At 49.2% G+C, this 41,289-nt stretch carries 35 protein-coding genes and 1 pseudogene; 6 read left to right on the top strand and 30 right to left on the bottom strand.

Annotation, left to right across the window (positions count from 1 at the left end):
* Nucleotides 1-102: 102 nt before the first annotated feature.
* The 9 genes from NE473_RS27165 to mdcA form a co-directional block, all read right to left on the bottom strand.
* Nucleotides 103-921: a MerR family transcriptional regulator gene (locus tag NE473_RS27165; protein WP_055652206.1), complete on the bottom strand. Its 819-nt coding sequence runs from the start codon at nucleotides 919-921 to the stop codon at nucleotides 103-105.
* A 92-nt stretch (nucleotides 922-1,013) separates the two neighbouring features.
* Complete coding sequence (locus NE473_RS27170; RefSeq protein WP_055652205.1) at nucleotides 1,014-2,069, bottom strand: DNA glycosylase AlkZ-like family protein; 1,056 nt, start codon at nucleotides 2,067-2,069, stop codon at nucleotides 1,014-1,016.
* Between the two features lie 146 nt (nucleotides 2,070-2,215).
* The gene (locus NE473_RS27175) at nucleotides 2,216-3,223 is read right to left on the bottom strand and encodes an alpha/beta hydrolase (RefSeq protein WP_055652204.1); all 1,008 of its coding nucleotides are present in this window, start codon (nucleotides 3,221-3,223) and stop codon (nucleotides 2,216-2,218) included.
* Nucleotides 3,224-3,322: 99 nt separating this feature from the next.
* Nucleotides 3,323-4,774, bottom strand: a complete 1,452-nt coding sequence (locus NE473_RS27180; RefSeq protein ID WP_055652203.1) for a DEAD/DEAH box helicase — start codon at nucleotides 4,772-4,774, stop codon at nucleotides 3,323-3,325.
* 170 nt (nucleotides 4,775-4,944) lie between these two features.
* Entirely contained in the window at nucleotides 4,945-6,108 is a 1,164-nt protein-coding gene (locus NE473_RS27185; protein WP_006771268.1) for a sodium ion-translocating decarboxylase subunit beta, read from the bottom strand.
* 13 nt (nucleotides 6,109-6,121) lie between these two features.
* On the bottom strand, nucleotides 6,122-6,568 hold the full coding sequence (locus NE473_RS27190) for an acyl-CoA carboxylase biotin carboxyl carrier protein subunit (protein WP_055652202.1): 447 nt from the start codon (nucleotides 6,566-6,568) through the stop codon (nucleotides 6,122-6,124).
* 28 nt (nucleotides 6,569-6,596) lie between these two features.
* Nucleotides 6,597-6,920 carry a sodium pump decarboxylase gamma subunit subfamily gene (locus NE473_RS27195; RefSeq protein ID WP_022031253.1) on the bottom strand — a complete coding sequence of 108 codons (324 nt, stop codon included), beginning with the start codon at nucleotides 6,918-6,920 and terminating at the stop codon, nucleotides 6,597-6,599.
* An 11-nt stretch (nucleotides 6,921-6,931) separates the two neighbouring features.
* Entirely contained in the window at nucleotides 6,932-8,479 is a 1,548-nt protein-coding gene (locus NE473_RS27200; RefSeq protein ID WP_022031254.1) for an acyl-CoA carboxylase subunit beta, read from the bottom strand.
* Between the two features lie 19 nt (nucleotides 8,480-8,498).
* Nucleotides 8,499-10,136: a malonate decarboxylase subunit alpha gene (gene mdcA / locus NE473_RS27205; RefSeq protein ID WP_055652201.1), complete on the bottom strand. Its 1,638-nt coding sequence runs from the start codon at nucleotides 10,134-10,136 to the stop codon at nucleotides 8,499-8,501.
* 122 nt (nucleotides 10,137-10,258) lie between these two features.
* Here mdcA and NE473_RS27210 point away from each other — a divergent pair, with 122 nt between their 5' ends.
* From NE473_RS27210 to NE473_RS27220, 3 genes are all read left to right on the top strand, one after another.
* Nucleotides 10,259-11,134 carry a LysR family transcriptional regulator gene (locus NE473_RS27210; RefSeq protein ID WP_055652200.1) on the top strand — a complete coding sequence of 292 codons (876 nt, stop codon included), beginning with the start codon at nucleotides 10,259-10,261 and terminating at the stop codon, nucleotides 11,132-11,134.
* Nucleotides 11,135-11,486: 352 nt separating this feature from the next.
* The gene (locus NE473_RS27215; protein ID WP_006771261.1) at nucleotides 11,487-12,896 is read left to right on the top strand and encodes an SLC13 family permease; all 1,410 of its coding nucleotides are present in this window, start codon (nucleotides 11,487-11,489) and stop codon (nucleotides 12,894-12,896) included.
* Between the two features lie 42 nt (nucleotides 12,897-12,938).
* Entirely contained in the window at nucleotides 12,939-14,006 is a 1,068-nt protein-coding gene (locus NE473_RS27220; protein WP_055652199.1) for a carbon-nitrogen hydrolase family protein, read from the top strand.
* A gap of 69 nt (nucleotides 14,007-14,075) precedes the next feature.
* On the opposite strand, the gene NE473_RS27225 is transcribed toward NE473_RS27220, so the two are convergent.
* From NE473_RS27225 to NE473_RS27280, 12 genes are read right to left on the bottom strand one after another with little or no spacing between them, the layout of a single operon-like run.
* On the bottom strand, nucleotides 14,076-15,092 hold the full coding sequence (locus NE473_RS27225; RefSeq protein ID WP_055652198.1) for an AbrB family transcriptional regulator: 1,017 nt from the start codon (nucleotides 15,090-15,092) through the stop codon (nucleotides 14,076-14,078).
* A gap of 4 nt (nucleotides 15,093-15,096) precedes the next feature.
* Complete coding sequence (locus NE473_RS27230) at nucleotides 15,097-15,597, bottom strand: LeuD/DmdB family oxidoreductase small subunit (RefSeq protein WP_055652197.1); 501 nt, start codon at nucleotides 15,595-15,597, stop codon at nucleotides 15,097-15,099.
* Nucleotides 15,598-15,615: 18 nt separating this feature from the next.
* A complete protein-coding gene (locus tag NE473_RS27235) occupies nucleotides 15,616-16,113 on the bottom strand; it encodes a LeuD/DmdB family oxidoreductase small subunit (protein ID WP_055652196.1) in 498 nt (165 codons plus the stop codon).
* A gap of 2 nt (nucleotides 16,114-16,115) precedes the next feature.
* Nucleotides 16,116-17,375, bottom strand: a complete 1,260-nt coding sequence (locus NE473_RS27240; RefSeq protein ID WP_055652195.1) for a 3-isopropylmalate dehydratase large subunit — start codon at nucleotides 17,373-17,375, stop codon at nucleotides 16,116-16,118.
* Nucleotides 17,372-18,385, bottom strand: a complete 1,014-nt coding sequence (locus NE473_RS27245; RefSeq protein ID WP_055652194.1) for a hypothetical protein — start codon at nucleotides 18,383-18,385, stop codon at nucleotides 17,372-17,374. The genes NE473_RS27240 and NE473_RS27245 overlap by 4 nt, the downstream gene beginning before the upstream one ends.
* Before the next feature lie 13 nt (nucleotides 18,386-18,398).
* Complete coding sequence (locus NE473_RS27250; RefSeq protein WP_055652193.1) at nucleotides 18,399-19,493, bottom strand: M24 family metallopeptidase; 1,095 nt, start codon at nucleotides 19,491-19,493, stop codon at nucleotides 18,399-18,401.
* Complete coding sequence (locus tag NE473_RS27255; protein ID WP_171038732.1) at nucleotides 19,480-19,989, bottom strand: LeuD/DmdB family oxidoreductase small subunit; 510 nt, start codon at nucleotides 19,987-19,989, stop codon at nucleotides 19,480-19,482. Before NE473_RS27255 ends, NE473_RS27250 begins: the two co-directional genes overlap by 14 nt.
* A 16-nt stretch (nucleotides 19,990-20,005) precedes the next feature.
* Nucleotides 20,006-21,247, bottom strand: a complete 1,242-nt coding sequence (locus NE473_RS27260) for a 3-isopropylmalate dehydratase large subunit (RefSeq protein ID WP_055652191.1) — start codon at nucleotides 21,245-21,247, stop codon at nucleotides 20,006-20,008.
* Nucleotides 21,244-22,434, bottom strand: a complete 1,191-nt coding sequence (locus tag NE473_RS27265; protein WP_055652190.1) for a 4Fe-4S binding protein — start codon at nucleotides 22,432-22,434, stop codon at nucleotides 21,244-21,246. Before NE473_RS27265 ends, NE473_RS27260 begins: the two co-directional genes overlap by 4 nt.
* 13 nt (nucleotides 22,435-22,447) lie before the next feature.
* Entirely contained in the window at nucleotides 22,448-24,313 is a 1,866-nt protein-coding gene (locus NE473_RS27270) for a TRAP transporter large permease (RefSeq protein WP_055652189.1), read from the bottom strand.
* A gap of 28 nt (nucleotides 24,314-24,341) precedes the next feature.
* Nucleotides 24,342-25,418 carry a TRAP transporter substrate-binding protein gene (locus tag NE473_RS27275; protein ID WP_055652188.1) on the bottom strand — a complete coding sequence of 359 codons (1,077 nt, stop codon included), beginning with the start codon at nucleotides 25,416-25,418 and terminating at the stop codon, nucleotides 24,342-24,344.
* 52 nt (nucleotides 25,419-25,470) lie between these two features.
* A complete protein-coding gene (locus NE473_RS27280) occupies nucleotides 25,471-26,199 on the bottom strand; it encodes an IclR family transcriptional regulator (protein ID WP_055652187.1) in 729 nt (242 codons plus the stop codon).
* 349 nt (nucleotides 26,200-26,548) lie between these two features.
* Here NE473_RS27280 and NE473_RS27285 point away from each other — a divergent pair, with 349 nt between their 5' ends.
* A complete protein-coding gene (locus NE473_RS27285; protein WP_055652186.1) occupies nucleotides 26,549-29,449 on the top strand; it encodes a response regulator in 2,901 nt (966 codons plus the stop codon).
* 71 nt (nucleotides 29,450-29,520) lie between these two features.
* Here NE473_RS27285 and NE473_RS27290 read toward each other — a convergent pair whose 3' ends face one another.
* The 6 genes and pseudogenes from NE473_RS27290 to NE473_RS27315 form a co-directional block, all read right to left on the bottom strand.
* Nucleotides 29,521-30,492, bottom strand: coding sequence for a TRAP transporter substrate-binding protein (locus NE473_RS27290; RefSeq protein ID WP_055652207.1), 972 nt, complete (start codon nucleotides 30,490-30,492; stop codon nucleotides 29,521-29,523).
* 126 nt (nucleotides 30,493-30,618) lie between these two features.
* Nucleotides 30,619-30,795 (bottom strand): annotated as a pseudogene (locus NE473_RS27295) (helix-turn-helix domain-containing protein); the annotation flags it as partial.
* 1 nt (nucleotide 30,796) lies between these two features.
* On the bottom strand, nucleotides 30,797-31,420 hold the full coding sequence (locus NE473_RS27300; protein ID WP_022031262.1) for a hypothetical protein: 624 nt from the start codon (nucleotides 31,418-31,420) through the stop codon (nucleotides 30,797-30,799).
* A gap of 138 nt (nucleotides 31,421-31,558) precedes the next feature.
* Nucleotides 31,559-33,301 (bottom strand): ABC transporter ATP-binding protein, encoded by a 1,743-nt coding sequence (locus NE473_RS27305; RefSeq protein WP_055652184.1) that lies wholly within the window; start codon nucleotides 33,299-33,301, stop codon nucleotides 31,559-31,561.
* Nucleotides 33,298-35,112, bottom strand: a complete 1,815-nt coding sequence (locus tag NE473_RS27310) for an ABC transporter ATP-binding protein (protein WP_055652183.1) — start codon at nucleotides 35,110-35,112, stop codon at nucleotides 33,298-33,300. The genes NE473_RS27305 and NE473_RS27310 overlap by 4 nt, the downstream gene beginning before the upstream one ends.
* Nucleotides 35,113-35,259: 147 nt before the next feature.
* Nucleotides 35,260-35,883: a TetR/AcrR family transcriptional regulator gene (locus NE473_RS27315; protein WP_006771236.1), complete on the bottom strand. Its 624-nt coding sequence runs from the start codon at nucleotides 35,881-35,883 to the stop codon at nucleotides 35,260-35,262.
* A gap of 263 nt (nucleotides 35,884-36,146) precedes the next feature.
* Between NE473_RS27315 and NE473_RS27320 the strand changes: the two genes are divergently transcribed.
* Entirely contained in the window at nucleotides 36,147-37,478 is a 1,332-nt protein-coding gene (locus NE473_RS27320) for a sodium-dependent transporter (RefSeq protein WP_022030569.1), read from the top strand.
* A 79-nt stretch (nucleotides 37,479-37,557) separates the two neighbouring features.
* Nucleotides 37,558-38,556 (top strand): choloylglycine hydrolase family protein, encoded by a 999-nt coding sequence (locus tag NE473_RS27325; protein WP_055652182.1) that lies wholly within the window; start codon nucleotides 37,558-37,560, stop codon nucleotides 38,554-38,556.
* A gap of 19 nt (nucleotides 38,557-38,575) precedes the next feature.
* On the opposite strand, the gene NE473_RS27330 is transcribed toward NE473_RS27325, so the two are convergent.
* The 3 genes from NE473_RS27330 to NE473_RS27340 all read right to left on the bottom strand — a co-directional run bounded on the left by NE473_RS27330 (nucleotide 38,576) and on the right by NE473_RS27340 (nucleotide 41,156).
* Entirely contained in the window at nucleotides 38,576-40,444 is a 1,869-nt protein-coding gene (locus NE473_RS27330) for a thioredoxin domain-containing protein (protein WP_055652181.1), read from the bottom strand.
* 38 nt (nucleotides 40,445-40,482) lie between these two features.
* Nucleotides 40,483-40,647, bottom strand: coding sequence for a DUF255 domain-containing protein (locus NE473_RS27335; RefSeq protein WP_006771232.1), 165 nt, complete (start codon nucleotides 40,645-40,647; stop codon nucleotides 40,483-40,485).
* A 137-nt stretch (nucleotides 40,648-40,784) separates the two neighbouring features.
* Nucleotides 40,785-41,156 carry a hypothetical protein gene (locus NE473_RS27340; RefSeq protein ID WP_022030566.1) on the bottom strand — a complete coding sequence of 124 codons (372 nt, stop codon included), beginning with the start codon at nucleotides 41,154-41,156 and terminating at the stop codon, nucleotides 40,785-40,787.
* Nucleotides 41,157-41,289 lie beyond the last annotated feature (133 nt).

The raw sequence follows: 41,289 nt of genomic DNA on the forward strand, positions 1-41,289 counted from the left end.
CGGGCTGGAAAAGACAATTTACCCGGTGTATCACGGCCGTGAAGCTGAAAAGAGCCGGGTATCCTGAATACAGCATACCCGGCTCCTGTAAAGTTCCATATTCTATTTTTTCTTCACCGGATAACACACTTCCGTTACCAGTTTTTCCGGATCCGATGTGTCGTGAGGGCTGACGTGATAAATGCAGAACGAAGCGCCGTCGTACTCGTACCCGTTGTCATGAATCCAGTGGGCCACTGCCTCATTGACTCTTGTGATCTGTGAATAGCTGCCCTGATAAACAGCCGAAGCGATCAGAACCGGGGGCACCGTCTTAAATTTTACGTGCTCCGTATCCCGGTACGCTCCCTCAACGGAAATCTGAATTTCCACATCCACATCCTCTTCCTTATATCCTTCATCATGGAAAACAGCCATTCCGTAACCGGGCGATGCCATCTGCAGGTTCTGCGCTCCCGTCTCTTCATGGAGAATCCCCCATAATATCTGTTCCTGGTCATAAGCCGGAATTACTTTTCTGACACTCGCCACGTACCTCTCCGGCAAAGTTTTTAACGTTACCTGATAATCCATCATATCTCCATCCTTTCTGATCCATTCGATGGTGTTATCAAGCAGCCGCAGCTTCGTACCGATGCCGTCCATCTGGTCTTCCAGCTCTTTCTTCTTAACCCGGAGAAATCTCTCCATTTCCTCCGGTCTGCCGCAGCAGTTTAAAATTTCACGGATGACCGCCAGGCCAAATCCCATGGATTTCAGATTCTGAATCTGTCCGGCCGCGGAGAGCTGTTCCTCCCCGTAATACCGGTAACCGGTGGCTGGATCAACCAGCCTTGGTTCCAGCAGGCCGATCTCATCGTAATGGCGCAGCATACGGATACTGATTCTCGACAGCTTTGAAAAATCACCAATCTTTAACATAGTACCACCTCACATATATGTGTTTTTGAGCTCAGTATCACTATAGACCATACCACAGTGTGAGAGTCAAGCATGAAATTCAAAATATTTTTTCAGCGCTCCAACGCCTCTCCCATATACCGCTTAAGGGGGCTTGTCTCCGGGTCGTACAGAAGTTCCACGGCATTTCGTATATCCTCTTTCAACGCATCTGCAGCGCCTTTTTCCATACGGACGGCCACATCCTCCAGCTCGAAGGGACCGTTCCGGAAATGCCCCAGCAGACATCCCTCAAACTCCCCGTCAATCAGCAGATAGCCCAGCACATCGTACTCCGCATGTGTGAACCGTTCCTTCAGCCAGTGCTCATTGGATTTCACCAGAAAATCATTTCTGTGAAGCACAAACACCGTATGGTTCTTTTCCGGCACCTCTGCCGGCTCACCTTCCAGCAGAGGCAGGTCCTCCCGGCGAATGTATCCGCCCTCATACGGCTCCAGCGTTTCATCTGATACCAGCCGCTCCAGCACACCTTTGATCTCTTTTAACGGGAGACGGTAGAAGGATCTCACCATGGCCGCATCAATCCATACGTTCAGCCATGCAAACCGTCTCACCAGTTCCTCTGCTGCTGCCTCCTTCGTATAACGGTCCAGATCTGCATCAGGGAACTCCGACTCAAACGGGTACCAGGCCCGGTCCCATTCGTTATCGGTCTGATCCTCGAATACGAGAAATTTCTCCTGCAGCCGGTGCAGAGCGGGCGTGATCTCTTTCGCCAGCAGGCCTGTAAACTCCTTCATGACGTGGATCGTCATCGGACCTTCCCGTTGTAAAAGGTCATAAAGCTCCTGCTCCGTATCCGTAAAAGGCCTGTCCTTCCGGTAGACTGCCGCAAACAGCTCCAGTTCGTCCGCATAAATATAAGCAATATTGCCGTTCTGGAATCTCCCCTTAATAATCGTCCGGCTCTCCCTCATCTTATAGCAATATCTGCTGTCGTCAAAGGCCGCACGGTACAAAAGCTCCGGAGGACTTCCCGGACAGCTCCAGTACACACAGAGTACGGGCGACATCTGCTTAAACAGTTCTCCATACTGCTTCTTTGACGCGGGTTTTGTAAAATGCTGGCGTTCCATACGCAGCTTTCTGTATGCATGTTGATTCATAAAACCTTTTCCTCCGTATTCCTTCCGTATTGATCCGGAGACTCTCCGAGAGTTCAGACGCAAAAACGCAGGCACAGTGAGGCTGCGTTTTGCGTCTGTCCGCCCGGAAAACCGGACCGTTGAAACAGCAAAGTGTCCCGTGTGATTTATGCAATGCTGCAATCGTCCGCAGACTGGCCTGCATGATCCTGATACCATTCCATATTTTTCCGGTTAATCCATTCTGTGGATGCATCCATTGCCGCCCTGCATGCGTTGGTCTCATCCAGCGCATTCAGCATGACGAAATCGTGGATGATCGCCTGAAAACGCATTGCCGTCACCGGCACTCCGGCGACCCGCAGCTTTTCGGCGTAGGCCTCGCCCTCGTCTCTCAGTACATCTGCCTGGCCATTTAAGATCATGGCCTGCGGAAGTCCCTCCAGGTGTTCAGTGCACGCCCTTAACGGGGAGGCCGTTATCTGGTTTCTGCAGTTCTCCGAGGTGGTGTACTGATCCCAGAACCACATCATTCCGGCCCGGTATAAGTAGTAGCACTCCGCAAATTCACAGTATGACGCTGTATTGAAACAGGCGTTGGTCACCGGATAATAAAGAAGCTGCTTATGAATCACAGGACCGCCTCTGTATTTGGAGAACAGGGTCATGGCGATCGCCATATTGCCCCCCACACTGTCCCCGGCTACAGTCAGTGTATTCCCGTTCATCCTCCGTCCCGCCTGTTCAAACAGATCCGGCAGCTGGCAGAGTATGCTGTAGCACTGCTCGACAGCAGTTGGATAACGCGCTTCCGGAGAGCGGGAATATTCCGGAAATATCACCGTACAACCGGTCCTGGCCGCCAGCTCTCTCACCAGCTTTTCATGGGTATGAAAGCTTCCGAATACCCAGCCGGCCCCATGAATATAGAAGATCACATGTTCCGCGAACCCGTTGTTTACCGGTGTTACCCGGTACACGGGAATGCGGCCCCACTGGCCAGTGTCCACCATGGACGCCTCCACCTGTGCCGGATACAGGCAGACCGGCGCATCCTGTGCCTCCTCCAGCACCCGGCGCCCCTCTTCCGGCGGCAGTTCAAAAATCAGCGGCGGAACTGAATTCTCAATGCAGACAGTCTCCGCCGCCGGTTCCAACAGTACTCTTTGATTCATAGATTTCTCCCGTCTGATATGATGTTCTAATGGCATCCTATTCAGAAAAGCAGAATCCGGACCATAAAAATCCGGCCGTCATGCCGGCCAGCGTCACGCTCATCTGCGGGCAATCCTCACTTTCCGCAGCCTGCCCTTGATTGTCTTTTCCTGCAGCTTTTCCAGTACCGCCTGCCCCTTGCCGTTAAGAATCTCCACATAAGTCAGACTTTCCCTGATGTCGATAATACCGATGTCTTCCGCCCCAATTCCGTCAATGCTGCAGATGGTTCCAACGATATCGACTGCACGCATTTTCGATTTCCGGCCGCCGCCGATGGACAGACGCGTGATTCCCGCATTTAAAGCGGCTCCCTTTTGAGCTTTCGGAGCCCTTCTCTCCCTCTGCCTCGTCCAGAACGCCTTTGTGGCCTCCTCATCCGCTTCCGGGCATGTTGTAACTGAAAGTTCCCGCCCCATGTAGGCTTCCACCATATGAAGCATTCGTTCCTCGCTCTCACACAGAAGGCTTACGGCTCTCCCCTTTTCTCCGTTTCTTCCGGTTCGCCCGATACGGTGTACATAAGTCTCCCGTCCGCCCGGGAAATCATAGTTTACCACGAGATCGATCTTATCGAAATCGATTCCCCTGGCCGCAACATCGGTGGCAATCAGAAAACGGAATCCACCTCTGCGGAAGGCATCCACTGTTTTTAAACGCTCTCTCTGCTCCATCTCTCCGTGTATCATTCCACAGAATATCCGGTCTCGTTTCAGCTTTTGAAGGAGCACATTTACCATCTCTCTGGTACCGCAGAATATCATGCAGCTCTCCGGATTCTCCAGAATCAGGGTCCGCTTCAGCAGGTCGTATTTCTCTTCCGGGTCCGCGCGGTATACCACCTGGGAAATTGCGGGTTCTTCCTCCGCATCTGGTTCCGGAGCAATCATAACGGCATCCTCCATATATTCATCCACCAGGAGCCGTACCTTCTCATCCAGGGTAGCCGAAAAAAGGAGAACTTTTCCTCCTTTCGGCAACAGAGCCATGATCTGCTTCACTTCCTCCAGAAATCCCATGTCCAGCATAAGATCCGCCTCGTCGATCACCAGATACCGGATACCGGCGAGCTTTAAACACTCTCTCTGAATCAGATCCATGACGCGTCCCGGAGTCCCCACCACAATGTGTGACTTCTGTTTTATTGTGCGCATCTGCTTATCAATCGGAAATCCGCCAAAGACGGCCGGCACCTTCAGACGTTTCCTGCGTCCTATGTGGAACAGCTCATTGCTGACCTGAACCGCCAGCTCCCTGCTGGGCTCCAGTACCAGCGCCTGAGGCAGATTCTCTTCCCAGACGATCTTCTCACAGAGCGGTATCCCAAACGCCGCAGTCTTACCCGTACCTGTCCTGGACCGCGCTGCCACATTCCGTCCCTCCAGAACGGCGGGTATTACTTCCCTCTGTATTTCCGTTGGCTCCTGATATCCAAGGAGATCCAGCGCATGGATAATTTCAGGGGCAAGGGCGTAGGGCAGAAAACCGTTCCCATTTTTATTTTCCGGCATAATTTAATTCCTTCCATTTTAGTTATAATAAGTCAAATCAGAAAGGCAGGCCATGTCGCGGCCTGCCGGCTTGTTTTATTATACAATGGATTGATCTCAGAATCTACTGGCAAAAACAGTTCCCGGACATGCATCCGGGAACTGTTACATGATTTTCCCCCTGTTTCCTGTTACCGAAAAAATAACAAAAGCATCCCGGCCGCTACCGCTGAACCAATTACGCCGGCCACGTTAGGCCCCATGGCGTGCATCAGCAAAAAATTGGATGGGTTGTATTTCTGTCCCTCCTTCTGCACCACACGGGCCGCCATTGGAACCGCAGAGACGCCTGCGGCGCCTATCATGGGATTTACTTTGCCCTTTGACAGTCTGCACATCACCTTTCCCAGCAGCACGCCGCCCGCGGTTCCCACGGAAAATGCAGCCAGGCCAAGCACAATAATCTTTAATGTATCCACCCGCAGAAACGCATCTGCGCTCGCCTTGGCTCCAACGGTTATTCCAAGAAACACAGATATGATGTACATCAGGGAATTCTGCAGTGCATCGACAAGACGCGGAACACAGCCGGATTCTTTTATTAAGTTTCCCAGCATCAGCATGCCTATCAGCGCGCCCGCCGAAGGAAGAAGCAGGACTGTAAACAGGGTCACTATAATAGGAAAGATGATCTTTTCCGTTTTACCAACCGCTCTTAACTGTTCCATCTTGATCTTCCGCTCCTTCTCCGTTGTCAGAAGCCGGATAATCGGCGGCTGAATAATCGGTACGAGAGCCATATAGGAGTAGGCCGCAATGGCAATGGCCCCCAGCAGATGAGGAGCCAGCCTGCTGGTTAAATAAAGGGCCGTCGGCCCATCCGCACCTCCAATGATTCCGATCGACGCTGCCTCCGGTCCTGTAAACCCCAGCATAATCGCTCCGGCGAAGGTCAAAAAAATCCCCAGCTGGGCCGCAGCTCCCAAAAGGAGACTTCGCGGATTAGCAAGCAGCGGGCCAAAGTCCGTCCCTGCTCCGATACAGAGAAAGATTAACGGCGGATAGATGCCTAAATCGGTTCCCTGGTATAAGTAATATAGGAGACCGCCATTCTCATCCCCTACCGCGGCAGCCATCAGACCGGTCCTGGGCAGATTCACCAGAAGCATGCCAAACGCTATGGGAATGAGAAGATAGGGCTCATACCCCTTATGAATTGCCAGATAGAGAAAAAGACAGGCAATTCCAATCATAATGAGTTCACCGGGCAGATGCAGTCCAAACAGTACAGTATCACACTGAAACAGCTGGGATAAGCCGCTGCTCTTCCAGAACTCCAGTAAAATTTCACTCATCCTTCAGGCCTCCTTAAGAGATTTCAATCAGCGGATCCCCTGCTGCCACGGCTGCTCCTTTTGAGGTAATTATGGATGTTACCGTGCAGTCGCGCGGGGCAATGATCTCGTTCTCCATCTTCATAGCTTCGATGATTACCAGCACTTCTCCGCATTTTACCGTCTGCCCGGAAGTCACAGGAACCGACAGGATCGTCCCCTGAAGAGGAGCAGTGATCCTTTCGGTGCCTGCAAAAGCCCCCTTCTGTACCGCAGCCGCCCCAGCTCCTCCCGCCGGCCGATTCTGTGAAACCGCTTCCGCCGTTACCGGAGGCCGCATATTCCGTGTTTCTCCGTCTTCTGCACCGGCAGTCTTTCCCTGGGCTGTTTGGCCGCCTCCCCGGCTTTCTCTGTGTATCTCTTCTACCTCCACCTCATGAACCACACCGTCAAGCACGATCCGAAATACTTTTATTCCCATGGTTTTAACTCCCCTTCCTTCCTGTTATTTATCGTATGGACTCCAAACGCGCACTTTGAGCCCATGTACCGCCGCAGTCTTCCACTCTTCTGATTCTGCGCACCACAATGTCATCCGGCTCCACAGACAGACAGGCAGCGACAGCCGCGGCAGCCAATAGCACGTCGCTGCTGTCGTTTGCTGCCGGTGCAGCAGTCCCTGTGCCGGTTTCCGGCAAGTTTTCACTCCGCTTTACCAGAAACGCACAGAAATCAATCATATAGGAAAGCAGAAGCAGTACCAGAAATACACTGAGTATACTGAAGCCGGAAATCAATAGCGTATCCGCCACAGTCAAACTGTCACCAAACATGACACACCTCCTTACAATGGAATATTTCCATGTTTTTTCGGTATTTTCTGCACCCGCTTGCCGCGAAATGCCTCCAGCGCACTGATGATGCGCTTTCTCGTCTCTGACGGCATGATCACATCATCCACGTATCCCCTGGAAGCCGCCACATACGGATTCATCATGGTCTCCTGATATTCGGCAATCTTTTCCTTCCGTCTGGCCGCTCCATCAGAAGCATTCTTAATCTCTTTAGAAAAGATAATATTGGCCGCTCCATCGGCTCCCATGACCGCAATCTCGGCATCGGGCCACGCAAAGACCGCATCGGCTCCCAGATGTCTGGAACACATTCCAATATAGGCCCCGCCGTATGATTTTCTTGTGATAACCGTTATCTTCGGTACCACCGCCTCACTGTAGGCATACAGCAGCTTGGCGCCGTGGCGGATAATTCCGTTGTGCTCCTGCATCGTCCCAGGCAGAAATCCCGGCACATCCACCAGCGTAAGGAGCGGTATATGGAAGCAGTCACACGTGCGGATAAAACGCGCAGCCTTATCGGAAGCGTTGATATCCAGACAGCCTGCCATGGCCTTCGGCTGGTTTGCGATCACCCCCGTACTCCTTCCTCCCATATGAATAAATCCGGTGATCAGATTAGGGGCAAAATACTCCTGATATTCCATAAAACGTCCGTTGTCCGCCAGCGCTTCGATCACCGTCTTCATGTCATAGGGCTTTCCGGGATTTTCGGGAATCAGTTCATTCAAAAAATCGTCCTGCCGGTTCCAGTCGTCCCCTGACTCCATTTCCGGAGGAGTCTCCATGTTGTTCTGGGGAAGATACCCAAGCAGTTCTTTTATCTGCCGGATACAGTCTTCTTCGTCCTCTGCCATATAATGGGCCACTCCGCTGATGGCATTGTGAGTCCTCGCTCCCCCCAGTTCCTCCGCAGTCACCGACTCCCCTGTGACTGCGGCGATTACTGAGGGACCGGTAATAAACATCTGGCTTGTATTTTTTACCATAAAGATAAAATCTGTCAGAGCCGGTGAATATACAGCACCTCCCGCGCATGGCCCCATAATCACGGATATCTGTGGGATCACCCCCGAAGCCATGGTATTGTTATAAAAGATGCGCCCATATCCCGCCAGGGCATCCACGCCTTCCTGAATGCGCGCTCCCCCCGAGTCGTTGATGCAGATCATGGGAGCCCCTGCCTTCATGGCAGCCTCCTGTGTCTTCACGATCTTGTCCGCATGCATTTCCCCCAGAGAACCGCCTATCACCGTAAAATCCTGGGCCGCAGCGTATGTAAGTCTTCCATTCACGGTCCCATAGCCTGTCACAACGCCCTCTCCCGGCGACTGCTTCTTCTCCATGCCAAAATTCGTACAGCGGTGCTTTACAAATAAGCCTGTCTCCACAAAGCTTCCCTCGTCAAACAGCGCAAAAAGCCTCTCACGGGCGGTCATCTTGCCCGCCAAATGCTGCTTCTCTGCAGCCTTTTCTCCGCCGCCCATCCGCAGCCTCTCTTTTAAATTTAACAGTTCTTCCTGTTTTTTTGTAGCCAACCTTTCTCCCTCCAGACTGTCACTCAGACTGTTTCCTAAACTGCTCCGGCACACGGTATAAGCCGCCGGACAGATCGGCAATCTCTTCCAGAGAATTTGCCGCTAAGAGTTCCCGCTTTGCCGCATCAGGAGAAATGGCAAGATCCTGCGGATAGGCCACCTTTCCTTCTCTGCGCAGCTGTTCGATCTCTCCGATCCCCACCATAGAGCCGACCGGCGTTCCCTGAGCGATACAGCCCAGCATTTTTGTGCGCTCCTCCGCATTCTGAGCCTGATACAGGTAAGCGATTCCCTGCTCTGTCACCACATGCGTCACATCCTCGCCATAGACCATGACGGGAGCCGCATCCATACCCGCTTTTCTGCCAATTTTCACGGCATCCAGCTCCGGAACAAAGGCCGGGCCGTATTTGCTCTGGCTCTTTGTCATCTGAACCACCAGTTTCCGCCCGGAGGCCATGGAACCGGTAAGCGGAGCCATATCTCGCCATGCTTTTGTGGTATGGCGCCGGCCGCCGGTACTGTTTCCCATGTTGGGAGCCCCGCCGAAACCGCTGAGCCGGCCGCCCGTCACGGTGGAAGAGTTCCCCTCATAATCCATCTGGAGTGTGCCTCCCAGAAACAGATCGATCCCGTAAAGCCCGGCCACCTGGGCCGCTGCCCGGTTGGACCGGAGCATGCCGTCCTTTCCGGTAAAGAAGATGTCCGGTCTCGCGGCCGTATACCGCTCCATGCCAAGTTCTCCCCCAAAGGCGCACACCTGTTTTACCCAGCCCGCCTCCACAGCCGGAATCAGGGTGGGGTGGGGATTTAAGACCCAGTTGGTACATATTTTCCCTTTCAGCCCCAGATAGTCTCCGAAGGTGGGCAGAAGAAGCTCGATTGCCGCGCCATTATAGCCAATACCGTGATTTAAGCTTTTCACACCATGCTTTGCATAGATTCCCTTGATTGTCATCATGCCCATCAGAATATGGGCTTCCTGAATCCTGGCCGGATCTCTGGTAAACAGCGGTTCCATAGGATATGGCTCATCGGCCTTGACAATATAATCCACCCAGCCGCCCGGAATGTCGACACGCGGAAGATCGCCCTCTCCCACAATCTCATTGACCTGTGCAACGACGATGCCGTTCTTAAACGCAGCCGCCTCCGCCAGTATGGGCGTCTCTTCCGTGTTATATCCGGTATATAAATTACCGTTTGAGTCCGCCTTATCCGCGGCAATCAGGCAGACATTGGGCGTCAGGTCCACATACAGCCTGCCGTACAGCTCTAGGTACGTGTGGATCGCTCCAATTTTCACAGTGTTTTCTGCCACCATTTCCGCCAGCCGCCTGCTCTGCATCCCGGCAAAGGAAAAGTTGATTTCCGATGCAATTCCCCTGTCAAAGAGGTCCAGGTGCTCATCTCTTGAAATCGATGGTATAATCATGTTCAGATCATGGACTTTTCCCTGATTCACTTCCTTAAGCGCTCCGGCTAAAAATGCAGCCTGCTTCTGATTGCAGCCTTCCAGTACGACTCTGTCACCCGGCCTTATCACACTCTCTAAAAATGGAACGATCTCTTCCGTTCCGACTCGTTTTCCCCTTGCATAACCGGCGGCCTTCTCCATCCGTTCTGCCTTTGAGCGGCGTTCTTGATCCCAAATCATGTGCTCTCCCCTTTCTGACAATACGTTCCTGATAAAAAAATAATAGCATTGACTTTTTATAACGTCCAATATATACTTTGTTACATAACGATATCCAAAATGTTATAAAAGGAGGCGGATTTATGGACATTCATTCTCTCATCTATTTCAAGAAAGTCGCGGAACTTCAGCACATCACCCGGGCTTCCGAAGAGCTCCACGTAGCACAGCCTTCGTTAAGCCGTACGATTTCCCGGCTGGAGAAGGAACTGGGAGTCCAGCTGTTTGAGCGTTCCGGGAAAAATATTATCTTAAATTCTTACGGCGAGATTCTTCTGAAGCATACAAACCGGATTCTCCAGGAACTGAAAGATATCGAGCAGGAGATCGGCGATGCAGCCGGAGAACGCAGCCGGACTGTCACGCTCTCCCTCTATGCGGCTTCCAAGCTGCTGCCGGAACTGGTCATGGCATTTAAGCATGAATACCCCTCTATCCGGCTTCAGATCATCCAGGAGGACTTAACGAAGAACCAACCCAACGGCTGCGACTTAACCCTGTTTTCCTCCATGCAGCCATGCACACAGGATTATTCTGTCACCCTGATAGAAGAAGAAATTCTCCTGGCACTGCCTGATTCCAACCCGTTGTCCAAACGGGACAATCTTAACTTAAGCGAGGTAGCAGGCGAGGAATTTATCTGTCTTCAGCAGGGAAAGAGTTTAAGGACCATCACTGATACTTTCTGCAAGATAGCCGGCTTTGAACCCTCTGTCGTGCTGGAGAGCGACAGTCCTGAGACGGTCCGCGAACTGATCCGGGCCGGTATCGGCATCTCCTTCATCCCTTCCATTACCTGGCAGGGCATGGATACGAAGAACATCGCACTGGTCCCTATTTCCTTTCCGCAGTGCAGACGCTACATTAACCTGTCCTGGCGGTCTCAGGGTTATCTCTCTCCCGCTGCCATTTTGTTTCGCGACTTTGTTCAGGATTATTTTAGAGCGTTTCAGAAATAGACATGCCGGTTCTGGCCTGGGGATTCTCCCCAGGCTATTATCATTTTCACATTCATATCACCTGCAGCATCAATCATTTCCTCCGATACATAACAAAAAAGGCATAAATCCATAAAAGTATTAGTATTTTACATTCTGGCGTTTTGTACATATAATTCCTTATATAGCAAATACTTTTTGTCACTATTGCAGTATGCAATTGGGAGAAGGCACAGATACTTACTTTCTATCGCAAATTGATCAGGCAAAAGAGAGGAGGAAACATGATTATCCGGGGGGATGATGCTGCCGCGGTAAAGTACAGACTGCTGTGCCCAGTCATTCATTTTTTGAAGGAAGGGGTACTTTTATCATGACAAAAGAGACAAGGAAGAAGCTTATTAGTGAAGCTGCCGCCATCGCTGTGGGCCTTGCCATCGCTCTGATTCCCGCACCCGGGGGGCTGGAACAGAAGGCGATGTGGACAATGGGTCTGTTAATCTGGGCCATTATCAACTGGATGACCAATGCAATCCCCGATTTTGTATGCATCTTTATTATGTGCTGTACGTGGGTTCTTTTAGGAATTGTGCCCTTTACAACGGCATTCGGAAGTTTCTCGGGAACCACCGTCTGGCTGCTCATCGCAGCCATGGGAATCGGCGCTGCCGTAACGAAGAGCGGACTGTTGGCAAGAGTCGCACTCTGGATTATGCGGGTCTGCCCGCCGACCTTTAACGGACAGGTCCTGGCTCTGCTGGGATCCGGTGTTATCATCGGGCCGTTTATTCCCTCCACCATCGCAAAAGTATCCATTGTAGGCGCCATGGCCACTGACATCGGTGAAAAGCTGGGATTTGAGGACCGTTCCAAAGGAATGGCCGGCATGTGGTCTGCCATGTATGCGGGCTATACACTGCTCAGCCAGGCCGTTTTAAGCGCATCCTTCTTTTCCTACATCATCATGGGCCTCCTTCCCCAGACAGTACAGGCCCAGTTCAGCTGGATGTTCTGGCTGCGGGCCATGCTTCCCTGGCTCATAATCTGTACGATCGCCAGTTACTTCGCAATCCGGATACTTTATAAGCCTGCACAGGCACCGAAGCTGACAAAGGAAGATGTCAATAAGATGCTGACCGATTTAGGCCCCATGTCGAGAAGTGAGAAAATCACACTGATCGTGCTCGTTGCCTGCATATTTTTCTGGGTTCTGGAACGCACCTTAAATATTCCGGCAGCCATAACAGCCGTGTTAGGCATGTCAGCGCTGCTGGCCCTCGGCGTCATCACACCGAAGGACTATAACAGCCGCATCAACTGGAGCATCATCGCTTTTATGGGCGGCGCCATCAACCTGGCCAATGCCCTTACCACAGTGGGGATCGACACCTGGCTGGGCAATACATTCGGTGCTTCCATGGCAAGTCTTATCAGCAACCCGTTTTTATTTGTCTTTGTCATTGCCACCGTCGCACTGCTTGCACGTTTTATCATCGTGGATATGACCACCTGTTACACGCTCTTCATTGTAATTCTGACTCCGTTCTGCGTACAGGCCGGCATGAGCCCCTGGATCGCAGCCATGGCGTCCTACTGCGTGGTATATCCATACTTTACAAAATACCAGAACATCAACTTCCTGGCCGCATTCAACTCAGCCGGCGGAGATGAAAAACTCAGTCATACCATGCTGGTGCCGTTCTGTCTGGTCTTCCATATCGTAAGCATTCTGGCGCTGACGGCCAGCGTGCCTTACTGGAAGATTCTGGGACTGATACCGTAAACAATTAAAACACCTCACACGAAGAAAAGGAGTGCAGATACTATGTCTAAAAAAGAAGCAGTCAAAGAAGTTACTCACACAATTGGTGATACACTGCCAAAGTTAAGAGCCGCAGCCGTTCAGGCAGCTCCCGTATTCTTAAACCGCGATGCAACCGTTCAGAAAGTAGCCCGTCTGACGAAAGAAGCTAAGGATAACGGTGCAGACCTCGTAGTGTTCCCGGAATCTTTTATTCCTACCTTCCCGCTCTGGTGCCTGTTCCTGCCGCCGGTAGACCAGCATCCGTTCTACAAGAGGCTGTTTGAAAATGCGGTAACCGTGCCAGGTCCGGCATTTAATGAACTTCAGAAAATCGCCCGCGACAACAGTATTTTCTTATCCGTCGGCATCTGTGAGAAGAGCACCACCAACTTTGGGACAATGTGGAACACCACCCTGTTATTTGACCGGGAAGGCAATATGATCGGTCATCACAGAAAGCTTCTTCCCACCTGGGGAGAAAAGCTGGTTTGGTCATTTGGTGACGGTTCTTCGCTCAATATCCATGACACAGAGATTGGACGAATCGGCTCCCTGATCTGCGGCGAGAACTCCAATACACTGGCCCGTTACGCCCTGGTAGCCCAGGGAGAGCAGGTACATATTTCAGTCTATCCGCCATGCTGGCCGACCAGCAGAGACAAGGGCAATTACGCGGACTGCCTGCGGGTACGCACCTGTGCTCATGCGTTTGAGGCTAAGGTGTTTAATATCTGTTCCTCTGCGTCTCTCGACGAAGATGCCATGGAGCAGATGTCTGTGGGCGATCCCGCTTTAAAGGAATGGCTCCACAACCAGTCCTGGGCCCTCACCATGATCGCCGGACCTAACGGCCAGCCATGCTGCCCGTCAATCGAGAACAACCAGGAAGGCATTATTTACGCCGACTGCGATATTGCAGCTGAAATTACCGCAAAAGGAATCCACGATATCGCGGGAGCCTACCAGCGTTTCGACGTATTTCAGCTCCACGTAAACAAGACTCCCAGGGAACCGGCGTATTTCTATGATGAGGGGATTGGGGAATCGAGGGAATTTATTCCTTATAAAGAAGAGGAAGAGACAGAATAAAGCACTATGCAAAAAAGAGGGGACCGCATCTGTGATTGATAAATCACAGATGCGGTCCCCCATGTCAGGTCAGCCGGCAATCAACATTTTTGCAAGAAACGGTGTGCTGACCAGTACCGTTACCATTCGAAGCACCTGAAACAGCGTTACAATATTGGCATCTGCTTTATATTCCATAGCTATCATAATAGTAGGAGACAGCCCTGCCGGACAGCATGCCAGTATACAAGTAGCTTTATCCCAGTTTGTCATCCACATCATAATCCTGGCCAGCAGAAGACTGCCCATAATCACCAGTATATTCAATATTATGACTGGAAATATGTATTCGGGAAATCCCAGAATACTCTCCCTTGTTATGGCTGCACCTGCCAGGCCCCCTATACCAATCTGCACCAGAGTCTGAATTCGCTTATTAATCCTGCACGACACATTTCCGGCTTTCACGGCAATTCCTATCACCAGCATCGGCCCCAAAAGGTTTGCCGCAGGGACGTGAAAACGAGTCAGTATCCACGTAACCCCCAATACCGGCAGCAACAGCACTCCCCATTCATACCATTTAAGACGCCGTTCTGCTGTGACCGCCTTCTTCTCTCCCGTCTCCTCACATCTATATCGGAACGCCAGAGAAGAAAATACCACCATAGAACATATCATCCTGGAAGACTGTAAGAGTACCGTTGCAAATGGATCCGAATGATAACTCAATGACATCAGGGTAATCTCTGCCATCCCTCCCGGAGTCGCAGCAAAAAGCGCTGTTTCTTTCTCCAGTCCCGTAAATATCAGCACCCCCGTCGCAATAAGGGACAGTGACACAAGCCAGATGGCAGCCAGTAGCATCTGGCACAGTACGCCCTTAAAATTCTGATTAAACCGCATTCCCAACAGTATTCCTGTTATCACGGAAAGAACAGGCTTCTGCCAGGCCGGTATGGTAAATTTTACGCCCAAAATTGTCAGCACCAGAAAACAGGCAATTGGTCCCAGTATCGCGGGGGCAGGTATCTTAAGGCGCCGCCCTGCCAGATATCCAGCTATACTGACACCCCAGAACAATATGAATCCTGAGACTGCGTTCAATCTCTTATCCCTTCCAGTTATCTATGCGAGGACCAAAAGCAATAAGCCCTCCAGCCTCCAGCATTTCCATGAGAAAAGGCGCCACTGGCTTTGCTCTGAGTCTGTCTCCGGTTGTCTCATTTACTATTTCCCCTGAAATCATATCTATTGACAGAATATCTCCCTCCGAAACATGAGATGTTATGCCCGGACACTCAACTAACGGCAGTCCTACTTCGAACGCATTCCTGTAAAACAGCCGGGAGGCATACTCTGTGACAACAGCTCCTACCCCTGTAGCTTTAATAGCTTTGGGAGCCACTGCCCGCCCTGACGACTGGCCAAAATGAACTCCCGCAACCAAAATATCCCCTTTTTGAACTTTTTTCGGAAACTCGGGATTATAGTTCTCCAGCACATGTTTTGCCATTTCAGTCATTGATCCCAATGCCCTGTCCACCCTCACAATCTGGTCTGTGGGAATATTATCTCCGAATTTCCAAACCTTCCCCTTAATTATTTCCACATAATCACCACCAATTTCTTATATTTGATATTCGTCAATTCTGGGACCAAACGCAATCAGTCCACCTGCTTCCAGCATTTCCATCAAAAAAGGTGGAACGGGTCTGGCTTTCAATTCCTTACCCGTGGTCTTGTTCTGTATCATCCCTGTTTCCATATTCACATGCAGAATATCCCCATCAGAAACTTCTTCCGTTATTCCTTCACATTCCATGAGCGGCAGCCCGATTTCAAAACAATTTCGGTAAAACAGCCTGGATGCGTATTCAACCACTACAGCGCCTACTCCGGTTGCTTTAATAGCTTTGGGTGCTACTGCGCGTCCTGATGACTGGCCAAAATGCTTTCCGGCTACCAGTATATCTCCTTTTTGTACGTGTACAGGAAAGTCAGGATTTAAGTTCTCCAATACATGCCTGGCCATCTCATCTAAAGATTCCAGAACACGGTCTGCTTTTACAATCTGGTCTGTAGGAATATTATCTCCAAATTTCCAGCAACGGCCTTCTGCTTCCATATTTATCCCTCCAAAAATTCTCTCGGATCTGTCACACAGCCTTTTACTGCCGAAGCAGCCACTGTATAGGCAGAACTTAAATACATAATCGCCTCAGGACTTCCATTTCTTCCCGGGAAATTACGGGCATGTGTTGAAATCATGGCTTCATGCTTTGACATCGCCCCCATATTAATTGCCTGGTTGGACCCTGTACTGGCTGGGAACCAGGAAGCTCCAGCCTGATGGAAAGTCTCCACGATACCTTCTTTCAGACATTGTTCAAACACTTCTCTGCTGCTTGGCACCGCATTGAACTTAACTCCTGGTGCCAGCTTCCTGCCTTTTAATATCTGTGCGGCCTGTCTGAAATCTTCCAGTCGTCCACCTCCATGACCTCCCAGCTCAGCCCACTGAATCGGCCTTCCGTTAAAGCCTTCCGCCGGTTTTACATTTCCCAGAGTTGGGGAAGCCGCCACCTGTGGTTCCAAATCACTGATGTCAAATGTCATGGTCCGCTCATATTCACAGTCCGGATCAGATGTAAAGATTTCAAATGGTTCATCCGTATATTGTTTTATAAACTGGATTGTCTTTTCATCCGGATCAATAAATCCACACTTTCCTCCAACATCAATCGTGATCAACGGAAACAGCCAGCGATCCCAGACATCCAGATCTTCTATAAATTGACCGGTAAAATGAAGCGCCCGGTAAACAGCACCGCCCTCCCCTATCTGGCCAGTCAGCCAGAGGGCCACATCTCTCGGTGTGACTCCGAATTTTGTATGGCCAGTCAGCTCAATTTTAATTGTTTTCGGAACCATAAACCACGCTTTTCCATAAGCCATCACTGTGGCTGCGTTGGAATTATTTCCCAGTCCCGTCGCAAAGCAGCCCATTGTTCCATGCACCGGCGTATGACTGTCAGAGCCCACAACGATTGTGCCGGGTTTCACAAATCCATTTCTAACACCTACATTATGAATATTACCGGAACCACAATCAAACAGATGAATCTTGTGTCTCCTTGCAAATTCCCGATTGCGTTCCAGAACATCAGCTCTCGCTTCAGTCGGCGGCGAAAAATGATGATCAAATACCATAGCCACGCGTTCTGGATAGCGCATCTCTTTTTTCACTTCATTCTCAAATACATTGGCAGTTATATATCCACTTAAATCATGAAGCAGCAGCGTATCTACATTTGCAACCACTACATCACCTGGTTTTACGCTTTCCTGCCCACTGGCTTTCGCCAGAATCTTTTCTACCATATTCATAAAGCAATTGCCCCCTTACCTGTTACACAATACATTTTCTCACAGTAAATTCCGTCCGACTTACAATAAGCGGAAACAGCAACAATCTGGTTCTCGCACAGTTCTTTTACCTCTTCATTTAAATTGGAAATCGCATCCGCAGTAACCCGCTTTACAGAGATTTCGTACCCTTCCATATTTCCTGCAGTCTCTGCTCCCGGTATCAGCCACCCTGCCGCCCTATCTAACAGAGCCTCCGCCTGTTTATAATTAATGCCGAAGGGCTGCGCCAGGCTTACCCATACTCCCAGATACTGCATTAAACCATATAAAGTCCAGTGTCCCCCCACGTCTTCTTTCATGACAGGAAGACCGAATTCCTGTCCATCGTAAGCAGCATACAAGACGATATCCATTGCCCCATTCTTTCTTGCGTCATATTCGATTTCTGCAGCAACTGTCTTAGAATTGCCTCCACGGTCATATGCCGCTTCCCCCTGGATGAATGCGTGTTTTAAAATTGCAGCAGCCTTTGCAGCAGTTTTTTTATACGCTTCATCTGTATTCTTCAGAAGCCCTGATACTAGAGAATCCAGCATCACTGGATGAAAGCCATGATTCTTCAGCTCTTTTATCACTTCTGCCATTACATACTTACCGATTATTCCAATCGTTCCTCCAAGCGGGAACTTATCCTTTAATGACTCTGCAATTTTTACAGGCACTTTAAATCCAGCGGCAAGAAGATTCTCCTCTTTTAAGCCTGTCAGTGTACTAATCCATGGATTTACACGGTTGTTGTGTCCCGTTACCATATAAAATTCATCCGCTGTAATCACCGCAGCGCTGTTGCACCAGTAGGGTGCATAATTTACATAAAACGATAATTCATCTGCGGAATAGACATCGCCATATATAACCACCGCGTCCGCTCCTGCTTTTACAGCTGTTTCCATCAGTACCCTGCGCCTGTTTTCCAGTACGCCTGCAGGAAGCAGTTCTTTATTCCAATCCATATATCCCCGTTTCAAATTCTCCTCCTCATTACACCTCGAACAGTTTACGCTCCGTTACAGAAAGCAATTCATATCCATCTTTCGTAATCAGAACCGGATCACCAAAAACCATATAACCACAAAGTGGACTGAAGGTATTCGGGTGAATCACCACCACCATGTTCTCCTTAAGTACCAGATCCGTTGACTCCAAAACCAGTGGCATCTCATCTAAATCCAGTCCATGACCATGTCCCCGAACTCTGGTATACTTTTCTGTACAATACTCTCCATATCCATATTTGCGGAACACATCATTCTCAGCCTTTGCCACATCCCGGATATTTACCCCCGGACGGATCATATCAAAGCCTGCCTGCTCCGCCTCCAAAAATATCTCAAAGGCCTTTTTCTGGTTTTCTTTCGCCCTTCCTTTTACACATGTACGACAGATTTGAGCCCACCAGCCATTGACCTGCGGTGTAATTTCAGTACGCACCATATCGCCGGGACGCGCTGTACGCATCATGGGAGGCGTCATTCCCCTCACATCATCTCCGCCTGTGGCCAAAAGCATAAAACAGTCTTCTGCTCCGTGCAGTTTTAAATAATGCTCCACCTCAGCTACAATCTGATACTCGTTCAGTCCGTCCGCAACTCCCTGCATAAATACAGGCCAAACCTCATCAGCCAGCCGGACCGCCTGCCTTAAATAGCTGATTTCTTCCTCCGTCTTCTGCATCCGTGCCCGTTCCAGGCAGCCTTCTGCGGATACGGTCAATGCCCCTGCTTTTTTTACTGCCTGTTCGAGTGCAGCTGTCATATATTTCGATCCGGATACTGCCAGTGTCTTCACATTTCCTTCCATCAGGAGACGTTCCACTGTTTCAGCCGGCTGATCCGCATGACATTCTGCGTGTTTTATAGCGGAACGGTTTTTTAACAGATCCCAGTCGGCGCCATAGATAATATGAACTTCTTCTCTCGACGCCAAATACAGGATAATGCCAAATGGACCAATAAAATTTTTTTCTGTTAAAAAACGGTAGTTCTCCTTATGCCACTGCGGACTGTAAACCAGAAATGCATCGGCATTTAAAGATGCTGCTACTGCCTTTAGCAATTCAATCTTATGAACCTTCATGGCATTTTTCCTCCATTTCGGCCTCCAGCTTATTCATTAATCCCCCTGCAGTCATAATATCCAGAAGAAATTCAGGAAGAACCATACCCGATATTTGGGCCCCCTTCGTCTTGTTTTCCACAACCCCAGTGGAAAAATCCACCTCCAGTTCATCTCCTGGATCACAGAATTCTGTAATACCGGGGCATTCCAGAATCAGTAGTCCTATATTAATGGCGCTTCTAAAGAATATACGTGAAAAACTTTCTGCGATAATCAACTTGACATCTGAATATTTTAAGGATGCAGGAGCCCATTCTCTGCTGGAATTACAGCCAAAATTCCTGCCGGCAACCATAATTTTTCCACGTTCCATTTTTTCATGAAAATCAGTATCTATATCAAGCATACATGCTTCCCGAAACCCTTCCGGAGTCAGTGCCTTCACGTGTTTTGTATGTATAATCTGTTCGGCAGCCACATTATCCGGATATATCTCAAATACTTTATCATTCATACGCATAAGAATCACCTCACACCTTTCTTGGATCTGTAATTTTTCCCGTCAGTACGGAAGCTGCTACAACGGCAGGAGATGCCAGATAAATCTCTGACTTCGGATCCCCCATACGCCCGACCATATTACGGTTTGATGTGCTTAAACAGACTTCACCCTCTCCCAATAATCCATAATGGCCTCCACCGCAGGGACCACACTGCGGGTTGCACCAGATTGCTCCTGCTTCGAGAAAGTCCGATACGATCCCTTCGTTTACACATTGTTTAAAAATATCCCTGGAAGCGGGCAATATCTGAAGCCGGACTCCGTCTTTAATCTTCTTTCCTTTAATAATATCGCGGGCAATGCGAAAATCCTCCATACGGCCATTGGTACATGTTCCCAACAACGCACGCTTAAATGGGATTCCCTCCACTTCTCCAACGGGTACTGAATACTGAGAGCCACCAGGCTTTGCCACCGTAGGTTCCAGTGCACTCCCGTCTATTTCATAAATCTTTTCATATACAGCGTCCGGATCAGATCTTACGATTTCATACTCTCCCCGGGCCCTGCCTTTTAAGTACTCTATAACCTTCTCGTCCGCCTCAATAATTCCGTTCTTGGCACCAGCCTCCACTGCCATATTACAGAGAGACATCCGGGAATCTAGGCTCATCCCTCTCACGGCTTCTCCTGTATACTCCATGGTCATATAATTTGCTCCATCCGCCCCAATCAGCGCCATAATGTGGAGTGCCAAATCCTTTCCAAGAACCATGGGATCCAGCTTCCCATTAACCCTAAACAGAATAGCTTTTGGCACTTTCATCCATATTTTTCCTTTATTAAATACCCACGCCATCTCTGTTGATCCGATGCCCGTAGAAAATGCTCCAAGCGCCCCATATGTCGTAGTATGTGAATCTGTTCCCACATATGCCTTTCCTGGAAGCACATAACCCTTTTCAGGCATCAGCTGATGACAGATTCCTTCTCCGTTGTAACAGGTAATTCCCTGCTCTTCTCCAAACTTTACCGTATCCAGTATCATATTGGCATCCAGAACACGGCTCGGCGGAACTCCATGGTCTGCAAATACAATTGCCCGGTCCTTATCCCAGACTTTCAGCCCCATATCACGGAATTTATCAAAAAATAACGGCCCAAGTTTCTCATGTGTAAATGCCCGGTCAACAGAAACATCTATAATCTGTCCAGCCTCTACGTGATCCAGCCCTGCAGCCTTTGCCATAATTTTTTCTGTTATATTCATTCGTCTTCCTCCTCACATCTATTCATGATTCGTATTGCTTTTTTAGGACATACGCCCAGACAGAAGCCGCAGCCAATACATTTTTCAGGGTTTACCTCATACGTTCCCTTTCTGCCGGTCTTTATCGCATTACAATGCGCAATCCTGGTGCATAATCCACATCCGCTGCAGCGTGTTTCATCTATAGCAGCAGCTACCTCTTTATAGACCATCTGCCCTGGTTTCACCACATAATTAAGAGCCAGCCCGCGCATATCCTCCAACCGTTTATACCCCTGTTCATCCATGAAACGTTTTAAACCATTCACACAGCCGTCAAGCAGTCCAAATCCCTGTTCCATAACAGCAGTACAGATCTGTATGGATTCTGCTCCGAACATAATCGCCTCGACGATATGGCTCCAGTCTGAAATTCCACTTCCACCCATTAATCCTGCTTCTGGAACAGCAGCAGCAATATCGGCCAAAAAGCGATGGGAAAAGCGCCGACTCCACGGACCAGTACAACCGCCAAAATTACCGTATTCAGAACCCGGATATAAAAACCGCCCTCCATGATAAATATCTATACCGGGAGCAGACCGATATCCCGCATGAATATTAATAATGTCTGCGCCTGCCTCCCTGCAGGAAAGCGCTACTTTTACTGCTGTACCGCTTTCTGTAGACAGCTTCACTGCTACCGGAATTTGAACTGCCTTCTTAACTTCTCCGGTCACAATTTTGCATGCTTCTGGATCCGCCCCCAAATTGGCTCCGGAAACAGAAGTTTTTATATCTGCTGACAAAAGATTAGGACAGTTAAAGTTAAGTTCTATCGCATCCGCTCCCGCCTGTTCCAGATTGCGTGCCAGTTCCCCCCAACTCTCCAGCTTTCCGGGTGTTCCCGACATATTAGCCAGGACTGCAAGGCTGGTCTCTTCTTTTGTCTTTCTTATTAAATCAAGTGCTTCATCTGGATTCAGTCTCGGATCCCCGCTGACCGTCACCCCAATTTTTCTGTCATAGAACCATCTTGGTCTGGCTTCAAATCTCTGAGACATCATCGTATGCTTAATCGCAGCTCCCGCTGCACCGTGTTCCTCAGCCTCTTTTAATAAAGATAACTTTGCTGTAAGGGGGCTTGATGCAATCATAATTGGATTTTTAAGTTTAAGTCCTCCGCAATTTACACTTAAATCTGCCATATTTTCCCCTCCTCTACAACAGGCACAAACTAAGCGCCGGCACAAACGTCAGGAACATTAAAGCTATAAACATAATGATAATAAACGGCATCAGCCCTTTTATCACTTCTGACACAGGCAGAGCTGAAATTTTACTCAGTACATACAAATTTGTTCCTACAGGCGGTGTCAAAAGTGCCAGTTCCAGATTAACCGTAAGCATAATGCCTAAATGGATTGGACTTATTCCCAATGCCGAAGTCACCGGCAGGATCATCGGCACTACGATTAATATAATTGCCCCCGGGCTCATAAAGAAACCTAAAAGGAATAATACACAGTTTAGCGCAATCAAAAGACCGGCAGAATTAATTCTGGCTCCCAAAACAATCCCAAGAATCATCTGTGGCAGCTTTTCCATGGTAATCAAAAAGCCAAAAAGCGTTGCTGTCATAGTAATGGCAAGAATAAATGCACTTGTTCTCACAGAATCGTAAAATATTGTCTTAAATTCTTTCAGTTTTACGTCTTTGTAGATAAACAGACACACGATGGCGGCATAAATCACAGACACGGCCGCTGCTTCCGTAGCCGTACAGATTCCACTGTAAATTGCACCTAAAATAGCTACCGGCATAATTAGTGCCCAAACTGCTTTTTTAGAAGTATGGGCTACTTCTTTCATAGAAAACTTACCTACATCTTCTTTTCCATAGCCGTTTTTCTTGCAGTATACATAGATATATACAACCAGAACAACTGCAATCAACAAACCAGGCACAATTCCTGCTTTAAACATATCGGTAGTAGAAACTTCTGCCGTACACGCGTATAAAATCATAATGGAACTGGGCGGAATAATGATTGCCAGTGTTCCTCCTGCTGCAATCAGCCCCGCACCGAACGTTTTAGGATATCCCTTTTCCACAAGAAGCGGCAATCCCATGACCCCCAATGCCGCTGCTGCCGCCGCGGAAGCTCCTGAAACTGCAGCAAAAATTATTGCCGCGCCTACAATAGCCATAGCCAGTCCACCCTGGATACTGCGGAGCAAAGAACTTGCCCATTCCAGCAAATACTTTCCGATACTGCTCTTTGCCATAATATTTCCACTGACTACAAAAAATGGAATTGCCAGCAGACTATATTTGTTGATACTGTAAAACATTTTACTGGCCAGGGATGATGTGGCAATTATATCAAACCTGGCAATTGCTATGATTGTTGCCATACCCAGTGCAAAACTGATCGGAACTCCCATCAGCATAAAAACCCCCATCATTACAGCCATAATAACCAGCGGACTCTTACTGAGAACAACGAACGCTACGATAACCGCCGTAACCGCCAGAAGAATAAGGGGCATTGGTGTCCTGGCAAACGAAGGATTTGTAAATACGGTTTTTCCATCCTGAACTACTTTGACTAACGAATTAATAAGCATCAGTATACCGGCAATTACCATCATGCTAAAGATAATCCACATCGGCGTATGAAGAAGGGATTCAGACAACACTCCCGATTTATATGCTCCGGATACAAAATGAACAGATGAATTCAAAAAAATAATACAAAAAGCAAATGTGATAACAGAAATATAAAGCTTAAGCCATTCTCTATTTTCCGGTTTTTTTAAACTGTCTTCAAACAGCGTAATACTGATATGTCCGCGTTCCCGAATCAGTATTGCATTTCCCAACAGCATAGTCCAGGTAACAAGAACCGGTGTCCATTCTGTAGACACATATACAGCCGTATTGAAAAAATATCTGGCCAAAACCTCATAAAACAGCAGCAGGATTGCACTTCCTAAAAAAAGAGCACTGATATTATCTTCCAGCCAGCCAATCCCCTTTAAAACAGCCGAAATGACCCTCGTTTTTTCTTTTACATTCTCCATGTATTCCCTCCAATACATCGTCAGACAATTACTTTGTAACTTCGTCCACTTTGGCCTTAACCGCATCGATTACATCACGCCCTACTTCTTCTGCCATCTTGTCGTATACCGGTTCCAGGGCACTTTTCATCGCTTCAATATCATCTGGAGTCATTGTATAAACATCACAGCCCAATTCCGCACACTTTTCGAAAATCTGATCGGTGTCCTTCTGAATATCAATTCTCATTTGCTCCACGGTGCTGTCCACTGCTTTCAAAACCTTAGCCTTTACATCCTCGGGGAGGCTTTCGAGCCATTCCTCGTTGCAAACGAGATAACCGATCGTAAGAGCCATCATTCCCGGATTCGTTACATAATCCTGAACTTCATTAAAATTTCTGGCAAGAAATACGCTGGTAGGTGTTACCATGCCGTCAATAACCCCCTGTTGTACAGAAGAATACGTTTCTTCAGCAGGCGTCGTAATAGAGGAGGCTCCAAGTTGTGCCAGGTTCATAGCTTCCATAGTTCCAGGCGCTCTCATCTTTAATCCCTTAAAGTCCCCTGGAGATTTAATCGCGTGCTTATTATTTGCAGCCATGGAAATACCTGAGTTAAACATACCCAGCAGTTTCAGACCCGAATCATCTAATTTTCCATATATCATTGAATTAATCTGAGGATCTTCCAGCACTTCATATGCTGTTTCTGTATCTGGAAACAGGTATGGAAGTTTTACAACCATTACAGATTTACTCACCGTCTCCATAACACCGCCTGTACCAAAGAACATCTGTATGTCCCCGTGTTCACACGCTGTAATCTCCTCCGCGCCAGTATAAAGCTGGGCTGAATCATAGCCATCCACTTTTACACCGTCTCCCAATTCCTTCTTGAGGTTTTCTTCCAAAAGTGCCATACCCTTTCCCATCTGCTGATTAGGATTCTGTGTTGTGGTAACTTTAATGCTGATTGTTTCTTCGGACTTAGATGCCGATGTCTCCTGCTTTGTCTTTGCAGCCGGCTGTTCAGCTGCTGTATTGCTCTGTCCCCCTCCAGAACAGGCCGACAAAACCATAATCGATACCAATGCCAGTGCCGCAACCCTTTTCATCTTCCTCATAACTCCTTCTCCTTTCCTTGCAGTTCAACATGTCATGGTTTTTCCGTACTTTTTAAAACAGTCTAAGCTGAATTTTTCTGACTGCCTCCTTCAGCAGCTGTAAATACCGCTCCGTATTTTCCTGTGTATACCGGTCAATTACCGAGCTTATCGACAGAGTCCCCAGCATCTCACCGCTTATGGGGTTAATCACAGGTACCGCCATGGACCAGCAGCCTTCATATCTCTCCTGAACACTGACGGCATATCCGACTTCCCCGCATTTCTTAATTTCTGCATCGAGTTTTTTTAAGCCTTCCGGACTGACCTTCCCCTGCTCGATCATGTACTTTTGTGCTTCCACATATTTCTTTGGTGAGAGTCCCGAGGCAAGCACCTTTCCTGTGGATCCGATGAAAAGCGGATTGTGAGTTCCAATCTTCACATTTCTTATAATAGCCATGTCTCCTTCCACCCGATAAACACATGTCCGTTCATAGCCTACCAGTACATTAATTGAAACAGTCTCCCTGATTATGGAATTTAGTTCCTGCGTTACTGGTATAGCCACATCCAGAAAATCCCTGTCCCCCAATCCCGCCAGACACATACGAACCAGCTTACCGGACAACAGGTATCCTCTGTCTGGATCGTAATCCACCATCCCGCAATCCTGCATCATTCTCAAAAGTCTGTGCACGGTACTCCTTGGAATGTCCACATGGTCGCTGATAATGTTCAAACTGTTATTTCCCCGTGTCTGTGTGATTGCTTCAAGGATCATAAATGCTTTCTCTATCATAATTTTTACCTTCCTTTCGTGTTGTCCCATTTTACGGGACACCTGTTTCACACCGGTATTATAGAGGAATGTCTTTTAAATTGCAAGCGTTTTTTGGATATTTTAGATATTTTTTTCTTGATTTGCTTATAAAAATTGAGTATATTATAGAGATTAGCGATATCTTTTTATTTTATCATGGACAAATTATATCATTTTTACATTTTTATATGTGAGTTTTACTGCCTTTTTTAATTTCCATTTTTTTACTTTTTTATTCCTTAATTAAATCAGGCACACTTTCTTCCCATATCAATCTGTGCTATGATAAAAGAAATATACTTTGGGTTTAATCCGGGAGGTAATTGTATTGGGTAAAAAGACACTGGCTGAAATAGAGTCACTGACCCGCAAAATACTGACTACGTACTTTTGCGACTCTGACATGGAATTTATGATATCGACATTTGCAGATGATATCATATGGCTTGGCGGCGGAGAGCACCAGAAGGCGGAAGGAAAAGAAGCAGTGGCCGCGGTATTCCGCAGTGGAAAAGATGGTATGATTGCCTGCAGCATGTACGATGAGCAGTATCATTCCATCGATTTAGGCGGCGGTTCCTACTTATGTGAAGCAGTCAGCCGTCTCTTAAGCAAACCGGAATCCGGGGCCTACTTAAACACCCAGCAGAGAGCCACCTTCGTTTTCCGCGAAAAAGGGGATGGCTTAGAGACAGTCCATATTCACAACTCTGTCCCGTTTTCGGAGATTCATGATGACGAACTCTTTCCGGTGGAATCAGGCCGCGAGGCCTTTGAACGTCTTAAATCTGCCCTGGACACGAAAAAACAGGAGTATGAGCATCAGACGCGTTTTCTGGAGCAGCTGTATCATACGCTTCCCTGCGGTATTCTCCAGTTTTCTACAGATCCGGCCCATACTATCATTTCAGTCAATCCCATGGTATGGAAATTTTATGGATATGATTCTGAGACCGAGTACCGGGAAGCCGTCAGTAACCCGCTCCAGAAGGTTGACTTACAGGATCAGGAATGGATTTCCACACTCCTCGACCGGCTGACCCTGAATGGGGAATCTGCATCTTACCGCCGTCACTGTATCAGGAGAGATGGGGAGGAGGCCTGGATCAATGTCGTTATGGGACGAATCATCAACAGCAACGGTATGGAGGTCATCCAGGCGGTATTTACTGATATTACGGAACAGATGCGGCTGGAACAGGCGCAGGAACAGGAGCGGGTACTGGAGAACCGTTTCCTGCGTGCTGCGATCTGCACTGCTTATCCCTTAATCGTAAGTGTCAATCTGACGCAGGACACCTACCACTGTTTTCTAAATGAACAGGCGGAGTATCAGCTGAGTCCGGATGGATGCTTTACGGAGCTTTATGCCAGTTGTATTCCAGATATCTACAGTTCCTATCAGGCTGACTTTGCCAGCACCTTCAGCCCTGAAGCTCTCCAGCGCCGCTTCTCTGCCGGAGAACAGGAAATCTATATGGAGCTGCAGGGACAGGGACAGGATGGGAAGTACCACTGGCTGTCCCTTCACGCAATTGCCGTGGAAAATCCCTTTAACGACGATGTTCTGACGATCTGTCTCGTCAAGTTTCTCGATGAACTCCGTCAGGAACAGGCCCGCCAGGAACAGCTGCTCCGCGATGCCCTTGCCTCCGCCCAGGCAGCCAGCCGCGCAAAATCAGACTTTCTTTCCCGCATGAGCCACGATATCCGGACTCCGATGAATGCCATCATAGGCATGAGCACCATCGGACAGATCAAGCTTCATGATTCCAGAACCGTAAAGGACTGCTTCCAAAAGATTGATACTTCGTCCAAATACCTTCTTTCCCTGATCAATGATATCCTGGATATGTCCAGGATTGAGACTGATAAGATGGAAATCGCCCATGATCTTTTTGATTTCAGGGCGTTTGTGGAAGAGATTAATCAGATTATCTATCCGCAGACACTGGAACGGGAGATTGCTTATGAGATGCGTCACCGGGAACCTTTGGAAAGCCACTATATTGGAGATTCCCTCCGTATGAAGCAGATTCTCATGAATCTCCTGTCAAATGCACTGAAATTTACACAGCCGGGCGGTTCTGTCTCCGTCGATATAGCAGAGGAAAAACGGACCAACGGATACGCCTATATTCAGTTTGTCATTGAGGATAACGGAATCGGAATGTCAGAAGAGTTCATGGATCGGCTCTTCCAGCCCTTCGAGCAGGAAGCTCCCGGCAATGCCCGGAACAATGTGGGGAGCGGCCTCGGCCTTTCCATCGTCTACAGCCTCGTACAGCTGATGGGCGGTACCATCTCCGTCACGAGTCACAAGCAGGAGGGAAGCCGTTTCACCGTCACCGTTCCCTTCCAGCTGGTAACCGATAACGAGGAGCAGGAATGGGAGCGGAAACGCCAGAATCTCCTAAAAGGGTTCCAGGTACTGGTGGTAGACGACGATCCTTCTGTGGGCAGGCAGACGGCTCTGATTCTGGACGACATCGGGGCAGCCACCCGCTGGGTGGACTCCGGTATCCGCGCCGTCCGGGAAGTGGAAAACGCCATGGCGGAACACTGGATGTTTGATATCGCCATGATCGACTGGAAGATGCCGGGGATGGACGGCATCGAAACCGCCCGCCGGATCCGCCGTCTGGTAGGTCCGGATACCATGATTATCATGATAACCGCATATGACTGGCGCGGCATTGAGGAGGAGGCCCGGGAGGCCGGAATCGATTACTTCATCGCCAAGCCGTTATTCCGTTCGACAATTTACGACACACTTTTAAAACTCGACAGAAAGGAGGCTCCGGAACCAGCCATACCCGATTTGCAGACTCAGGAATCTGTACTGGTGGGGGCCCGGATTCTCCTTGTCGAAGACAATGAGCTTAATCAGGAGATCGCAAAGACGCTTCTGGAGATGAACGGCGCAGTCGTAGATGTCGCCGGAAACGGTGCGGCCGCCATAGACTGCTTCAGCAGTCATGATCCCGGAACTTATCAGGCTGTTCTAATGGATATCCGCATGCCTGTCATGGACGGTCTGGAGGCTACCAAGGGAATCCGTGCCCTGGGCCGTGAGGATTCTGACTCGATACCGATTTTAGCCATGACTGCCAACGCCTTTGAAGAAGACAGGAAAAAGGCATTCGAAGCGTCCATGAACGGTTATCTGATCAAGCCGTTGGATGTAAGCGTGCTGATCCACGAATTGGAAAAAGCAATCAGAACGTAAGATTAAAAAATGGGAAGTGAAGCGCCCTGTCCGGCGTCCACTTCCCATTTTCTGTTATTTTCCGGCAGGTTTCATTTCCCCGCAGCTGCAATCGCATCGATCATATCCATATACTCCGCACAGTACTCTCCGTACATGGACGTGACCGCCTCCTGAAATCTGGCCTTTTCCTCCGGAGACAGCTCCACCACCTGACAGCCTGCATCCCGCACCTTTTTCTCAGAACTCTGTTCCCGTTCTTCCCACAGTTCCCGTTCGTACAGAGAAGATTCCCGGGCGCATTCCCGTATGATATCCTGATCCTCTTTCGTCAGCTTCTCCCATGTGACCCGGGATATCAGCTGAAGCTCCGGAACCCGGTTGTGTTCATCAATCGTATAATATCCAGCAACCTCGTAGTGAGTGGTGGATTCATAGGAAGGCCAGTTATTCTCCGCCCCGTCGATGAGTCCGGTCTGCAGGGCAGAATAGACCTTATCATAGGCCATGGGCACCGCAGAAGCCCCCAGCGCCTCTATCATTCCCACCATCAGCTCCGACTCCTGGACTCGGATTTTCATGCCCTTCATGTCCTCCAGCTTTGTGATCGGCTTCGTCGAACTGTAGAAGTTGCGGGCTCCCGCATCGTACCAGGAGAGGGCTACAAGGCCGGAACCGTCAAAGGAATTTAAGAAATCGTCTCCGATCTCCCCATCCAGAACCTTCCACATATGTTCCCTTCCCGTATAGAGATAAGGCATCTGCAGCACATTCAGCCTGGGGACAAATTCCGCCAATGGCGTCAGGGACACACGCGCAAAATCGACTCCGCCGAACTGTATCTGCTCGATTACCGTCTTCTCATCGCCCAGATTGCCGTCCGCCTTGACCAGAATCTTAATTCTCCCTCCGGTCTTCTCTTCCACCAGATCAGCAAATCTGCAGGCCCCCTGTGTTGTGGGATAGTCTTCTGCCTGATTCTCTGCATACGTAAAAACGAATTCAGGAGCAGAAGCCATTTTCTGATCTTCCTTCCGTCCGCCGCATGCAGTCAGAATAACCATTGCTAAACCAAACAATAACACCGCCTTTATTCTCACAGCACAGTACCTCCTTTCTGCCAGTTTTTTTCCGCAATGGCCTGGAAATACTTGTCCAGCCGTCTGCACCTGCCGTTTTTACGCAGTTTCTTACGTCCTTTGAAAAATATCCATACGATATTCTGTAGGACTCTGTCCCGTAGTCCGTTTAAATACCTTTGCAAAGTAATTGGAGTCCGCATAACCGACTGCTTTACCGATCTCTTTTACGTTCACGGTTGACTCCTCCAGCAGCTTCCCGGCTTCCTCCATCCGGACCTCGGTCAGCTTATCCTTCTATCTTCTGCTTCTCTGTTTTCTCTATCAGCCGCGCAATTCCTTCTTCCGTATAGGAGAGAAGCCGCCCGAACTGCCTGGCGGTCTCATAGCTTTGCTGTCTGGTGTATGTGCCGTCTTCCATAAGCCGCTTCTGTTCTTCTTTCAGCCCCAGGTACGCCTCCAGCACCTCGTTCGTGCTGTAAAACAGATAGTTATACGTCCCCCGGTTCAGTTCTTCAGGAAATAAATCTGTCAGAAATGCTTCATCTTCCGGATAGAACAGGATCCCGTATGAATCACAAATCCGTTTCACCTCCGGCAAAAATGAGTCCCGCTCCTCCTTTGTGGCGCAGGGATGGCTCATGGCCAGCTTCTTTACTCCTGCCGCCACCATCTCACAGAAACTGTCCATAGCGCCCAGATGATAGGAATACCGGTCGATTTCACGGCGTGGCTCCTCTGCCTCCTGATAAAGCTCGTATTCCTCCCGGTCCAGCGACAGCGGAATTCCGGATTTGCTTGTAACGTTGACGCCTCCGTACCAGGTGCTGTCTACCGTGAAAATATCGCCCGGCTTGTATTCCAGGGAAAAATCATTGTTTTTCTTTATAATTCTGATTTTCTGATTCTCCATTTTATCCTCTCTCATCTATGTTATAGTCACCTTATTTGTGTTACTAACCATTTTACCATCAAATACCGTTTTTTTACAGATACTTTCCGTAGAAACACAGGCGATTCTATGATTTTTTGATGAATAGGAGATCTGTCTTCACAGACGCCAGGACAAACTCCTGTTTTGAAGCTCCGTCATATGACGGTAAATTCCATTCTCCTCCAACAGCTTCTCCGGCGTTCCCTGTTCCGCCACGCATCCATCCTTTAGCACAATAATCTGATCGGCGCCAGCCACAGTCCGCATCCGGTGAGCAATAATCAGCACGGTCTTATCCTTTACAAGATTGGAGATGGCCTCCTGGACCAATGTCTCATTTTCCACATCCAGGGAAGCGGTAGCCTCATCCATAAGTATGATCGGTGCGTCCTTTAAGAGAGCCCTGGCGATGGACAGCCGCTGCCGTTCGCCGCCGGAAAGGGTGGAGCCGTTTTCTCCGATTCTGGTCTGATAGCCCTCAGGAAGACGGCTAATAAATTCTTCGCACTGAGCTGCCCTGGCTGCCGCCAGGACTTCTTCGTCGGAGGCCCCCTTTCTGCCCAGACGAATATTTTCCATAATCGTATTGTTGAACAGAACTACGTCCTGGAATACGATGGAGAAACTCTTCAGCAGCGTCTCCGGCTCTATTTTGCTGATGTCACTGCCGCCGATGGTGATCCTGCCCTTGTCGGCATCCCAGAACCGTGCGGCCAGCTTTGCGCTGGTAGATTTTCCTCCTCCGGATGGCCCCACGAGAGCCGTAACCTGCCCCTGCTTCGCAGTGAAGGACACCTCACGCAAAACCGGTTCCCCTTCCTTATAAGAGAAGCCCACCCGGTCAAACACAATATCATAGCCATGACAGTCGGCGTCTTCTCTCCCCTGCTGAATCTTCTGTTCCTCAATTGTCTTCATCCTCTCCACAACAAGCAGCGTGGAATATACGGCAGACAGGTTCTGAAGGCAGCCGCTGAGCGGCTGGTACAGTCTGGTCGCAGCCAGCATGAACATCAGAAAGATCATAAAGCTTATGGAACCAGACACAAGAAGAGACGCGCCAACCAGCACGGTAGTTGCCATGCCGATCTTTAAGATCATCTGAGCCGAGGTCACCAGCGTGCCGTTTAACAGTTCCAGCTTAACTGTAACGGATTCCACATCCATGATTTTCCGGTCCAGCTTCTTTAGATAATCCGCGCGCTGGTTATTGGCCCTGATATCCTGAATATTTTCAATGCATTCCTGGATACCATCGGAGGCTGCGATCTTTTTCCCCTTCTGCCTGCGCTCCATCCTGTCCACAAGCGGTCTTGACAGAACTGCCAGCAGAATTGACACTGGAGCAACCCATAACACCGCAATTCCCATCCTCCAGTTTGCGGCAAGAAGTCCGATTCCGATCAGCACTGTGGAAATCAAAGCTCCGATCAGTTCCGGGATAAAATGAGAAAATGCTTTCTCCACAAATGCACAGTCCGCCATAATTGTGGTTGTCAAATCGGCCAGATCTCGTTTTCCAAAAAACGACAGAGGCAGCATACGAAGCCGTTCCGCCAGTCTGATTCTCATATCGGCGCTCTCCTGATAGGAGGAGAGAAACGTCGCGTTGTACTGCAGATATTCAAAGAAGCCAATAACCGCCAGCAGAACCACGCTGATTCCCACATACCCGCCGATTCCCAGGTCCGGGGGGACAAGACCGATGAGGGGGCCGGTCAGCCGCTCCATAAACAGGAACAGGATTCCCATCGGAAACATCAGGCTGATATTCGTCAGGGCACAGCAAACGATTGCTTTTGTCAGATCTTTTCCCCCCTGCTCGCTCAATGCAAATTTTTTCTGAAGATATTTACTCATGCCGTTCCACCTACCTTCCATTCTGCCGACCTCTGGTAATCCTCCCACATCCTGGCGTACAGTCCGCCGGATGCGAGAAGCTCGTTATGGCTTCCCTCTTCCGCAATGCGTCCCTTCTCCATCACAAAGATGCGGTCCGCACGGCAAATGGTGGACAGCCTGTGGGCGATCATGATAACCGTCTTGCCTTCTGCCAGTTTCTCGAATCCCTGTTGAATCAGGTACTCATTGTCAGGATCTGCAAATGCAGTCGCCTCATCCAGCAGAACGATGGGGGCATCCTTTAAGATCGCTCTCGCCAGGGCGATCCGCTGTACCTCGCCTCCCGATAAATAGACTCCCTTTGTGCCGACGACGGTATGGAGCCCCTGCGGCATTTTCTCAATGATATCTTCGCATCGTGCGGCTTCCAAAGCCCGCCTCACCTCTGCCTCCGCAGCCTGGGGCCTGGCTGCCCGTATGTTATTCAGCAGGGTATCCTTAAATAAGTGGCAGTCCTGAAATACAAAGCTGACCTTTTTCATCAGTTCTTCCGTACCGATCTCACGCACATCAGCACCTCCTATGGTGATACTTCCGCTACTGACATCGAAAAATCGGGGAATCAGGCTTACCAGTGTGGTCTTTCCGCTGCCGGAAGCCCCCACTATGGCCGCGGCAGTCCCCTGCGGAACCGTAAGGGAGACTTTATCCAGAGCTGCAATACCTCCCTTCCGGTAAGAAAAGGTCACATCCTGAAACTGAATCGTATAATCCTTCGGCTTCTTCGGGACTGGCGGTTCGGAAAGCGGCTCTTCCTTCAGAATTTTTAAGACGCGGTTCATGGCATCTCTGGCTGCCATGGTATTTTCACTGGTCCACATGATCTTATCCATCATTGCCACACAGATCGGGCTGAACAGAATATAAAAGATAATATCCAGCGCAGCAGCCGTATAGGAGGCCCCTCTGGAAATATCACCGGCCAGCAGAATTCCGGCGGGAATCAGTATGGCAAAAATCCCGTTGATGCTGACTGTATAGGCACACATGGGAATGCGCAGGGAGATGGTATAATTCACCGCCCAGTCCCGATACCGTAGAATCGAATCGTGAAAGCTCTTAAACGAAAATATACTCTGCTGAAACGTCTTAACCACCGGAATTCCCCGGACATACTCCACCGCTTCGTTATTCATATCTTCCAGGGCATTCTGATACTGCCGCATACACTCCGCCATCCCGGTTCCCATCATGCGGCTTAAGAAAAATACGCCCACACCCATAGGAACCAGGCTGATCAGGCCAAATCTCCAGTCAAAGACCAGAAGAAGCACGAGAACAGCGACAGGCGTTACGACAGCCCCGGCCAGGTCCGGAAGCTGATGGGCCAGATAAGTCTCCGTCTGCCCGGCTCCGTCATCGATAATCCGGCGAAGCTTTCCGCTTCCCTCCTGTTTAAAATATCCGACCGGCAGCCTTGTCAGATGGTGAAGTGCCACGGTCTTCATATTTCTGGCCGTGCGGAACGCCGATAAATGAGTACACATAAGCGCTCCAAAATATAACAGCATGCTGATCAGTGAGGAGGCCACCGCCAGCCAGCCCCAATAAACCAGGTGCCGGTTGTCCAGTCCGGTATTCCAGGACAGAACCACCTCTTTTACGACATTCCACATGCACAGATAGGGCGCCAGCGCAATCACGGAACTGATTCCCGATAAGACACAGCCGGCTCCCGTAAGGAACCGGTATTTTCCGGCAAAGGTCATCAGCGTGACTTTCTTTGTCTCCGGAAGCCGTGTCATGATTTTCCTGTTACTGCTTTCCATTTTTCATCCTCCTTTTTGTTGAATTGTAACTTGTATCGTAACTCGCATCGTCTCCCGCCGTTTAGTTAGTTTTAACTAACCATATAGTACAATACGTACCTGTCTACAGGTACTATTGCATCTGATTTATCTGTCTTCCATTCCTGACTATGAAGGCAGATTCAGGATCTTTTTCCACCCCGCATGCTGGAAACGGCTTAAGATGAGGGAGCAGGACACTGCCTCTTCCCGCGGGATATCGTGGTCTACAAACTCCTGAATCTGCCGAAAGAAGGTGCTGCACACGATATGGATCAACGCGTCTCCCAGTTTGGGGACCGGATAACCCATCTGCTCTACCGCCGCCACAAAATCATGGCATGACCGCTCCTCCACCTCGGCCAGCCGGTCAAAGAAGCGTTCTCCACAGCCGGGAGCGCCGCAGCACAGAAGCAGCTTAAACGCCTCGAAATGGTCATAGATGTAATTCACCAGCCACGGAACACACTCCTCCGTCACAACATTCAACATAGCCGGCTGCTCCTCGGGCGGAAGCGACGCAAAATCGCTGTGTACCTTTGTATACAGTTCCACCAGTTCCTCCGCCGCATCTTCCGTCAGCGCCGCAAACAGCGCCTCCTTCCCTGCAAAATAACCATAGATTGCGCCGGTGGTGACCGAGGCTTCTTTGGCAATCCGCCTTAATGAAGCCTTCTCATATCCGTATTCCATAAATTCTTTCCTGCCGGCCTCCAGAATTGCCGCAGCCGTATCCCTGTTTTGGGTACCCATTTATTACCTCAATTCTGCTCTGGTTCAAGCGTTTTTATAACAGTGTTATATAACATCGTTATAATACGACAAAATCAGAAAACAGTCAATACAGCTTACTGAACCATTTTTCTCAGTAACTGTCATATTTACATGGAATGAGAATTGCTATTTCCCCAATTATTCAGTATAATAAAAAAGCTGTGTATCAGCCGCCCGTTTTCAGGTTCCGGCCTTTGGCGTATACACACGAGAAAAGAACATATTATTGGGGGTTATCACTTATGAAAACTAACAACAAATGGGCCAGCAAGATGGGATTTATCCTGGCTACCGCCGGTGCGGCCATCGGCCTGGGCAATCTCTGGAAGTTCCCGTATCTCATGGGGCGTAACGGCGGATTTCCGTTTCTGGTCGCCTATCTGTTTTTTATCTGCATTCTGGGCGTTCCCGTTATGATCACGGAGATGTCCCTGGGACGAAAAACCGGAAAAAACCCCGTTCTTGCGTATGACACGATTCACCCGCACGCCAGGATCGTTGGCTATTTCGGTGTTCTGGCGGCCTTTGTCATCCTGTCCTATTATGCGATTATCGGCGGCTGGATTATCAAATACTTTGTCAGCTATGCAACTGCCTTTCAGGCTCCGGCCGATTTCGCGGCATTTACAGCGAAGCCGGTGGAACCGCTGGTCTGGTTTTTCATCTTCATGCTGATTACCGGGCTGATCTGCTATTTCGGTGTAAATGGAATTGAAAAGGCCAGCAAATTCATGATGCCGGCGCTGTTTGTCATCTTGATCGTCATCATCATCCGCGGCGTCACTCTGCCGGGAGCCGGAGAAGGGCTTGCGTTTATCTTTTCACCAAAATTTGAAGCGTTTAACATTACGTCGGTCAGTGCGGCTCTGGGACAGGTCTTCTACTCCTTAAGTCTCTGCATGGGTATCACCATTACTTATGGAAGCTACTTAAACAAAGAAGTCAGCATCCCGAGAAGCTGCATGAATATTGCCGCGCTGGACACCACTATCGCCGTGCTGGCGGGAATTGCCATCTTCCCGGCTGTATTTGCCAGCGGCTTAGAGCCGGCCTCAGGCCCCAGTCTGATCTTCGTCACGCTTCCAAAGGTTTTTGATGCCCTGAAGGGCGGAACGGTTTTCGCTGCCCTTTTCTTTTTACTGGTGCTGTTTGCCGCTGTGACAAGCGCAGTAGCTCTCCTGGAGGTATGTGCCTCCTTCGTCATGGGAACGTGGCACTGGAGCAGAAAAAAAGCCGTGCTTCTCTTAGCCACGGCCATCTTCCTGCTTGGAATCCCCAGTTCCCTGTCCTTCGGACCACTGGCGGATATCTCCATACTGAATTACAATATCTTTGATTTTGTCTGCATGCTGACGGACAACATCTTTCTCCCTCTGGGCGGCATCTTCATGTGTTATTATGTGGCCTGGAAATGGAGTCCCAAAAATCTGATTGCGGAAATCGAGCAAAACGGTGTGCGCTTCAGACTGGCAAAAATCTGGGTTTTCTTAATCAAGTTTATTACTCCGGTGATGGTCGCCATTGTAACCATTACAGGGTTCATTGCCATTTATCATACAGTCTCGGGGCGGTGACAGACCCGTCTGAATATTTATACTGTGACAGGAATATACATTACCATATCTTATTTTACCTGAACATGGAGGAATTGGAATGTGTACCGCAATCACTGTCCAGACACCGCAAAGAGAAGTTTATTTTGGACGCACCATGGATTTTTCCTATCAGCTGGAACCGGAGCTGTATTTTATTCCAAAAGGATATGAATGGAAGAATCTCCTGAACACTCACAAAATCAGGAATCAATACAGTTTCATGGGAATCGGCCAGGACATCTCACGGATTATCTTCGCCGATGGTGTCAACGAGATGGGGTTTGCGGCTGCAATGCTGTATTTCCCCGGTTACGCCGTTTACGATCCCATCGCCTCACCGGATTCCAGGGGACTTTCCATTACTGCCCTCGAGGTCGTCAGTTTTCTGCTGGGAATGTGCCATTCTGCAGATCATGCCGCCTCTCTGCTCCGCTCTGTCAGAATCGTCGGTGCGGAAGACTCTGTCACCCATTCCATTGCACCGCTTCACTGGATTATGGCGGATCAAAGCGGTAAATGCCTTGTCGCGGAAAAAACAGCAGACGGCTTACATATTATGGAGAATCCCATAGGGGTGCTTGCCAACAGTCCTGATCTTCCGTGGCATCTGACCAATCTCCGCAACTACATGAATGTGACGCCGGATCAGCCTCCCGAGAGAGAGTGGGATTCTGTAAAGCTTACGCCATTTGGACAGGGAGGAGGAACATTCGGCCTTCCGGGAGATTATACCTCGCCGTCGAGATTCGTGCGAACCGCATGGCTAAAGAGTCACACCCCCATTCCGGCTGACAGGCAGGCGGCTGTAAACACCTGTTTTCACATTATGAACAGCGTCACCATTCCAAAAGGAGCCGTCATGACCTCCCGCGGTACGCCCAGCTATACCCAGTACACGGCATTTATTGATCTGTCTGCAAAAGAATATTTCTTTAAAACATATGATAACAGCCGGTTTACATCTGCCAAACTGCCTTCGGCGTCCGGCGGTGATCTGAAAGCGTTGCCGCTGGTAAGTTTGAATAAACCAACACAGTTTGACCGTCTGGAGGTATAGTGGATCTGTGTGTTTAGATTCATGTCCATTTCCCCGCTAATTCCTCCAGACTCTTCACAGGAGGCATACATCTGCTGCCGCTGCAGAGATAAAAAAGAGATCCGGCTTCCGGCAGCGGGTAATTTCCGATATAGGGCGCCAGCTTCGTCAGCTCCGTTTCATTGTCTGCCGTCTTCACCACAACGGTCAGTCCCGGCACGGTTTCTGCCAGATATGCCAGACGGCGAGCCAGAATGCTCAGCGTTTCACCGCTTTCATCAGGTGAAACCGTGCACACCAGTTCCCTGGAGGGATACAGGACATTCATCATCGTCAGCAGCGCAAAACTGTGTCCGGACGGATATCCCTCCATAGCGCCTGCCAGATAATGCAGCTGTTGATTCAATACATCCTGCCATTTCGTCTCCCCGGTGATCCGGGCCAGCTGATACAGTCCTAAAGCTGCAGCTGAATTTCCTGACGGCACTGCACCGTCATAAGTCTCTTTTGTTCTCACAATAAGCGGTTCCCCGTCTTCCGCAGTCATCCAGAACCCGCCCCGCTCCCGGTCAAAAAACTGCTGTACCATGGTTTCCGCCCATTGGGCTGCCCGCGTGAGATAATCTGTCTGAAATGTCACCCTGTAAAGTTCCAGCAGGGCAAGAATATAGCAGGCATAATCGTCCAGCTTTCCCTCCCCCGCAGAGTCTCCTTCACGATAACGCACCATCAGCCGTCCATTTCGTACGAGATTTTCATGGATAAATGTCTCCGCCCGGACAGCCATATCCAGATAGTTTGTATCATCCAGAACTGCTCCTGCCTTCGCGCACGCGCAAATCATCCAGCCATTCCAGGAGACCAGTATCTTATCATCTCTGTGAAGCCGGGTACGGGTGATACGGTAATCATACAGTTTTTTTAAATCCGGGCTTTCGTGATTTTCCCATACCGCTTCATACGCTTCATTTTTCAGCAGATTGGGGATGCTTTTCCCTTCAAAATTCCCACGTTCAGTAATTCCGTAGCAGCTGCAAAAGTCCGTTCCCGCGTCCGGGCCCAGAATCCGGCATATTTCCTGAGGAGTAAATACATAATACTTTCCTTCTACCCCTTCACTGTCTGCGTCCTGCCCGCAATAGAAGCCTCCTTTTTCATCTGTCAGTTCTGCCTCCACATAAGCAAGAATCCGGCGGGCCACACGTTTATATCCATTACGTCCAGTCAGGCCAAACGCTTCCACGTAAGCCATCACAAGCAGCGCATTATCATAAAGCATTTTTTCAAAATGCGGCACCAGCCATGTTTCGTCCGTTGAATATCTGGAGAACCCGCCTCCAATGTGGTCAAAAATTCCTCCCCGGTACATCTGTACCAGCGTTGTTTCCGCCATCGCAAGCGCTTCCCGCTTCTTCTCCCTTACGCCATACTCCATCAGAAAGATCAGGTTATGGGGTGTCGGAAACTTAGGTGCACCGCCAAAGCCCCCATTCTTTTTGTCGAAATCACCCAAAAACTGCCGAAACGCCTGATGCACTGCGTCGAGTCCAGGCTCTGCCGACATGGTGATTCGTTCCTGCGCTTTTAAGTGAGCTTCGATCTGCCCCGCACTGTCTAAGAATGTTTCCCTGTCCGCCTTCCACTGCCCGGCCACCGCGGTCAGCAATTCTTCCAGCCCCACACGGCCATATCTGGCATAAGGCGGAAAATACGTTCCCGAAAAGAACGGTTTGCAGTCAGGAGTCATAATAATCGTAAGCGGCCAGCCACCCTGTCCGTTCATTGCCTGACAGACAGACATGTACACCGCATCCACATCCGGCCGCTCCTCCCTGTCCACCTTTACGCAGACATATTCCCTGTTTAAAAGTGCTGCAATCCTGTCATTTTCAAATGATTCCTGCTCCATTACGTGACACCAGTGACAAGTACATCCCTGCAGACACGTCAGCTGTACCCAATAGATAGAAAAACGGGCTTATCCTCAAGCCGCGCTTTCTCAAATGCTTCCCCGCCCCACGGATACCACTGCACAGGATTATAAGCGTGCTGCAGCAGATACGGCGACTTTTCATTGATTAACCTATTGGGTATATTCTTATGATTGTCCACAGGACCACCTCCTTTCTGTAAAAAGAGGGCATACTTGCAGCTGCAAATACACCCCCTGTAAATGATCTGAGATTGATGGTTACCCTGTTATGTTCTCACTGACTGCGTTAAATTATACGCGGAACCAGCACTTCTGACTATTTCCCGGACTGGATAAAAGAAATCAGATCTTCCACGTTCTCAAACTTGTCGTAATCCCCGTTTATTCCCTCGCTGTGATACATGACTCCATTCTTTTCATTGCGCTCCAGGCAGTCCAGCAGGGCTTCCACACCATACCGCTGAATAAATGTTCTGAATCCAAGCGGCTTTATTTTCCCCAGCAGCCCTTTTGAACAGGATTCCTCACAGACGTAACAGCCTGCGATTCCTTTTTCCATAGAACAGTTCCTGTTTTCACACCAGTTCCGATCCGCACATTCACCGGAATTACAGCCTGCACATGTATCGTTTGCCGAACAAAGACAGCAGGCAAGACCACATCTTGCGATACCCATTTCACGTTTCATTTGTAACCCTCCTCGTATAATAAGTTTATAGCCAAGCAAAACAGGCTATAGACTTATTCTTTTTGTGGTATAGATGTAAGGATATTCTGTGATGTCATATCAGGAGGGGTCTCCTCCAGGAGCGCTGGTTCAT

This window comes from Hungatella sp. SL.1.14, from assembly GCF_024460495.1.
GTDB classification, from domain to species: Bacteria; Bacillota; Clostridia; order Lachnospirales; family Lachnospiraceae; genus Hungatella; species Hungatella hathewayi.

Coding starts and splice junctions, on each gene's coding strand:
- NE473_RS27165 (WP_055652206.1), bottom strand. CDS start 921: ATGTTAAAGATTGGTGATTTTTCAAAGCTGTCGAGAATCAGTATCCGT.
- NE473_RS27170 (WP_055652205.1), bottom strand. CDS start 2,069: ATGAATCAACATGCATACAGAAAGCTGCGTATGGAACGCCAGCATTTT.
- NE473_RS27175 (WP_055652204.1), bottom strand. CDS start 3,223: ATGAATCAAAGAGTACTGTTGGAACCGGCGGCGGAGACTGTCTGCATT.
- NE473_RS27180 (WP_055652203.1), bottom strand. CDS start 4,774: ATGCCGGAAAATAAAAATGGGAACGGTTTTCTGCCCTACGCCCTTGCC.
- NE473_RS27185 (WP_006771268.1), bottom strand. CDS start 6,108: ATGAGTGAAATTTTACTGGAGTTCTGGAAGAGCAGCGGCTTATCCCAG.
- NE473_RS27190 (WP_055652202.1), bottom strand. CDS start 6,568: ATGGGAATAAAAGTATTTCGGATCGTGCTTGACGGTGTGGTTCATGAG.
- NE473_RS27195 (WP_022031253.1), bottom strand. CDS start 6,920: ATGTTTGGTGACAGTTTGACTGTGGCGGATACGCTATTGATTTCCGGC.
- mdcA (WP_055652201.1), bottom strand. CDS start 10,136: ATGATTTGGGATCAAGAACGCCGCTCAAAGGCAGAACGGATGGAGAAG.
- NE473_RS27210 (WP_055652200.1), top strand. CDS start 10,259: ATGGACATTCATTCTCTCATCTATTTCAAGAAAGTCGCGGAACTTCAG.
- NE473_RS27215 (WP_006771261.1), top strand. CDS start 11,487: ATGACAAAAGAGACAAGGAAGAAGCTTATTAGTGAAGCTGCCGCCATC.
- NE473_RS27220 (WP_055652199.1), top strand. CDS start 12,939: ATGTCTAAAAAAGAAGCAGTCAAAGAAGTTACTCACACAATTGGTGAT.
- NE473_RS27235 (WP_055652196.1), bottom strand. CDS start 16,113: ATGGAAGCAGAAGGCCGTTGCTGGAAATTTGGAGATAATATTCCTACA.
- NE473_RS27240 (WP_055652195.1), bottom strand. CDS start 17,375: ATGAATATGGTAGAAAAGATTCTGGCGAAAGCCAGTGGGCAGGAAAGC.
- NE473_RS27250 (WP_055652193.1), bottom strand. CDS start 19,493: ATGAAGGTTCATAAGATTGAATTGCTAAAGGCAGTAGCAGCATCTTTA.
- NE473_RS27255 (WP_171038732.1), bottom strand. CDS start 19,989: ATGAATGATAAAGTATTTGAGATATATCCGGATAATGTGGCTGCCGAA.
- NE473_RS27260 (WP_055652191.1), bottom strand. CDS start 21,247: ATGAATATAACAGAAAAAATTATGGCAAAGGCTGCAGGGCTGGATCAC.
- NE473_RS27265 (WP_055652190.1), bottom strand. CDS start 22,434: ATGGCAGATTTAAGTGTAAATTGCGGAGGACTTAAACTTAAAAATCCA.
- NE473_RS27270 (WP_055652189.1), bottom strand. CDS start 24,313: ATGGAGAATGTAAAAGAAAAAACGAGGGTCATTTCGGCTGTTTTAAAG.
- NE473_RS27275 (WP_055652188.1), bottom strand. CDS start 25,418: ATGAGGAAGATGAAAAGGGTTGCGGCACTGGCATTGGTATCGATTATG.
- NE473_RS27280 (WP_055652187.1), bottom strand. CDS start 26,199: ATGATAGAGAAAGCATTTATGATCCTTGAAGCAATCACACAGACACGG.
- NE473_RS27290 (WP_055652207.1), bottom strand. CDS start 30,492: ATGGTTATTCTGACTGCATGCGGCGGACGGAAGGAAGATCAGAAAATG.
- NE473_RS27300 (WP_022031262.1), bottom strand. CDS start 31,420: ATGGAGAATCAGAAAATCAGAATTATAAAGAAAAACAATGATTTTTCC.
- NE473_RS27305 (WP_055652184.1), bottom strand. CDS start 33,301: ATGAGTAAATATCTTCAGAAAAAATTTGCATTGAGCGAGCAGGGGGGA.
- NE473_RS27310 (WP_055652183.1), bottom strand. CDS start 35,112: ATGGAAAGCAGTAACAGGAAAATCATGACACGGCTTCCGGAGACAAAG.
- NE473_RS27315 (WP_006771236.1), bottom strand. CDS start 35,883: ATGGGTACCCAAAACAGGGATACGGCTGCGGCAATTCTGGAGGCCGGC.
- NE473_RS27320 (WP_022030569.1), top strand. CDS start 36,147: ATGAAAACTAACAACAAATGGGCCAGCAAGATGGGATTTATCCTGGCT.
- NE473_RS27325 (WP_055652182.1), top strand. CDS start 37,558: ATGTGTACCGCAATCACTGTCCAGACACCGCAAAGAGAAGTTTATTTT.
- NE473_RS27330 (WP_055652181.1), bottom strand. CDS start 40,444: ATGGAGCAGGAATCATTTGAAAATGACAGGATTGCAGCACTTTTAAAC.
- NE473_RS27340 (WP_022030566.1), bottom strand. CDS start 41,156: ATGAAACGTGAAATGGGTATCGCAAGATGTGGTCTTGCCTGCTGTCTT.